A 57,671-nucleotide genomic window follows, 5' to 3' on the forward strand; every position below is an offset into this window, starting at 1 on the left:
CAAAGCCGCGTGCTGATTCTGGTGACGGACGGCGCCAATAACGGCGGCGAAATCGACCCGCTGACGGCAGCGCGGCTGGCGGCCAATGAAGGCGTGAAAATCTACCCGATCGGCATCGGCGCCGATCCCGAGGACAGCGGCACCGCAGCATTCCTCGGGATCAACCCGAGCCTGGACCTCGACGAACCTGCGTTGAAGGCCATCGCCGCCGCCACGGGCGGCCAGTATTTCCGCGCTCGCGACGGCAAGGAGTTGCAAGCGATCAAGGAAACTCTCGATCAACTGGAGCCGGTGACTCAACAACCGACCCAGGCCCGTCCGGCGCAGACGTTGTATCACTGGCCGCTGGCGATAGCGCTGCTGTTGAGCATGCTGCTGGTCATCCGCGAACGCTGGCCGGACAACCCGTTGCAGCGTCTGTTTACCAGGGATCTGTTCTTGCAGACACCATTGCCTGACTGGCGCCAACGGCTCAAGCGCCTGCGCCTGCGGAGGCGCCGATGAGCGAACTGTGGCCTTACTGGTTCCGCCCTTGGTGGCTGCTGCTGTTGCCGCTGCTCGGCTGGTTGCTCTGGCAGCTCTGGCATCGGCAGAAGCGCGCCGGTCGCTGGCAGATGATTCTGCCACCCGCCTTTCATTCCGCGCTGCTCAGTGGCGGCAACGGACGCGAGAGCAAACTGCCGTGGGTCGCGCTCGGCGTAGCGTGGCTGTTAACGATACTGGCGCTGCTCGGACCGAGCTGGGAGCGTGTCGAGCAAACCAGTCAGAAACCGGCCGACCCGCTGGTGGTTATTCTGGAGCTGACCCCGGAAATGCTCGCCACCGACGTGACGCCTAACCGGCTGGAACAGGCCCGGCGCAAGCTGTTCGACCTGCTGCAGAATCGCAGCGACGCGCAGACCGCCATTGTTGTCTACGCAGGCAGCGCGCACACGCTGGTGCCGCTGTCGGATGACCTCTCCACCAGTCGTAATCTGCTGGATGCGCTCAAACCGTCGCTGATGCCCCTGGCAGGCCATCGCGCCGACCTTGCGGTGAACAAGGCCCTTGCGCTGTTGACTCAGAGTGCCTTGGGTGACGGCAGGATCCTGCTGGTCGGCTCGTCCTTGACCGACCTGGAACGCGAAGGGATTCAGCAGGCGCTGGACGGCAAGTCGACAGAATTCCTGATGCTCGGCATCGGCACCGCCGAAGGTGCGCCAATCACGCAGGAAGACGGCAGTTTCCTCAAGGACGATCAGGGCGCAATTCTGGTCCCGCACCTGGACGAGCCGAGCCTGAAAGCGTTCGTCAACGGCCTCGACGGGCGTTATCGCCATGGGGGGCTGGACGACGCCGACCTGCGCGCCCTCGGCCTGCTCGACGGTCCACGTCATCTGCGCAACGATGGCCAGACCTTGCGCCTCGATACCTGGGCCGATCAGGGTTACTGGCTGTTGTTGCCGTTGCTGCTGTTGGCAGCCTGCGCCGGTCGTCGCGGCTGGTTGTTCTGCCTGCCGTTGCTGTTCCTGTTTCCGCAACCGAGCTACGCCTTCGACTTTGAGGACTTGTGGCTGCGCCCGGATCAACAGGGGCTGCACCTGCTCAAGAAGAAGCGCCCCGCCGAAGCCGCGCAACACTTCGAAGATCGACAATGGCAAGGCGTCGCGCTCTATGAGTCCGGCGACTACAGCGGCGCCGCCCAGCGGTTCGCCGAAGGCAATGACGCCCACGCCCACTACAATCGTGGCAACGCGCTGGCAAAGAGCGGAGAGCTGGAAGCCGCGCTGGATGCTTACGAACAGGCGCTGGAACGTCAACCAGACCTGCGCCCGGCGCAGACCAACAAGGCCTTGGTGGAAAATCTGCTCAAACAGAAAAACACACCGGCCCCCGTCGAGCCGGACAAAACCGAAGGCGACGAGACCGGAACCCCGCAGGAACCGCCGCCCGGCGCCGCCACCCAACCGTCGAACAGTGGCGAACCGAAGTCCGACGCCCAGACGGCTACACCCGATGCGGAACAGTCGGATACGACAGCCCCGCGCCCCGGCACCAATGAAGTGCCCGGCAGTGAGTTGGGCGACGAACAAAGCACCACCCCGCCATTGCGCCCGGCCGGCGATGCCATCGATGGCGAACAGCGTCAGGCGCTGGAGCAATGGCTGCGCAAGATTCCGGATGATCCGGGTGAATTGCTCAGACGCAAATTCTGGTACGAACAGCAACAACATCAGGATCAGGAAAAAACTCGATGACCCGCTTCACCGCTTTCTTGCTTGCCATGTTTCTCTGGACAGTTCAGGCCCAGGCTGCGGGGCTGGTCGCCAGTGTCGATCGCAGTCGCCTGAACTCCGGCGAGACGGTCGAGCTGACCCTGGAATCCAACGACGTGACGCAGTTCGGCAAGCCCGACCTGACGGCGCTGGAGCCGCTGTTCGACGTTCGCGGCACCCGCCAGGTCAACCAGTTGACCACCATTAACGGCGACAACCGCGCCACCACCCGCTGGATCATCACCCTGCTGCCGCGCCAGAACGGCAGCGTGGTGATTCCCACGTTGCAACTGGGCGACGCGCAAAGCCAGCCGATTACCCTGCAAGTGGTAGAAAGCGAAACCCAGGACAGCAAGAACAAGCTGGCGCCGGTGTTCATCGACGCCAGCCTCGATCAGAGCAGCGTGTACGTGCAGGCCCAGGCGATCCTGACCTTGCGCATCTACCATTCCGTTTCGCTGTACGACGACAGCAGCCTGACCCCGTTGCAGATTCCCGATGCGCGCATCGAGCAACTGGGTGAGTCGCGGACATACGAAAAAGACATCAACGGCCTGCGCCATGGCGTGATTGAACTGCGCTACGCGATCTACCCGCAACACAGCGGCCAGTTGATCATTCCGGCGCAGATTTTCAGCGCCACGCTGGTCGACGCCCAGCCGGCCCAGGACGCCGAATCCCAGGTGCCGAAGTCTGGCAAACTAATGCGCGTCAGCTCGGCCCAACTGCCGCTGACCGTCAAGGCAAAACCAGCCACCTATCCGGCTGACGTGCCTTGGTTACCGGCCCGCAGCCTGAGCTTGAGCGAGAGCTGGAACCCTGAGCCGGATCACGCGCAGGTGGGCGATTCGCTGACTCGCAGCCTGACCTTGAGGGCTGAAGGCCTGGCCAGTTCTCAACTGCCACCGTTGCCGGTGACCGATGTCAATGGCTTGCGCCGTTATCCGGATCAGCCGGTGCTGGTCAACCAGAACAGCGAGCGCGGCCTGATCGGCAGCCGTGAGGACCGTGAGGCGCTGGTGCCTGTTCGCGACGGTGACGTCGAGTTGCCGGCGGTGGAGGTCGTCTGGTGGAACACGTTCGAGGATCACCTGGAGCACACCAGCCTGCCGGCCCGGACCCTGCAAGTAGCGAACAATCCGGGATTGATGGTCGATAGCCCGGCGGGCATGCCGACGGTCATTTCCGCTGCCGACAACGAAGCACTCTGGTGGTGGAAACTCAGCACCGTGATGCTGGCCTGCACCACTCTGCTGGGTTTTGGCCTCTGGTGGCGCGCCCGCTGGCAACCGGCGATCCTGCGCGCGGCCCAGGCCGGCCCGAGCCCGCGCACCGTGCTCGACGACCTCAAGCGCGCCTGCCAGGCCAACGACCCCCACGCCACCCGTCAGGCCCTCGACGCCTGGGCCCGGCAACAACCGGAAACCCTGGCCGACATGGCGGCGCGATTTGTGCCGTTATCGGACGCGCTGGATGGTTTGAACGGGGCGCTGTACAGCGAAACTGGCCAGCATTGGCAGGGAGAAGAGTTGTGGCGCGCGATCAAGGCGATCCCGATTGCCGAGCGGGTTCATGATCCGGTCGGCGACAGTGGGTTGCCGCCGCTTTATCCGAAATAAACACTGCCCTGAGATGAAGAGAGCTTTTGTGGCGAGGGAGCTTGCTCCCGCTCGACTGCGCAGCAGTCGTAAATCAAGGCGACTCGGTGTATCAGAAAGATTGAAGGGGTCTGCTTCGCAGCCCAGCGGGAGCAAGCTCCCTCGCCACAGGTTTCGGCTTGATCAGATCCATCGAGCGATCAAATGTGTTTACCCGTAAACTCTCCCCCTTTTCGCCGCTGTCATTTTCCTCGCGGCTATTACCTCATTTCCTACGGAGCTCGCCTTGCGTCTGTTTCACACCTCCGACTGGCACCTTGGGCAGAACCTGCACGGCCAGGACCGTGATTTCGAGCACGGTTGTTTCCTCGAGTGGCTGTTGCGCCAGTTGAAGCTGGACCAGCCCGATGTGCTGCTGATCGCCGGCGACATCTTCGACACGGTCAATCCACCGGTCAAAGCCCAGGAGCGCCTCTACGACTTCATCGTCAGCGCCCATGAACAACAACCGAAGCTGACCATCGTGATGATCGCCGGCAACCACGATTCAGGTTCGCGCATCGAACTGCCCGCACCGCTGATGCGTCGTTTGCGTACCCACGCTCTGGGTCGTGTGTTGTGGCTGGATGACGGGCAGCTCGACGCCGAGCGTTTGCTGCTGCCACTGCCGGACGCCAAGGGCAAAACTGTCGCCTGGTGCCTGGCGCTGCCGTTCCTGCGGCCTGCCGAAGTGACCGGCGCGCATCTGGGCGACAATTATCTGCGCGGGATCGGCCAGGTTCATGAATGGCTGATCGAAGCCGCCAACGCCAAGCGCAAGAAGGGCCAGGCGCTGATTGCCATCAGTCATGCGCACATGGCCGGCGGCTCGGTGTCGGAAGACTCCGAGCGCAGCCTGATCATCGGCAATGCTGAAGCGCTGCCTGCCAGCCTGTTCGGCCCGAGCATCAGCTACGTCGCCCTCGGTCATTTGCACAAGCCGCAGAAGGTCAACGGTGAAGAGCGCATTCGCTACAGCGGCTCGCCAATTCCATTGTCGTTCTCCGAAATCGGCTATCAGCATCAGATTCTCGATATCCAGCTCGACGGCGAAACCCTGGTCAGCGTGGAGCCGAAACTGATTCCCCGCGCCGTGAACCTGCAACGCATCGGCCCCGCGCCCTTGGCCGATATCCTCCTGCAACTCGCCGACCTGCCGAACATCGATCTGCTGGCGGATATTCAGCGTCAGCCATGGCTGGAAGTCCGGGTTCGCCTGGATGAGCCGCAACCTGATTTGCGCCACCAGGTGGAATCGGCCCTGCAAGGCAAAGCCGTGCGCCTGGTGCGCATCGCCGCTGAGTACGCGGGCAACGGCAGTCGCGATGGCGTCGATGACGGCGCCCCCCTGATCGAACTGGACCAACTCACGCCTCAGGAACTGTTCAGCCGCGCCTGGCTGGACAACTACGGCAGCGAAGTCGACGAGCAAACGCTGCAAGACTTTGCCGAGTTGTTGCAGGACGTGCAGATGGAGAGCGAACAGCCATGAAAATTCTCGCGATCCGCCTGAAAAACCTCGCATCGTTGGCCGGGCCGTTTGAAATCGACTTCACCGCCGAACCGCTGGCCAGCGCCGGTTTGTTCGCGATCACTGGGCCCACCGGCGCCGGCAAAAGCACCTTGCTCGATGCCTTGTGCCTGGCGCTGTTCGGCGCCGTGCCACGACTGAGCAACGCTCAAGTGTCGGCCAAGGCGCCGGACGCCGACGGCGAGATCAGCACCGGCGACCCTCGCACACTGCTGCGTCGCGGCACCGGTGAAGGCTATGCCGAAGTGGATTTCGTCGGCATCGATGGCCGCCGCTACCGCGCTCGCTGGGAAGCCAATCGCGCCCGGGAAAAGGCCGGCGGCAAGCTGCAAGCCAGCCGTCAAAGTTTGCGCGACATCGACCTGGATCAGCTGCTGGCCAGTCAGAAAGTCGAGTTCAAGGCCCAGCTCGAAGCCGTCCTCGGTTTGAACTTCGAGCAGTTCACCCGCGCCGTGTTGCTGGCCCAGAGTGAGTTCAGTGCGTTCCTCAAAGCCAATGACAACGAGCGCAGCGAACTGCTGGAAAAACTCACCGACACTGCGCTCTACACGCGCCTGGGTCGTCGCGCGTTCGACAAGACCAAAGAGGCCCGCGAAACCCACAAGCTGTTGCAGGATCAAGCGACCGGCGTCACACCGCTGGCGCCCGAAGCCCGTGCGGAGCTGGATGAACGCTTCAATGAGGCGCAGCAGCAACTCAAGAACCAACAGGCGCAACTCAAGCAATTAGAGCTGCAACACACGTGGCTGAAAGAGCTGCGCCAGTTGCAGGACGAACAGCTCAGCGCCACCGAACAACTGACCAGCGCCCAACAGGATTGGGAAAGCCTGGCCGGCGAACGCCTGAAGCTGACCCGCCTGGAACACCTGGCGCCCCAACGGCACCAGTTCGCCCGTCAGACCGAACTCAGTGCCCGCCTCACGCCGCTGGCTGAGCAGATTCAGCAGCACACCCGGCAAGAACAGGAGTTGCAGGCGCGTCAGACGCAACTCGAACACAGTCTGGGCGCCGCGCAAACCGCGCTGGTCGAGGCGCAAAGCCAACACACATCAAGTGTGCCACTGCTGCGTCAGGCCTTTGAGGCGCAAAGCACCCTCGCCCGCCTGATCAAGGACACCGGCCTCAGTGCCGACCTCAAGCAGCAGGCAGAACTGGCCTGCTCTGAAGGCCAACAGACAATCCAAGGTTTGCTCGATCAGCAGAATCGGGTCGCCGAGCGCCTGCAACGGATTGCTGCCGAGCTTGAGCAAAGCACCCATCTTGCGCCGCTCAGCGACGCCTGGAACGCCTACCGCGACCGTCTTCAGCAGTTGATGCTGATCGGCAATCGCCTGAACAAGGGGCAGGCCGAACTGGCGTCACTGCAGTTCAACGCCAGCCGTGCCGCCGAAGAATGGGCCACGCAAAAACAAAACCTGGAAGTGCTCTACAAAGAGGCCGGCGCCGAGCCGGAAGCGGTGGCCGAACAGATCCAGTTGCTGGGCAATCTGTTGCAAGACAATCGCAAGCAACTGCGCAGCTTTGAGGAACTGACGCGTCTGTGGGCCAGCCAGCAGGAGCTGGACAAGCGCATCGCGGAACTGCAGCAACGCCAAACCATTGCCCAGCAGGAACGTGACCGCCTGACCCAGGACGGGGTGAAAACCAAAAACGAACTGACCGTCGCCGAACAGACCCTGACGGTGACTCGCGAACTGCTGGAACGCCAGCGCCTGGCCCGCAGCGCCAGCGTGGAAGAACTGCGCGAGCAGTTGCAGGATGATCAGCCGTGCCCGGTTTGCGGCAGCCTGGACCATCCTTATCATCAGCCCGAGGCGCTATTGCAAAGCCTCGGTCGCCATGATGAAAGCGAACAGGCCAACGCACAGAAAGCGGTGGATTTGCTCAAGGAAAAACTCACCGACCTGCGCACCGAAGTCGGCGGTGTGATTGCGCAACAAAAGGAGTTGCTGCAACAGCAGGAACAGCTCGTCGCACAGCAGCAGAACCTGGCCCCCAGCCTCGATGTGCACCCGCTGTCAGCGCAGTTGTTTTCTCAGGACAGCGCAAAACGCGATGCCTGGCTGAACCAGCAAAACAGCCAGTTGAACCAAAGCATCACCCAGGACGAACAGCGGCAAACCGCCCTGCTCACCCTGCAACAGGACGCCGCGCGCCTTCAACAGCAACTGCGCAGCGCTGAAACCGCGAGCCTGCAGGCAGCCCAGCATCTGGCCAATCAGCAACGCGAACTAAGCAATGATCGCCAGCGTCTGGACGAAGAACTGACCGCGTTCAGCACCCTGCTCCCGGCCGACACACTGGACGCCTTGCGCAATGAGCCTGCCGCTACCTTCATGCAGCTCGACCGGCAGATCGCCCAGCGCCTGGAACAACTCGATCAGCAACGCGACGAACTCAGCGAACAGCAACAACGCCAGCAGACGCTGGAGAAGGAACAGGATCGTCAACTGACCCGCGTCCAGCAGCTGGAAGCGGCCCAGCAACAATTCTCTGCCCTCGCCGAGCAGCAACAGACCTGCCAGCAACAACTGACGCAATTGCTCGGCTCCCACAGCAGCGCCGAACAGTGGCAGCAGCAGCTGGATCAGGCTGTCGAACAGGCGCGCCATGCCGAAACAGCTGCGAATCAGGAACTGCAATCCGTACGCACACGGCTGGTGCAACTGGCGGCGGAACTGAAAGCGCAGCAAGACCGCCTGATCGCCCTGGAAGCCGAAGACCGCGAACTGAACACGAAGATCGCCGACTGGCGCGCCTTGCATCCGGAACTGGATGACGGCGGCCTGGAGCAGTTGCTGAGCGTCGACGACCAACAGGTCAGCGAATTGCGCCAACGCTTGCAGCACAACGAAAAAGCCATCGAACAAGCCAAGGTGTTGTTACAGGAGCGCGATAAACGCCTGACCCTTCACCAGGCGCAGCACAACGGCAATCTCGATGCCGAGCAACTGGCTACCGCCCTGAACGAACTGCAAGGCCAGTTTGCCGCCAGCGAGCACCATTGCGCCGAACTGCGCGCTGAACAGGCCGAGGATCAGCGCCGACAAAACGCCAATCAGGCGTTGACCCAACAGATCGCCGACGCCTACACCGAGTACCAGCGTTGGGCGCGCCTGAATGCGTTGATCGGTTCCGCCAGCGGCGACACCTTCCGCAAGATCGCCCAGGCCTACAACCTCGACCTGCTGGTGCATCACGCCAACGTCCAGCTACGGCAACTGGTGCGGCGCTATCGCTTGAAGCGCGGCGGCAGCATGCTCGGGTTGCTGGTGATGGACACCGAGATGGGCGACGAACTGCGCTCGGTGCATTCGTTGTCCGGCGGCGAAACCTTCCTCGTCTCCCTGGCACTGGCATTGGGCCTGGCGTCGATGGCGTCGAGCACGCTGAAAATCGAATCGCTGTTCATCGACGAAGGCTTCGGCAGCCTTGACCCGGAATCCCTGCAACTGGCCATGGATGCCCTCGACGGTTTGCAGGCGCAGGGCCGCAAGGTCGCGGTGATTTCCCACGTTCAGGAAATGCACGAACGGATTCCGGTACAGATTCAGGTCCACCGCCAGGGCAACGGTCTGAGTACGCTGGAGGTGAAATGAATACGCTGTACTCCTTCCGCCGCTGCCCGTACGCGATGCGGGCGCGGATGGCCCTGCGTTACTCGGGGGTTGCGGTGAACATCGTCGAGGTCAGCCTGAAGGCCAAGCCTGCCGAGATGCTGGCGCTGTCGAGCAAAGGCACGGTGCCGGTGCTGAGTGTGGACGGTGGAGTGATCGATGAAAGCCTGTCGATCATGCGCTGGGCGCTGGCGCAGCACGATCCTCAGGATTGGTTGCTCACCGGGGATCCTGCGGCGCAAGCGCAGATCGCTGCGCTGATCGAAGAGAACGATCAGGCGTTCAAGGTGCATCTGAATCGCTACAAGTACGCCGAGCGTTACCCCGAGCAGCCGATGGAATTTTATCGCGCCGAGGGCGAGGTGTTCTTGCGCAAGCTGGATGAGTTGCTGGAGGGGCGCGACTATTTGTTGGCGAACCATCCGAGCCTGGCGGATGTTGCGCTGATGCCGTTCATTCGGCAATTCGCCCATGTGGATCGCGAGTGGTTCGGGCAGACGCCCTATCGGCGTTTGCAGGCGTGGTTGCAACGGTTTTTGGAGTCAGACCTGTTCTGCGCAATTATGGCCAAGTAGCAACCCCCTGTGGCGAGGGAGCTTGCTCCCGCTGGGCTGCGAAGCGGCCCTTCTTTTCGTCAGCCACATCGAGCTTCTGGATTTACGACTGCTTTGCAGCCGAGCGGGAGCAAGCTCCCTCGCCACAATCGACCGCGTCGGTTCGCGATTCAAGCAAACACCTCACACATCTGCAGCACCGAGCAATCAATCTGGAACGGCCCGAAGAAATCGCCTGGGCGTTTCATCGGCGGATTACCGGCCAGCAGGCCCAGAGCCTTGGCGGTCTGGATGTTGTGAGCCATGTTGTGATTGGCTTCGATCGACCGCGCGACAGAGCCTGCCGAGGCTTGCCCGATTCCCAACAGGGATGAGCCATTGGTCATGAACGCCAGCAAGGCAATGATCCAGAGTCTGACCCCTTTCATGCCCCTGCCACTCCCGCCACGTCTGCGTGATCGACCACGGCGTTTTGCACACGGTGTTCGAACTGAATGGCGGGATAAGCGACCTGAATCGGTGCTTCGAATTCGTGCTGCGATTGCGCGGTAATGCTGACGACCGACACCAGCGCCACGTAAAGACCGATGGCCAGGTAGGCGCCGTATTTGGCTGAAGTGAGGATTGTGCTGGCCATGATGTTCTCCGTGGGCATGTTTCAGTGCCCACAGAATCGATCAAAAAAGCCGTGACAACCACTCAAGGTTATCCATAGTAAGCATCAGCTTCGTTGATCATTAAGCCAGTCTATTTCAGCCTTCAATAAAACTAATCATGCGTTCACGCGCTGCGTCGGGCTCGCCTGGGATGGGCGTTGCTGCCGATAAAATGGGGGTCGAATAGAGGAACAGAAGTGCCACGGCCAGACGCATCGCCATGCTGTCGATCCTTTTTATTAGAGAAGGAGTCAATAAGTCAGCGTCAAATTTAAACTCATGGCTATGTGATATCAAGCAGTGCATTGATAGCAATATGATGCTGTCGTAAACGCGTTATGCAGGAGCGACATCACTCAGGCGTTCTCGAAGCTTTTCAGCTTGATCGGCGCAAGTGACTTCGCTCCTGCATAAAGGGTGCAGGGCCAGGCTTTCAGGCTTGGGTTTTGTGATCCAGCGCGGCGTAGAAGTTGGCGCTCTGTTGCAGGTATTTCTGGGTGTAGCTTTGGGTGTGGGATTTTTTGTCGCTGATTTCAACGTTGGCGCTGGCAGGCAGAGCAACGGTGGCAGAAATAGCGGAAGCGGCGATTACAGAGAAAAGATTGAAGTTCATGGCGGTATTCCTCGAAGTCAGTTGGCTTGCTTGCCCGGTGGGGCCGTGAAGCAAACTTAACCGTCGAGGCTGGCGCCTTGAAATCTTTTGTAGCATTAGCAGATATCAGCGTCATTAATAGAAGGAGGCAGGCCCCATCAACCGGGGCCTGCGGCCTATTGACGCACCACGAACTTGAGGTCGCTCGGGGCATCCATCGGCAGTTTCTGCACGGTTTTACCCAGCAGACCGCTCTTGGCATCGCGTTCGACCACGACAATCTGGTTGCTCTTCTGATTACCGATCAGCACGAAGCCGCCACTCGGGTCGAGGCTGAACTCGCGCGGGTGATCACCTTCCACCGAACGGCGTTGCAGCTCCTTGAGGTGGCCGGTGGTTGGGTCGATGGCAAACACCAGCAGCTGATTGGCCGTTCCGCGATTGCTGACATAGAGGAACTTGCCATCCCTTGAGGCATGCAACGCCGCGGCCGCCTTGTCCGACGTCGGTTGCCCGGCCGCCAAATCGACCATCTGCGTTTGCTCGAGCGTGCCGTTCCGGTAATCGAACACAGCGACCTGCGCACTCATTTCCATGGTCAGCCAGGCGTGCTTGCCGTCCGCGCTGAACAGCAAGTGCCGCGGCCCGCTGCCGGGCGGCAATTGGACCGACGCCGGTGTCGCCGGGGTCAACGGCAAGTCCGGGTTGCCCTTCGGATCGAAACGATAGACGAAGATCTTGTCCGCCCCCAAATCATTGGAGAACACAAACTTGCCATCTGGCGAGGACACCGTCGAATGCACATGTGCCGACATCTGCCGTTCGGGGTTGACCCGGCTGGACGGGTGACTGCTCATCTGAACGACGGTTTTGAGCTTGCCATCGGCGCCCACCGGCAACACCGCCAACGTGCCGCCCGGATCTTCAGCCACTGAGTAATTGCTGACGAACAAATGGCTGGCATCGCCGCTGAGGCTCGAATGGGTCGGCTCGTTGCCCAGGCTCTGCACCTGATTGATCAGGCTCAGTTCATGGGTCTTCGAATCGATCGCATAACTGCTGACGCGCCCGACCGGGTCTTTCTGGCCAGGGCCGTTTTCGTTGACCGCGAACAGATAGCGCTGATCGTTGGACAGGGTCAGCCAGGACGGGTTTTCACTCTTGACCACCTGCAGGGGCTTGGCGTCGATCTGCCCGGTGGCGCTGTCGAAATTCAGGCGGTAAATGCCCTGGCTCTGGCCGGCGGTGTACGACCCCACCAACAACTGATATTGATCGGCCGCTGCCGTCTGAACGCCCATGGCGCCGACGCTGCCAGCCATCAACAGTGGCCAGAGATTACGCATCCTCATTCACTTCATCCTCGTCATCATCACCGCGGAAAGCGGTCATGCACACCAGCCGATGCTCTCCGGAATCGCCGGTGATGACCCAGCTCTGCAAGGCAGGATCAAAGATCGCAGCCTGGATCTGCGCCGGGGTGAACTCCCAACGTTTTGCGGCACGGCCGTCCATGCATTCGATGTGCAGGTTGTCGTCTTCATCGAGGGAGAATTCAAAGGCATGCAGCCCGTCGATTTCCACCATGTCGCAGTGTTCGAGGGTGCTGAGCAAGGTGTCGGTTGAGGCAGTCATGGCAGTCAATCTTTGAAGGGGAAAGACGCAATGATAGCTTAATGTGGGGGTAGCCTGAGTCGGGCGCAGAATGCATGTACACCCCGAACAACTGTGGCAGCGAGCCTGCTCGCTCCCACAGTGATGGGTGTTTAGCCGTTAGAGGGCCTCACGCGAAGGCTGGCCATCCACCAACCGCTGAATGCGCAGCGGATTGCCATTCTTCAAAGCCTCCGGCAGCAAGCTGTCCGGGTAATTCTGGAAGCACACCGGCCGCAGGAAACGGTCAATCGCCAGCGTGCCCACCGACGTGCCACGCGCATCGGACGTCGCCGGGTACGGGCCGCCATGGACCATCGAATCACACACCTCGACGCCAGTCGGATAGCCGTTGAGCAAGATCCGCCCAACCTTCTGTTCCAGCAACGCTGTCAGTTCACCGAACTGTTCGAAGTCGGTTGATTCGCCAATGATCGTCGCCGTCAGTTGCCCGTGCAGCCCGTTCAACGCGGCGCTGAGTTGCGCCTGATCCGCCACTTCGACAAACACCGTGGTCGGGCCGAAGACTTCCTCTTGCAGCACCTCGTCGCCATTGATCAGCAGGCTGACATCAGCCTTGAACAGTTGCGGCCGGGCCTGGTTGCCCTGTTGCGCCTGGCCGGCCAGATGCTCGATGCCCGGATGCGCGAGGAGTTTTTGCAGGCCTTTGCCATAGCTGCTCAACGTCCCGGCATTGAGCATGGTTTGCGCCGGCTGATCGTTGATCAACCCCGCCACCTGCTGCACGAATGCACTGAACTGCGGCGAGCGAATGCCAATTACCAGGCCAGGGTTGGTGCAGAACTGGCCACAGCCTTGAACCACCGAAGCCGTCAGGTCACGGGCGACGGTTTCAGCCCGGGCTTCCAGCGCCTGCGGCAACACGATCACCGGGTTGATGCTCGACATCTCGGCGAACACCGGGATCGGCTGCGCACGGGCTGCAGCCATGTCGCACAAGGCTCGACCCCCCTTGAGCGAACCGGTAAAACCGACGGCCTGGATCGCCGGATGCTTGACCAGCGCTTCACCGACCCCGCCGCCGTAAATCATGTTGAATACACCGGCCGGCATGCCGGTTTTTTCGGCGGCGCGAATGATCGCATCCGCAACCTGCTCGGCCGTCGCCATGTGACCACTGTGGGCCTTGAACACCACCGGGCAACCGGCGGCCAGGGCTGAAGCGGTGTCGCCACCGGCAGTGGAAAAGGCCAGGGGGAAATTGCTCGCGCCAAACACGGCAACCGGGCCGAGGCCGATGCGGTACTGACGCAGGTCGGGGCGTGGCAACGGCTTGCGATCCGGCAATGCCCGATCGATCCGCGCACCATAGAAATCACCGCGACGCAGGACCTTGGCGAACAGGCGCATCTGGCCACTGGTGCGACCGCGTTCGCCTTGAATGCGCGCTGCGGGCAATGCGGTTTCGCGGCAAACCACGGCGACAAATTCATCGCCCAAGGCGTCGAGTTCGTCGGCAATGGCATCGAGAAATTGCGCACGGCGTTCGGCACTCAAGCTGCGAAACGCCGGGTAAGCGGCAGCGGCAGACGTGGCGGCGGCATCCACTTCTTCCGGCGTGGCCTGGAGGAAATCGTAAGGCAACGCTTCGCCAGTACTGGCGTCGATGCTCTGGAGTTTGACGGCGCCGGCGGCACTGCGCTGGCCGCCGATGTAGTTGTGACCAAGAATCCGGGTCATGCATGTCTCCTTAAAGAGTGCCGATGGTGCCGGGCTCGAACGCCGCTGCAACCGGTGCAATACCGTTGATCAACGGTGCGCCGAACTCGGCCTGACTGATTTCGAACACGTCACCCGGTCGGGTGCGGATACCGTCGGCAAAGGACAGGGTCGCGGTGCCGAAGAAGTGAATGTGCACGTCCCCCGGACGCAGGAACTGGCTGTATTTGAAATGGTGGTACTCGAGGTTTTCCAGGCTGTGGCACATGTTGGCCTCGCCGCTGAGAAACTCGTTCTGCCACAGCACTTCGCCGTTACGCAAAATGCGGCTGGTGCCCGCCAGATGTTCCGGCAGTTCACCGACCCGCAATTCCGGGCCATAACTGCAACTGCGCAATTTCGAGTGGGCCAGGTACAGGTAATTCTTGCGTTCCATGACGTGGTCGGAGAACTCGTTGCCCACTGCGAACCCGAGGCGATACGGCTTGCCATCGTGGCCGATGACGTAGAGGCCGCTCAGCTCGGGCTCTTCGCCGGCGTCTTCAGCGAAGGGTGGCAGCGGGAACGGATGGCCGGGGCGCACGACGATACTGCCGTCACCTTTATAGAACCACTCTGGTTGAACGCCGGCCTGCCCCGTTGCCGGTTTGCCACCCTCCACGCCCCATTTGAAAATGCGCATGGTGTCGGTCATCGCCGCTTCGTCGCCGGCCTGCTGATGCATCTTGTCCCGCGCCGAGGCGCTGCCCAAATGGGTCAGGCCGGTGCCGCTGACAAGCATGTGCGCAGGGTCCGGATGGTCCAGCGGTGGCAGGATGCGCAGTTCGGCCAGCAGTTGTGCATAGTCATGGCTGATGCCCAGGCCCAGGGTTCGTACCTGCTGCTCAAGATTGACGCCCGCCTCGATCGCCGCCAGTGCCACATCGCGCACCGTGCGCGCGTCTTGTACTTCACGGACCCGATCGTCCTCGACCACGCCGACGCGGCGCTCGCCGTTAATCAATTCGAATTGAACCAGACGCATGAGACTTCTCCTATTGATCAGAACACCACGGCCCTATGGCAGCGGCGGTGATTGTTTCTTTCTTGTCAGGTGCGGGTGGCACCACGTGCGCTGGCAGCAAACTGGTCGGCCGGCAGCACATGCTTACGCTCCAGCAACCGATAAACCACGCCGGTCAACACCAACCCGAACACCATCACCCCCGAAAGGAAGTACAACCCCGACGCCAGGTTCCCGGTGTATTCCTTCAGCGCACCAATCACGAACGGGCCGATGTAGCCGCCGAGGTTGCCCACCGAGTTGATCAACGCAATCCCCGCCGCCGCGCTGGCGCCGGCAAAGAACCGGCCGGGCAAGGTCCAGAACACCGCCGTGCAGGAGAACAGAGCGAACGCCACCAAGCACAACGCCGCCAGTTGCAGCACCGGCACCGTCAGCCAGGCGCTGAGGAACAGGCCGATGGCACCCAGCACATAGAGCACCGCCAGGTGGCCGTAGCGATCATTCAAGCGATCGGAACTGCGCGGAATGATCAGCAAGCCGATGATCCCGAAAATGTACGGCACCGATGACACGAAACCGGTGACCAGGTCGGTGCCGCCGAACTGTTTGATCAGCGTCGGCAGCCACAGGCCGAGCCCATAAATGCTCAGGGTCACCGGCAGATAAAACAGCGCCAGCAGCAACACGCGTTTGTCCTTGAGCGCATGCAACGGATTGCCATGTCGGGTCTGGCCGTATTCTTCCAGGTCTTTTTTCAGCTCGCCGGCCAGCCAGTCTTTCTCGGGCTGATCCATCCACTTCACCTGTTGCGGACCATCCGGCAGCCAACGCAGCACCGGCCAGGTCAGCAGGATCGCCGGGGTGCCGATGACGATGAACAGCCACTGCCAGCCATGCAGGCCAAGAATGCCGTCCATACCCAGCAGGCCGCCGGACACCGGGCCGGTGATCAGCATGGCGATCGGTTGGGACAGGATGAACAAGCCGAGGATCTTGCCTCTATGGCGAACCGGGAACCATTGGGTGATGTAGTACAGAACGCCCGGGAAGAACCCGGCTTCGGCGGCGCCCAGCAGAAAGCGCATCACATAAAAGCTGTGCGGTCCCTGGACGAACGCCATGCCGATGGTGATGGCGCCCCAGGTGACCATGATCCGCGCAAACCAGCGCCGTGCGCCAAAGCGCTCGAGCATCAGGTTGCTGGGGATTTCCAGCAGGAAGTAACCAATGAAAAACAACCCGGCACCGAGGCCGTAAGCCGCGTCGCCGATACCGATGTCGGCGCCCATGTGCAGCTTGGCGAAGCCTACGGCGGAGCGATCCACATAGGCGATCAGGTACAGCAGGATCAGGAAGGGAATCAGTTTCAGCGTGATGCGACGTATAAGCCGCAGTTCCTGGCTCATGAGATCGGTCTCCGATTGTTGTTGTTATAGAACCTCGGGGGACACCTCTCGCGGAAAACCGCCAGGGCCATCCCTCCGTTGAGCCCGACTATATAGTAATACTATTTAAGCAAGCAACACTTCCAAAGCGGCGAAATTGCGCTTATGTTACGCCTCAGCTCGAACAATATAGTCATACAATAAGAGAATCGATCATGTCTGATAAGAAACCCACCCTGCGCTCCGCCCAATGGTTTGGCACGGCCGACAAGAACGGCTTCATGTACCGCAGCTGGATGAAGAATCAGGGCATCGCCGACCACCAGTTCCACGGCAAGCCGATCATCGGCATCTGCAACACCTGGTCGGAACTGACCCCGTGCAACGCGCATTTCCGCCAGATTGCGGAACACGTCAAACGCGGCGTGATCGAGGCCGGTGGTTTCCCGGTGGAATTCCCGGTGTTCTCCAACGGTGAATCGAACCTGCGCCCGACCGCCATGCTCACCCGCAACCTGGCGAGCATGGACGTTGAAGAAGCCATTCGCGGCAACCCCATCGATGGCGTGGTGCTGCTGACCGGCTGCGACAAAACCACCCCGGCCTTGTTGATGGGCGCCGCCAGCTGCGACGTGCCAGCGATCGTGGTCACCGGCGGGCCGATGCTCAACGGCAAACACAAGGGCCAGGACATTGGCTCGGGCACCGTGGTCTGGCAGCTCAGCGAACAGGTCAAGGCCGGCACCATCACCATCGATGACTTCCTCGCCGCCGAGGGCGGCATGTCCCGCTCCGCGGGCACCTGCAACACCATGGGCACCGCGTCGACCATGGCCTGCATGGCTGAAGCGCTCGGCACTTCCCTGCCCCACAACGCGGCGATACCGGCGGTGGATGCGCGCCGTTATGTACTGGCGCACATGTCCGGCATGCGTGCAGTGGAGATGGTTCGCGAAGACTTGCGGCTGTCGAAAATCCTCACCAAGGAAGCCTTCGAAAACGCCATTCGTGTGAACGCGGCCATTGGCGGTTCGACCAACGCGGTGATCCATTTGAAAGCCATCGCCGGGCGCATCGGCGTCGAACTGGACCTGGACGACTGGACCCGCATCGGTCGCGGCATGCCGACCATCGTCGACCTGCAACCGTCCGGGCGTTTCCTGATGGAAGAGTTCTACTACGCCGGCGGTTTGCCTGCGGTGCTGCGTCGCCTCGGCGAAGCCAACCTGATCCCCCATCCGAATGCCTTGACCGTCAACGGCAAGACCCTCGGCGAAAACACCAAGGACGCGCCGATCTACGGCCAGGACGAAGTGATCCGCACCCTCGACAACCCGATCCGCGCCGACGGCGGTATCTGCGTATTGCGCGGTAACCTTGCGCCGCTCGGTGCCGTACTCAAACCGTCCGCCGCCAGTGCCGAATTGATGCAGCACCGCGGGCGCGCGGTGGTGTTCGAAAACTTCGACATGTACAAGGCGCGGATCAACGACCCCGAGCTGGACGTCGATGCCAACTCGATTCTGGTGATGAAGAACTGCGGACCGAAGGGTTATCCGGGCATGGCCGAAGTCGGCAACATGGGCTTGCCGGCCAAACTGTTGGCGCAAGGCGTGACCGACATGGTGCGCATTTCCGATGCGCGCATGAGCGGCACGGCGTATGGCACGGTCGTTTTGCATGTGGCACCGGAAGCGGCGGCCGGCGGGCCTTTGGCGACAGTGAAGGAAGGCGACTGGATCGAGCTGGACTGCGCCAATGGCCGGCTGCACCTGGACATTCCGGATGCGGAACTGGCGGCGCGCATGGCCGATCTGCAACCGCCGCAAAACCTGATCGTCGGCGGGTATCGCCAGCTGTACATCGACCATGTGCTGCAGGCGGATCAGGGGTGTGACTTTGACTTCCTGGTCGGTTGCCGTGGCTCCGAGGTGCCACGCCACTCGCACTAACCCCCTGAGAACTCTGCAACCGCAACAGAACCTGTGGCGAGGGAGCTTGCTCCCGTTGGGCCGCGAAGCGGCCCCAATACTCACAGCTGCGTTTTCTCGGACAGGCTCCCTCGCCACAAGGCATTCGCAGATTTCGAATCTGATGAATGCCCGCCACGCCTGCTATCATGCGCGGCACCTCCATCGCACAGGATCGCGCCGTTCCCCATGGATTACCGCAAACCCTCCGACCGCAAAAGCATGCACTCGCGCATCGTCCAGGAACTGGGCATGCAGATTGTCTCGGGACGCTTCAAGCCGGACGACAAGTTGCCCGCCGAAGCCCTGTTGTGCGAGGAATACGCGGTCAGCCGGCCGGTGCTGCGCGAAGCCACTCGCGTGTTGGTCGCCAAAGGCCTGGTGTATTCCCGTCCGCGAGTGGGCACAGTGGTCAAGCAGCGCAAGGAATGGCACATGCTCGACCCGGACGTGCTGCACTGGCTGATGCAAAGCAGCCCGCAGAATCAGTTCTTCGATTTGCTGACCAGTGTGCGCAGCATCATCGAACCGGCAGCGGCGGCCCTCGCCGCGCAGTTCGCCACCGACGCGGACATCGCCTCCATCGGTGAAGCCTACCAACGCATGGAAGCCGCGCCGACGCCTGAAGCCCTGTTGCAACCGGACCTGGACTTCCACAGCCGCATCGCCGATGCCACCCACAACGACCTGTTGGCGAACCTGTGCAACATGCTGTCGGTGGCGATCGCCGAAGCATTGAAGCACTCCAACCAGCGTCCGAATCTGCATGAGCTTGCACTGCCACGGCACAAGGCGATTCTCACGGCCATCGAGAACCGCGATGCGCTGGGTGCACGGCACGCGACGCTGGTGCAATTGGATGATGCGCGCAGTGCGCTGAATGTGGTGTTGGGCGCCGATTCGTCATAAAAACGCGATCCCCTTGCAGAGTTCCAGATACAAAAAGCCGCAACCCTGGTTGCGGCTTTTCTGTTTCTGGCCTGAACGCATGCTTCATGCCGATCGAATCGATCAATGTGCGGTAACCCGCTACCGCACATCCCTTTCGATTCGGTTTTACGTTGAGCAACCACTCATGCAAAGGATTGCATCATGCCCACACCTGCATCACCGCCCGCCACCGCAAGCAACACCGACATCATCGCGCGTGCAGTCCGCACCCGATTCAACACCCGGCCGACATTACGCTCGCAAACCGCCCGCATGCTCAAGGACGGTATTCTGGGAAAATACCCGCAACTGGCATTCGATCCTGACCGAACCAGGATTGCCCAACCGATCCCGGGTGGGGCCTGGCGGCTCACACCGCTTATTGACGTGGTGCTTGAGTTTCTGGCCAGCGGTACATTCCCCGATTTCAGCGAGCAATTCGGTCGCAGCTGCTTTTTGACTAACCGTGCCCCTGCACGACTCGCCGTCAACAACACGACATCGCGGCTGCCTGACCTGCAAGTGATCGCGGAAGTCATTCGCGAGTTACCCGACATTCTCTATATCGGCGCTCAGGAATCATTGACCGACTGCTGGAACGAAAAAGACCAGACCGGCGTCAGCCGCTGGCAATGGCTGGGGGATCTGCTCGCCGGCGTGTTGAAAACCTCCGCGACGCGTCTTGCGACGAATAATGCGTCGCAGGCCGAAATTCTCATGGAGTTGACCCGCCAACCCGACAAACGTCAACGCCTTCAGCGACCCTGGGCCAAAGGTGCTATTGAAGCCTGCACGCTTCAAGTCACGTTGAGCAGAGGCGACGTGACTATCACGCTGCAGACCCCGGATATCCTGTTGATTTGCGGCGATACCCATTTGTTGTGCAGCGTGACCGGCGATATCGAGTCCTTCCCGTCCCGGCAAGCCTTTGGCACGGCATGGAGCGCGCGGCTTCAGCATGACTTCATGGCTGACGCCATCACGTGGAAGCGTTTTGCACCGGACGGCAACCTCTTTGATACTCAGGCGGCCCTGCTGCTGAACCGGCAACTGCAAGACCTGGAGTCGCTCAAACTGCCTGCACGCCGAAGCCTGGCTGACCTTGAAAAGCAGTTTGACGCGATCACCGATGTCGCCGCACGGTTTATCACCAGCGAGAACCACCCGACAAACCTTCAGACCTTGCAAGCGACAATTCCCGAATGGTTGCGGGGCGCGGGTGACACAGGTCGTATGGCGTGGCGCAAACACATGTTATCGATGGCCAGCACCCAACAACAGACGCAGGGACGTTCGTTGCGCGACGGCGTCGTTGACCTTCGCACGTTCGCCAGAAATGCACTGCACGCGCAAATGCTCAAGGACCAGCCCCTGGCACCCGGCTACAAGTCCGATGAGCTGGAACTGACCTTTCATGTGCCCGTCGGCGACTTGGGCAGCGGCTACCTCAAACCCGTGCAAATGTCGCTGACCGATCTGGCAATCAACAATCTTGCCGGCAAACCCAGAGGCCGGATGACCATCCGCCACACCGGGAACCAACTGATTCAAGACTGGACCACCGAGGCCTATTTACTGGATCTGGTGAGTCGGGTCGATGTCGGAAAACACTACCCCGAGTACCTCGAAGCGCAACTGCTTGGGCAGAACCCCGAAGCCAGGGAGCGCCTGCGGCTTTTCGGCCTGGAACTGAGCCTGCATTTGCCGCTGCGTGCCCTGGAACACTCGATCAAGGGTGAGCACGGCTTCAGCCTCCTGGGTTATCGATATGTGGAAGCGTTGTTCCAACCGCTGGCTGCCGAGCGAATGGTTGAGGAGCAGTCGATTGTCATCAGGCCTTTGGCATTTCAACGCAAGACCGGCGCCACCTGCGATGTCGTCAGCAACATGTTCATCATCGAGCCGAAAGACTTGAAGGCGGACGGCCCGCATATTCTTTTCCGACCGCTTTACCCCGACTCCCTGCACCAATACCCCAGCCGTCAGGAGCTGCTGAGTGCCATTGCGCAAACCGGCCCGTTGCAAACCAGTGTGCTGACCTGGCTGCCGGATCGCGCACGGCCGGTCTACGACAACAACGGATTCACCGAACCTCACATTGTCCACTTCCATAATGGCGACGAGTTTTCACCTCCGGAAAAACCGGAACCGGCGATTCTCGCAGGCGACGAAGCAGTCGGTGACTGGTTCACCGCACTGGAAGAAGGTCGATTGCTGACCAGTCTGTTCGTCAGCAACGCACGTGCACTGATTGATCTGGCGGACCGGCAATCGGTGTCGAATGCCGAGAGTCGTTGGGCAATCATCCTCGAGGGAGGCTGGCTGGTATTCAACAACGTGATTCTGCCGTTGTTGCGCGGCCCCGCCATGGTCGTGGGCTGGATGCTGCAAATCGCCCACAGCCTGATCAATGATCTCCCGGCGCTTGACAGTGATGACCCGAAGGCGCGGAACCAGGCATGGATCGATGTGCTGTTGAACATTGGTCTGCTGCTGCTGCATGTGGCCCGAGAGCAAGGCGCCCCGGCACTATCCGACAGCGCGGCGACGGATTTTCCGGGCCCCCTCGCCTCCCTGCGCCGGCCTTCACAGACATTCACATGGCCCACCGAATCGACCATCATCGAGGACACCCCGGGTCTGCCTTCCGAGCCGCCGGGCAGTGGCAATACCTTGCTCGACTTCAACCTGTCGAGCGCTCGCGATTCCGCATCGGCCCGGTTGTTCGACACGTTACGAGAGGTCCAGGTGCCATGGCCGACACCTCTGCCTGTGCCTATTACAACTGGCGCCTTCAAAGGCTTGTACCGGATCGGCAACACATGGCACGCCACCGTCGCCGGCCTGTTGTTTCGCGTCAGTATCGTGCCCGGCTTCGGCGAGGCGTATCTGATACACCCCGAGCACCCGGATCATCCGGGAATCAAGCTCAAGACCGATGGCAATGGCCACTGGACCCTGGATCAAGGGTTGAAACTGCTCGGCGGCGGGCGCAACGCGCGAATCAACGCCCAGCGTGAAATGACGCAACAACGCATCAGTCTGCTGGAACTGAATCGCCAGGAGTTCGTGGACCAACAAGCCCGGGTGCAGAAGCGTGTCGACATTGCCGAGAACTTGATGCAGCTGAAAAAAAACGACCCTGCCAGCACCGAGCTCGATCGCGCAACGTATAGGCAACGCTTCGTTGATGAACTGGACAAACAGACCGAAAGCTACGCCACGCTGTTGGCCGAGATCAGGGAATTGAACGAACTGACCAAATCCGATCCCGACCCTTTGCAATTGTGCAGCCTGTCTGAAAACCTCATCAACAACGCTCGCAAACGGGTCGTCATTACTGACTGGGAGCGCGAAGCTGTAGATCGCCAGTACGCAGACCTGAGAGGGGGTGTCAGGCATTTGCATGAAGCGATCACCCGCGAGGGTGACGGGATACTGGATCGCTACTTTGAGTTCATGCGCAAAACCGCCGAAATCAACGAAACCATGATCAAGCTTCTTGAACAGGTAGACAGTCGGCTGCTGGAACTCAAGCAGATCCCTCGCCTGGGCATGGAGTACTGGAAGCGGCTGACCGGCAACAGGCCCGAAGATGAAATGACGGCACTGCGAATCAAGAGCTACCAATTGAGCGTCTTACGCCTGCTCAGTCTCAAGGCCCTGGGAAGTAATACCATGAGTGTGCTCGAACGTACCCTCAGCCCCCTGTTGCTGTTGTCTCGCTCCCATGCCGAACTGCAAACGGAGCACACCTACATCAACAGTGACCGGATCGCCGTACTGGACAACCTGGTCGATCAGTACAACAAGGCCCAGGATGGTCTTGAGACGATTGGCATTTTCAGTACCGATGAACTGCAAACACACCCGTTCAATCGGCTGCGCGAGCTCATTGATCAGCTACGCGTGGATGCCGAGCGACGTCTGGCGGAAGCGCTTCAACTGCAGCCGCAATCGGAGGAGCCGTCCACTTCTGCATCCGGGCCCAGGCCGCCGGTGAAGCGTCCTTATTCATGGGCCAGCCGCAAGCGGGTTATCAATACCGCCAAGGGCGCGTTTATCGGAGATCTTCGCCAACGAGTCGCCAACCAGGGAGGAGACATTGTCGACATCAATGACCCTTTCGAGGAAAAGCCATTGGCCTCGTTTCATGAACACGAGCCCAATGTCTGGGTGGAAGTTGTCGATGCCAGGCCCCCGACACCCAAGGCGCCACGCCCCTATCAGCAGCTCAAGGGTGACGCGCGCAAAGCCTTGGCCGATACCGATAAACACGTGCAAAAGATCGAGGGTTACGCCCAACGCGCCAGTTCTCCCAAGGAAATCGAAGAACAACTGCAGCGCGAAGCACAAAAACTGATCGGGTACGCCGATAGCCTGGAACAGCACGAAAGTCCTCCGGCCAACCAGGCTCCCGACGTTTCGCTGATCGACGGCCTCCGGGAAAAGGCGCGCAACCTAGACACCAAGGCGAGCGAGCTTCGCACTCGCATGACCCTCGCCCGGCCGCCCAGTAGCGAGGGTGTGGAGTTTCTGCTGCGCAACAATGCGATGGTTGCGCGAATCATCGGCCAACGGGTTCAGCTGAAAACCGGACGCAAGGATTTCATGCAGGAGTACGTCTTGTTGAATAAAGAAAATCAACCCTGGTGGTACGCGCACTTCCACTATGCCAACGCAGAGGATGCCAAGGCTGACTACACCCAGGCGCACCTGAAAACCAGGGAGCAACGTTTCGAAACCTACGAATCGGCCATGGCCAAGGCAAAAGATCCGAAGCAACAAATCGCTATTCATCATGGGATCATCAGCAAGGAACTGGCCAGCCGCGATTTCTTGCCGCTGCAACCGCGCTGAGTTTTTCAATCGCCCATAAAAAAGCCGCAACCCGGGTTGCGGCTTCTTGTTTTCGCCTGAGGTCAGTGAGCGAACAACGAGTTGCCCTTCTGCCCTGCCAGTTTCTCCGGCTTGATCAGGAACCGTGCCAGCGCCGGCAGCAGCCACAACGCGCCGAACATGTTCCAGAGCAGCATGAAGGTCAGCATCAAGCCCATGTCGGCCTGGAACTTGATGGCCGAGAAAATCCAGGTGCAGACGCCGATCGCCAGGCACAGGCCGGTGAACAACACGGCTTTACCGGTGGACTTCAGCGTTTGGTAGTACGCCTCTTGCAACGGCAGTCCGGCACGCAGGAAGCTTTCCAGACGGCTGTAGATGTAAATGCCGTAGTCCACGCCAATCCCCACACCCAATGCCACCACCGGCAAGGTCGCGACTTTCACCCCGATGCCCATGAAGGCCATCAGGGCGTTGCCGAGTACCGAGGTCAGGACCAGCGGCAACACGATGCACAAGGTCGCCGCCCAGGACCGGAAGGTGATCATGCACATGGTCGCGACGCAGATGTAGACGAGGATCAGGATGGTCAGCTCGGATTCCTTGATCACTTCGTTGGTGGCCGCCTCGATACCGGCGTTACCCGCCGCGAGGATGAATTCCAGGCCTTCCTTGTTGTTCTCCTTGGCGAAGTCCTGAACGGCATGGACCGCACGATCCAGCGTTGCAGCCTTGTGATCGTTGAGGAACACCAGCACCGGCGCCAGGGAGCAACTGTTGTTGTACAAACCATCAGCCCGGGCGATGGAGTTGTTCAGCACGTCCGGGTTGCGCGACAGGGTTTCCCACTTCAGGTTGCCCTCGTTCATGCCCTTGATCATCTGCTTGGACACGGTCACCAGCGAGATCGCCGACTGCACGCCCTCGGTGTTCTGCATCTTCCACATCAGCTCGTCGATCGGCGCCATGGCTTCGTAGCGCGAGCAACCTTCGGACTTGGTCTTGACCATCACCACCAACACATCGGAACTGGTGGAGTAGTTGCTGATGATGAAGTTGTTGTCCTTGTTATAGCGCGAATCCGGACGCAGCTCTGGGGCACCTTGATCGAGGTCGCCGATTTTCAGGTTCTGGCTGTACCAGAGGCCGCCACCGAAGGCCAACAGGGCCAGGACAATCGACACCGGGGCGACTTTCGGGCTGGCAAAGTTCGACAGCAGGCGCCAGAACGGGTGTTCGCGGTGCGCGTCTTTCTTGCTGCGCTCGACAGCGCGCTTGCTGATGCCGGCGTAGGAAATCGCCACCGGAAGCAGGATCAGGTTGGTAAACACAATCACCGCCACGCCAATCGATGCGCCGATGGCCAGCTCGCGAATCACTCCGATGTCGATGATCAGCAGCGTAATGAAGCCCACCGCATCCGCAAGGATCGCGATCATCCCCGGCAGGAACAATTGGCGGAAGGTGCGCCGCGCCGCAGTCAACGCGTTGTCGGCTTCACTGGACTGCAACGCGATGCCGTTGATCTTCTGTACGCCGTGGGAAATACCAATGGCGAAGATCAGGAACGGCACCAGCATCGAGTACGGATCCAGCCCGAAGCCGAAGAAGTGCATCAGACCGAGCTGCCAGACCACCGCCACCAGCGTCGTGGTCAACACCGCCACGGTGCTGCGCATGCAGTTGGTGAACCAGTACAAGAGAATCAGGGTGATGACGAAGGCGACACCGAAGAACATCACCACCATCACCAGACCATCAATCAGATCGCCGACTTTCTTGGCGAAGCCGACGATGTGGATCTGCACGTTGGGGTTCTGTTTCTCGAACTTGTCGCGGATCTTCTCTTCCAGCTCATGGGAGAACTTGCGGTAGTCCAGGGCCAGTAACTTGCCCTGGTCCTGCGGATCCGGGTAGGACTCCAGCAGCGGGATATCGACGATGCTCGACTTAAAATCGTTGGCCACCAGACGCCCGACCTGCCCGGACTTGAGCACGTTGTTGCGCAGCAGATCGAGGCTTTCCTGGGAGCCGTTGTAGCTCTGCGGAATCACCTCACCACCGGCGAAGCCCTCCTCCGTCACCTCGGTCCAGCGTACGCTCGGACTCCACAGCGACTTGAGACCCGAACGATCGACGCCGGAGATATAGAAAACCTCGTCGTTGATCTGGCGCAGGGTCTCCATGTACTCCTTGGAGAAGATGTCGCCGTCGGTGGCTTCCACCGAGATCCGCACGGTATTGCCCAGGTTCGCCAGATCGTTGCGATGCTCCATCATCTTTTGAATGAACGGATGCTCGAGCGGAATCATTTTTTCGAAACTGGTGGACGGCCGGATCAGCGTCGCCTGCCAGAACAGGAAAATGCTCACCAGCAGGCAGATCACGATCACTGCCGGGCGGTTGTTGAAAATCAGGCGTTCAAGAAACGTCGCCTTGTCTTGGTGATGGCTGCTCAAGGATGTCATAGACCCGCCTTCTTATTATTTGCCCGGCTCATTTGGACGACCCGTTTTTTCCATTCTCGGCGCTGGCGCCGGTTGGCGAGGTGACGCGAACGCCGCCCTGTCCCGCCAGGATCAGATTGCCGTTGCCCGCTGCAGTCACCGCCGCGACGGATATGCGATCCGGGCGGTTGAACACGCTGAAGGTTTCGCCGTTATCTTCGCTGCGGATCACGCTGCCACCATTGCCGACGATCACGATGGAGCCGTCATCGAGCAAGGTTGCGCCGGACAGGCCGAACTCCAGTGCACCGCGGGCGGCTTTCAGCTCGACCGGTTCCCAGGTGCTGCCGAAGTCGGTGGAGCGGAACAGGTTGCCGCGCAGACCATAGGCCAGCAGCGTGTTGGCCTGAGCGGTGCCGATCACGCCGAAGAGCGAGCCTTCGTATGGGCCTTCAAGCTTTTCCCAGGTCTGGCCCCAGTCGGCGGAGCGGAACATGCTGCCCTGCTCACCGACGATGAACAGCCCGGCATCCTTGACTGCGGCAATGCCATTGAGGTGGTACTGGTCTTCGTTATCGAGGCGATCACTGGCGTCTTCCCAGTTCTTGCCGCCGTCGGTGGTGGCCAGCAGCGCGCCGTAAGCGCCCACGGCGAAGCCGATGCTGGCGTCCTGGAACCAGACGTCGAGCAGCGGCGATTCGCGTTTCATATCTTCAAACTGCTTGGTCCATGTGACGCCGCCGTCCTCGCTGGCGAGAATCTGTGCGTCATGGCCGACGGCCCAGCCGTGCTTGTCGTCGACAAAATAAACCGAGGTCAGCAGTTGCCGGGTCGGCACCTTGGCCTGGGTCCAGGTCGCGCCCTGGTCATCGGAATACAGGATGTGCCCGCGATCGCCGACCGCTACCAGGCGCTTGCCGGCGTGCACGACATCGAGCATCAGGCTTTTGCTGGCCTTGGCGGATTCAACGGAATAGACAACGTCAGATGCTGGCGCCGCGGCGGCCAGCACAGGTGCCGACAACATGGCACAGCCCAACAGCGAGAGCGCTGTAGCCAGCAACGCGAATTTGCGCAGTGCCGGCGGGCGGCAGGTACCCACACCCATGACAGGCTCACTCATAGACCTTCCCCCATTATTATTGTTAGGTCGTTCAACCTTTCAGGGCGCCGTTAGGGGTGCTCATCGGGATTGAATGGTTAGGAGCATAGTCCTGAAACCCGCAATCCAGAGCCCCTTCGGAAGCTGGCTTATCCTATCGGTGTTTGGAAAGGTCTGACAATCGACGCCACGTTATGTTTTGTTAACCCGGATGGGATGGGTTTGTTCTGAATGGTGGGGTATCAGGTTGGGTGATTGGGTTGGTGGTTGGTGTACATATCCGTTGCTGCGGTAACGGCGGCTATTGGTTCCGCTCTTACAGCGGGTCACTTGGAGAAGCGCCAAGTAACCAAACGCTTTTGCCCCTTTCGTTCGGTGCCTCGCCAAGGCTCGGCATGCCCTCCTTCCGGTCCTGCTCCGTGGGCCCGCCGCCATCGGCCATCCATGGCCGGGGGCGGCTAACCCGGCATCCATGCCGGGTTGCCCTCTGCGCAGAACCTCCACTCGGCCTAACGAGGGGGCGACCGCCGCCACAGCACCGCGAGGCGGCCTACCGGCCGGCCTGTCATTTGAAGCGTACGCATTTCCCTGTGGGAGCTGGCTTGACAGCGATGGTCGTTAACGATGACGCGTGCGGTCTGAATGAACGTGGTGTCTGGACCTCCATCGCTAGCAGGCTAGCTCCCACAGGGGGCTCGCGGTAGCTTTTGCTTTTCACCACTCATCAGGCCGAGCGTTAGCTCGCCTGCAGCTCTTGATCTTGATCCACCCGCCCCTTCGGGAGGCTGAGTGGAGGTGTTCATCCGGGGAGTGGCGCGCAGCGCCGTTCGACGCAGTCGAACACGCTGCATGTAGGTCGTCGCGAAGCAGACCGGAGGGCAGTGTCCCCGGATGAATACCGGAGCGAAGGAACGCCGAGCCTCAGCGAGGGGCCGGACGCTCGGGGCGAGCCTTTTTTTGCTTGCTTTTTTTTGGCGTTTGAAAAAAAAGTGAGTCGCCGTAAGGGCGAAACCCTAAGCGGCCGTTACCGCAGGAATGGATATGTACACCATCAAAAAACTCGTCGCCTGATACCCCGTCATCGCAGTTCAAGCCAGCTCCCACAAGGTCCAGGGTGAACCCTGTGGGAACGAACCAGACTCAAGCCAGGCTTTTGCTGACCACTTCAAACACATCGCTGGACAGCTGACCCGAAGCGCGAATCCGCTCCAGCTCGCCTTTCATCAATGCCTGACGAGCGTCGTCGTATTTGCGCCAGCGCGTCAGCGGCGCCAGTTGGCGCGAAGCAATCTGCGGGTTGAAGCCGTTCAGTTCGATCACCAGATCCGCGAGGAAGCGATAACCCGACCCGTCCGCCGCATGAAAGTTGATCAGGTTCTGCCCCGCAAACGCACCAACCAAGGCTCGCACCTTGTTCGGGTTCTTGAGGTTGAACGCCGGATGCTCCATCAACGCCTTGACCCGCTCCAGCCCACCCGGCAAGGTGCTGCCCGCCTGAACGCTGAACCACTGGTCCATGACCAACGGGTTGTCCTTGAAGTGCTCGGCAAAACTCGCCAGCGCCCGCGCCTTGTCTTCTTCGAACGATGAGTTGACCAGCACGGCCAACGCTGTGAGGCGCTCGGTCATATTGTCGCTGGTCTCGAACTGCTCAAGCGTCGCCGCCAGGACTTCAGGCTTACCGCTCAACATCAGGTAAGACAGCGCAATATTCTGCAAGGCGCGACGAGCAAAGTGCTCGGCCTCGGCCACGTACGGGGTTTGTTTCGACAGATCACGGTTGGCCTGGTAACGCAGCCACAGCGCTTCGAACAAGCCGTCCGCCAATTGCTTGCGGGCAAATTCGCGGGCGATGTGGATAGCATCGACGTCAGCCACTTCGCTGATCTCGGTCAGATACGCTTCACCCGGCAACGACAGCATTTCGGCAACCATCGCCTGATCCAGCGTTTCGTCCGACAGCACGGTGCGCAACGCACAAACCAGACGCTGATCCATGACCAGCGTCTCGCCCTTCTGTTGCTGAGCGATCAGTTCCTGCAGCACGTGAACCGAGAGTTGCTGACCGGCATCCCAGCGATTGAAGCCGTCGCTGTCATGCTGCATCAGGAACATCAGCTGATCACGGTTGTACGGGAAGCTCAGTTTCACCGGCGCCGAGAAGCCGCGCAGCAACGAAGGCAAAGGCTGTTCAGCGATGTCGAAGAACGTGAAGGTCTGCTCGGCTTCGGTCACCGATATAACCCGCGAAGTACCCTGTGCGCTGGCTTCGCCGGAAAGACGCAAGGCAATGGCCGCGCCTTTGGAGTCCAGCAGGCCCAACTCGACAGGAATCACGAACGGCAGTTTTTCAACCTTGTCCGGGGTTGGCGGGCAGCTCTGGCGGAAGGTCAGGCTGTAGGTCTTCGCGGCGGCGTCGTAGGACTCGCTCACTGCCAGACGCGGCGTGCCGGCCTGGCTGTACCAGCGTTTGAACTGGGTCAGGTCGACACCGTTGGCATCTTCCATGGCCTTGATGAAGTCGTCGCAGGTCACGGCCTGGCCGTCATGGCGCTCGAAGTACAGGTCGCTGCCTTTGCGGAACCCTTCGGCGCCGAGCAAGGTGTGGATCATGCCGACCACTTCCGAGCCCTTTTCATACACGGTCAGGGTGTAGAAGTTGGAGATCTCGATGAAGCTGTCCGGGCGAACGGCGTGAGCCATGGGACCGGCGTCTTCGGCGAACTGGTGGGTGCGCAGGTAAGCCACGTCCTGAATGCGTTTCACGGTTGCCGAGTTCATGTCGGCGGAGAAACCCGAATCACGGAACACCGTGAAGCCTTCCTTCAGCGACAACTGGAACCAGTCGCGGCAGGTCACGCGGTTGCCCGACCAGTTGTGGAAGTACTCGTGGGCCACGATCGCTTCCACGCGCTGGTGCGCGGCGTCGGTCGCCGTTTCGGCGCGAGCCAGCACGGCGCTGGAGTTGAAGATGTTGAGCCCCTTGTTCTCCATGGCGCCCATGTTGAAGTCGTTGACCGCAACGATCATGAAAATGTCCAGGTCGTACTCGCGACCGTAGACCTCTTCGTCCCAGCGCATGGACTTCTTCAGGCTGTTCATCGCGTGCTGGCACTTGTCGATGTTTTCTGGCTCGACATAGATGCGCAGCGCCACGGAGCGCTCGGTCATGGTGGTGAAGGTGTCTTCGACGCACCACAAATCACCGGCCACCAGCGCAAACAGGTAGGCCGGTTTCATGAACGGGTCTTCCCACGTGGCCCAATGACGGCCGTCTTCGCCTGGACCGCTGGCAATCGGGTTGCCGTTGGACAGCAGCACCGGATAGCTGTGCTGCTCGGCGACCACCGTGGTGGTGAACTTGCTCATCACGTCCGGGCGGTCGAGGTAATAGGTGATCTTGCGAAAACCTTCGGCCTCGCACTGAGTGCAGAACATCGTGCCGGACTTGTACAGGCCTTCCAGCGCGGTGTTGGTTTCCGGGTGGATCCTGACGCTGGTGTCGACGGTGAACGTGGTGCTGGTCGGCTGCAGGGTCAGGTGATTCTCGGTCAGTTGGTAATCGGCATCACTCAACTCGCGATCGGCCAGGGTCACCGACAACAACTCGAGTTGCTGACCATCGAGTACCAGGGGCGGCAGGCCCGGACCCCGCTCAGGATTGCGGCGCATCACCAGTTGCGCATGGACCAGGCTGTGGTCCTCGAACAACTCGAAGGTCAGGTGCGTTTCGTCGATCAGGTACTCGGGCGCCTGATAGTCTTTCAAATAGATCATCTTCGGTTGTTCGGTGCGCATGCTGGAGTCCTTACTGATGCACGGCGAGCTGATAAGCCGTGTACTTACGAATATTGATCACGCCGGTGTCGAAAATCAGGTACTGGCCCTTGATCCCCAGCAGCGTGCCTTCGGCAATCGGGTTTTTGTCCAGGTTGAAACTGACGATTTTGGCCGGGTATTGCTCAACCGGGTAGCGGATTTCGAGCGGCTCTATGTCGGCAATAGTCTGGATTGCCTGTAGGCCGAATCGTTCCTGTAAACCTTGCAAACCTTCGGCGCAGCTATCAAACAGCTGATCGCGAACCTCGGCCAGATCCACCGAAATCGCCTCGCCCTTGAGTAAAGCACGCCAGTTGGTCTTGTCCGCCACCTGACTGCGAAACAGGTCTTCGACAAAGCCCGACTGCTGGCGGGTCGAAACACGCATGATCGGCAACGCCTGACGGGCGCCCTGATCGATCCAGCGGGTTGGCAGCTGGGTGGCGCGGGTAATCCCGACTTTGATCCCGGACGAGTTCGACAGATACACGATGTGATCGGTCATGCAGAACTTCTCGCCCCACTCCGGTTCACGGCAGGTGCCGGCGTCGTAGTGGCAACGCTCCGGGCTCATGATGCAGAGGTCGCACTGCGCCAGTTTGGTCATGCACGGGTAGCAGTAACCCTGGCTGAAACTGGTTTTGGTCTTGCGCCCGCAATGGGAACAGAAGATCGCCCCCAGGTATTCCAGGCGAACCGTGCTGCCGATCAACGGATTGACCGGCACCTCGACCTCGCCCAGACGAAACGCGTACTGCACGTCGGACCCGTCCAGGCGAGCCGACATTTTACTGACTGCACCGCGGCCAATCTCGATCAATGGATGGCATCCGACTTGAACAGGATATTCGGTACGGTAATCGACTTGGAGCTGCACTCCTGCGGGCCCATGTAGCCAGTGCGCTCTTCTTCCGGCAGGTTCTGGATTTCCCAGGCGATCATCGCTTGCAGCGACAGTTCACGTTGCTCGGCGGTGAGTTTGCCACCGTCCGACCATTTACCGATTTCCACCGCCAGTTTCAGGCTCTGGTAGATATCCGGGGTGATGTTTTTGATCATTTCGTTAAAAGAGGACATCAAGGTCTCCGCGCTCTTTGATTCACATACGATTCTGGACGGCCAGTTTACGGCGGTTGTACAAACCGCCCAACAAACCGGTAAGGCATCCGACGAGCAACCCGCCGACGTGGGCGGCGTTGGCAATTTCACCGAAGCCGATCATCGAGACCAGCCCGGACAGGCACAGCAGCAGCCATATCAGCATCATGACCAGTACGCCGCGCGGCAGGCGATAAGCCCGGTTCGGCGACAGAATCTGGAAGATCCAGCAATGCCCGAGCAGGCCGTACAGCACACCGGACAACCCGCCAAACAAGGTGGGGCCGCTGAAAACGAACTGGGCGTAATTGGACACGAGGGCAAACAGCAAGGTCAGGCCGATCAGGTTGATGCCGCCCTGGCGCGACTCGATGCGCCGTCCCAGCTCCCAGTACCACATGCCGTTCATGGCCAGGTGCAGGAAACCGAAGTGGATCAGCATCGGCGTCACCAGACGCCACCACTGCCCCGCCGCCAGGCTGTCAGCCAGTGGCACAAAATGGATGTACTCGCCGACCACCCGGAAATCGAGGAAGGTCAGCCAGCGCAGGGTGTCGAGGTTTTCGCCCAGCAGCGTCACCGCGCCGACGATCAGGCTCAGCAACAGCACCAGTGCAGTTGCTTTGGCGTGACGCAATTGCTCGGTGAAACCGGGGCGTTTTGTGGTTTTCGCCACCGGAATGTCGAGTTGGTGATCGGGATCACCCGCCGGGAAACGCTCGTACAACGCACGAACGTCTTCACTGATACTGGCGGGCACCCACAGCACCTGCTCGCCCTGCTCTTCGCTGACCCTATGCGGCACCTGCATGCGTTGCAGCAGTATGACGAACCCGCTCAGATCCACCGCCAGCGGCAGGCGCAATACCGGAACGGCGCTCATCGCAAGGCCTCGGGGCGTTCGACATCGACCCAGACAAACTTGTGCGGATCGAGCCGGGTTTCCCCGTCCAGACGATAGGCAACCAGTTTGCCGTAGAGCACCGCGCTGTAATCCAGGCAGGCCAGGTTCGGGCGGATCGGCGCCGGTTTACCGCTGCGCCAGTAGTGGCCGACGAACAGCAGGGGCTCGTCAATGCCATAGCGCAACAAGGTGTCTTTTTCGGTGGAGGACAGCGGCGTTCGGGCCACGGGTTCCGGCAAGGCGTCCGGCTGGAACACGATGTCGCCGTAGGTTTGCGGGTCGTCTTCCCAGAACTTGGTGCGGAAGAACGAGCGCGTCAGGCCATCGCCGCTGGTCATGGTCAAACCGTGAGGCAGGCGCATGTCGGTGCCGCGCAGCAGGCGGTCGAACACGGTGCAGGCAAAGCTGCCCGGCACGGCCGACGCCTGGAGGAAATGTTCATCGACGCAACCATCGGCAAACAGCGCGCGCAACGGTTCGATCAGGCCCGAATCCCAGCAGGCGTGTACCACGCGGAAGCGCCCGGCATCCAGAAACAGGGGTAATTCGTAGAACCATTGCTGGAAGTCATGCCAGTCGCCGGGGTGATCTTCAAACTGGGTCAGGGTTTCGCCCAGCAGGCGCGCATGACGCGGGGTGTGCTCACGAACGAACTGCTTGCCGCTACCCGGAGGTGCCGGCGTGCTCCAGCCCAGTGCGTTGAATTCGTGGTTGCCCATGATGCACAACGCCTGCCCAGCCTCGACCATATCGTGGACGATGTGCAGCGCCTCGCGAATCCTCGGGCCACGGTCGATGATGTCACCAACGAACACCGCCATGCGCGACGCATGCCGCCAGACACCACCTTGTTTGTGATAACCGAGCCGGTCGAGCAAGTGCTCAAGGGTCAGAGCGCATCCGTGCACGTCACCGATCAGGTCGTAACTTCGTGCGGGATCGAGCATCAGTCGCCTCCACCCCCCAACTTGCTGCCCCAGCCGAGCTTGGTCCGGCAGACTTCGTAGTAGTTGTGGTCGAGCGGGTGAATCAGCCGCAGCTTCTGCGCTTTCTTGCTGATGGTGATGGTGTCACCCGGCGCGCAGGTGAAGTGGTTCTGCCCGTCACAGGAGACTTGCGGGTAGATCTGCATATCCTTGGACACGACGATTTTCAGCTCACTGTTGCCATCGACCACAATTGGCCTGCCTGACAAGGTATGGGGGTACATCGGCACAATCACAATAGCGTCGAGCTTGGGATGCATGATCGGGCCACCCGCCGACAGTGCGTAAGCGGTCGAACCGGTCGGCGTGGCGACGATCAGGCCGTCGGCCTTCTGGCTGCAGACGAACTGTCCATCAATGTACAGCTCGAACTCGATCATCCGCGTCGATTTGCCGGGGTGCAGCACCACATCGTTCAGTGCATCGCCCTGCCCGATGGCCTCGGCGTGACGGCGGACCTCAGCCTGCAGCAGGAAGCGGTTTTCCACCAGATAGTGGCCGTCGAGCACTTCGGCGACTTTGACTTCGAGTTCGTCCGGGCGGATATCGGTGAGGAAACCCAGGCTGCCCCGGTTGATGCCGAGCACCGGAATATTGTGCCGGGCCAGTGCGCGCGCAGCGCCGAGCAGGCTACCGTCACCACCGACCACAATCACCATGTCACAGACTTCACCGAGCATCTTGCGCGACGAGGTTTGCAGGCCATGACCCGGCAGCACTTCGGCGATAGTGTCTTCGAGGATCACGTGCAGGTGACGATCGAGCAGAAACCGTTTCAGTCGGCGGACGGTATCCAGCACCTGCGAACTGCCCAGGCGACCGATGATGCCGATATTACGAAATTGCTCCATGGGGCTCCTATTGGGACGCGGGGGCCTGCGACGGCGAAAAACACGATTATGGGCGAAAGCGCGGGATAGACAAAATCCTTTCAGCCACAAGGGTGTACTCATGTTTAGGGCTATGCTCGCAAGATGATCCTATTTCCCGATTTGCTGCAGTTACCCCACCAGTTGCGCCACCCGGAAGTGCGTGACCTGGCGTGGGTCATCCTTGCGCCGCCGATGCTGGAGGTTACGCCGTGGCCGCAACGCCATCCGCTGGCCGGCAGTGACTGGGTGCAGGCGCCGGAACGGCTGGAGCATTGGCTGCGGCAACTGGATCGCGACAGTTATGACTTGCTGCACTGGCTGGCCCAGGCCCGGACCCGGCGCCTGGGTCTGTACTATGAACGGCTGTGGCAATACGCCGTGCGGCATGCCCCGGGCATCGATCTGATTGCCGCCAATATGCCGATCCGCCGCGAGGGGCATACGCTGGGCGAGCTGGACATGCTGCTGCGTGATCGCGACGGCGTGCATCACCTGGAACTGGCAATCAAGCTTTACCTGGGCCCGCAAGACGGCGACGGGCACGACACGGCACATTGGCTGGGCCCGGGTTGCCACGATCGGCTGGACCGTAAACTGGCTCACCTGAGTCAGCATCAGTTGCCCATTTCCGCCCGGCCCGAGAGCCGTGAAGTGCTGGCGGCGCTGGACATTCAGCAGTTCAGTGCGCATTTGTGGCTGGGCGGGTATTTGTTGTATCCGTGGCCGGGGCAGTCCCAACCACCGGACGGCGCACATCCGCAACATTTACGCGGAAGCTGGCTGCATCAAAAGGACTGGAAGGATTTTGTCGCACAGCGTCCGCTCGGGCGCTGGCAACCCCTGCCCCGCCATGCCTGGCTGGCGCCGGCGCATTATCCGGTGGAGCAGACCTGGAACACGGAACAACTGGAGGCGTGGCTCAGCGAGCTGGAGCCGCTGGCGCCGGCGCAGTTGCTGGTGCGTTTGATCGAGAATGCCGAGGGGGATTGGGAAGAGGCAGAGCGGTTGTTTCTGGTGGCGGATCTTTGGCCGAATGTACCGGGCAATGGTTGAGATTCATGGTGAATGGACGGGCCTCATCGCGGGCAAGCCCACGACAGGGCCAACCCGGTTTAAACGGACAACCGCACGGCCAGCGCCGCCAACGTCAGCAGCAACACCGGCACCGTCAACACAATCCCGACCCTGAAGTAATACCCCCATCCGATCCGGATACTCTTGCGCTCCAGCACATGCAGCCACAACAACGTCGCCAGGCTGCCGATCGGCGTAATCTTCGGCCCAAGGTCACTGCCGATGACGTTGGCGTAGATCATCGCTTCCTTCACCACGCCTGTTGCCTGGCTGGCATCAATCGACAGCAAACCAATCAGCACCGTCGGCAGATTGTTCATCATCGACGACAGGAGCGCGGTCAGCACACCGGTGCCCATCGCTGCGCCCCAAACGCCATAATCGGCAAAACCGTTCAGCCAGCCCGCCAGATACCCGGTGAGTCCGGCGTTGCGCAGCCCGTAGACCACCAGATACATGCCCAGCGAGAAAATCACGATCTGCCACGGTGCTTCTTTCATCACCTTGCGCGTGGAAATCTTGTGGCCCCGGGCCGCAATGGCCAGCAGCAACGCCGCGCACACCGCCGAAATGGCACTGATGGGAATGCCCAGCGGTTCCAGCGCAAAACAGCCAAGCAACAGGATCACCAAGACCACCCAACCCGCTAAAAAAGTCGCTTTGTCGTGGATGGCGCTGGCCGGATGCGCCAGTTGCTGCGGATCGTAATCCTTGGGAATGTCGCGTCGAAAGAACCACATCAGCACCGCCAGCGTCGCCGCGACGCTGACCAGATTGACCGGGATCATCACCGCCGCGTAGCGATTGAAACTGATGTGAAAAAAGTCGGCGGAAACGATGTTCACCAGGTTCGACACCACCAATGGCAAGCTTGCGGTGTCGGCGATGAACCCGGCGCCCATCACGAACGCCAGCGTCGTTGCGGGTGAAAAACGCAACGCCAGTAACATGGAAATCACGATGGGCGTGAGGATCAGCGCCGCACCGTCATTGGCAAACAGCGCTGACACCAGCGCGCCGAGCAGCACCATGTAGGCAAACAGCTTGCGCCCACTGCCATGACCCCAGCGCGCGACATGCAACGCCGCCCAGGCAAAGAACCCTGCCTCGTCCAGCAACAGGCTGATGATGATCAGCGCGACAAAGGTGCCGGTGGCGTTCCAGATGATCTGCCACACCAGCGGGATATCGCTCAGGTGCACCACCCCGAAAATCAGCGCCAGCACCGCACCGAGTACCGCACTCCAGCCGACGCCGAGGCCTTTGGGTTGCCAGATCACCAGGGTAATGGTCAGCAGGAAAATCAACGACGCTATAAGCATGTAAAGCAGCCTTCAAAAGAAATCGGGGTTAGCAGCAGCGCACCGGGCGATCAGCCATGGCCTGCAAACGGGCGACATCAGCAGCGAGCCATTCGCCGTGATCCGCCAATGCGCCTTGCAACAGTGTGATAACCCACGGCGATAGTTGCGGGTGCAGGCGATAAAACACCCATTGCCCCTGACGACGATCCGACAGCAGCCCGTTGCTGCGCAATTGCGCCAGATGACGCGAGATCTTCGGTTGGCTGAGGTCCAGCCCGGCAGTCAACTCACACACGCACAACTCGCCTTCGCAGGCAATCAGCATGGCGATACGACTGCGCGTGTCATCGGCCAGGGCCTTGAAAACATCGACGGGACCACGGGAATAGGACATGTGGGAACACGCCTCCAGACAAACGAGGCGTGAATATATGGAATTTCGAATATTCGGTAAAGCGACGTTTCCGGCTACCGCATGTGGCGAGGGCTAGCTGTGATCTCTCGCCACTGGCAGCAGGCGTTGCCAACAACCCTGTAGGAGCGAGCGGTACGGCGACCCGACTTGTCTCGCTCCTACAGGGTTGCCGGGCATTTGTCAGACCTTCTTGTGCTGTTCGACCCACTTCCCATAGGCATCGATGAATTTTTGCAAGAACGGCTTGAGCGACTCGGACAACTTACCCGTCTCGTCGAACGCTGTGCCGGCACCGCCGATGTACGCTTCCGGTTGCTGCATGCACGGCACATCGAGAAACACCATGGACTGGCGCAGGTGATGGTTGGCGCCAAACCCACCGACCGCCCCCGGTGAAACGCTGATCACCGCCCCAGGCTTGCCACCCCAGGCGCTCTTGCCATAGGGCCGCGAACCGACGTCGATCGCATTCTTCAAGGGCGCCGGCACCGAACGGTTGTATTCCGGCGTGACGAACAGCAACGCGTCGGATGAACTCACTTGTTGCCGGAAAGTGCTGTAGGCTGCCGGCGGTGAAGCACCATCGATGTCTTCGTTGTACAGCGGCAGGTCGCCAATTTCGACGATGTTCAGTTTGAGATTTGCAGGAGCCAGATCGGCCAGGGCCAACGCGACCTTGCGATTGATCGATTCCTTTCTCAAGCTGCCGACCAGAACGGCGATCGTATAGACGTTGCTCATGGAAGATTCTCGACTGTCCGATGGAAGAGCTTGTAGTTATAGATGACGATTCACTCAGCGGACGACTGAAAATGCCGTCCCTGACTATTTTTTTCCTGTAGGAAAACTTACCTCGCCCAACCACGGTCTACAGAACCGCAAATTGAGTGATTTATCTCCAGAGGTTCTAAGCAGATGGCAGCAGTACTCGTCGGTCAGTTCCATGCAAGAGACGCAGAAGGCCGTGTCTATTCCGTGCATGAGTTCCAGGAATCCACCCCGTCGGCAGACGGTCTCGCCGGCTCCGTGCCTGTGACCACTTATAAGCTGGCCATTGGCGATCGCGTAAGAAAACTCGATGACAACCAGTTTTTGCTGGTGCAATCGGATGTCACCATCGTGCGTGAACCCGACACCTATGTCGACAAACTGCCGGAAACCAACGTCGCCTCATAACCTCGCGTTATGAGCAGAAGTCTTGTGCGCGGACTTGGGTTAGGATTCAGCCACTGACTCCCTCACCTGCTGAACATGGACTTCACGCATGCGTTTACGTCATATCGAAGTGATACAGGCGCTTCTGCAGACCGGTCACCTGGGCACCGCCGCCGAATGGTTGCAGTTGCCAGTGGCCGAGGTCGAAAGCATTCTGCGTGACGCTGAGAGTCAGCTGGGTTTCATGTTGTTTTCCAGCGTGCGTGGACGCTTGCAAGCCACGCGCGAGGCGCGGGAGTTACAGGTCGAAATCGCCCACGTCTACGAGGCGCTCGAACCGGTCCAGCGTCTGGCCAGCAGCCTCAAGCAGTATCAGGCCCCACCCCTTCGCATCATTTGCACGCCGCCTCTGGCTCAACAGTTGCTACCCCAGAGCATCGCGGCCCTGCGTCGGCGTCTGCCCGACGTGCCTTGCAGCCTGTTGAGCCAACCCACCCGCGACATCGTCCGAAGCCTGTTGCTGCGCGAAAGCGATCTGGGCCTGAGCCTGCACGACCCCGATCACGCGGATATTCATTGTCAGGTCATAGCCCAGGGCAAACTGCAGCTGTTGGCCCCCCACGGCTGGCTGCAACCGAAGCAGAAGTACATTTCGCTGCAGGATCTGGCGGGCCAGTCGATGGTCGGCCTGGAAGGTCATGATCCGCTGAGCCCGGTGCTCGACAACAAACTGCACGGGCTACGCCCTGCTCCCGTCGTCCACACCCGGGTTCAGACACACCAGATGATGCGCAGCATGGTCGAGGCCGGTGAGGGTCTGGCGATTGTCGATCCGTTCACCGCACTCGGGGCGAAATCCGCGGGCCTGGACGCCTGCCCGCTGGCGCCCGCCGTACCGATCAGCGTCTACGCCCTGACCTTGAAGAACGGCGAGCCTTCACCGGCCGCTCAGGCCTTGCTGGATATCGTCACGGAACAAGCCGTGGCGATGTTGGCGAGCTGATCGGGTTTTCCAGCGGATTATCGAACAATCGATACCAGAACAACGCGATCTCCGCGGTGTTGGGATCGATGCCGCGATAGCGCAGATGATCGATACCACCAATCACATACCCGCAGCGTTCATAGAGCCGGCAAGCCCCCAGGTTGTTGTTCTGGGTTTCGAGCATGATGCCCGGCAGTTTTTTCTTGCGACTCCAGAACTGCGCCACATCCAGCAACGCCTTGGCCACGCCATGGCGCCGCGCCGGCGCATGCACCGCCAGCTCGTCGATGTGGGCAAAGCCGTTCCAGTTGGTGCTGACCACCAGGTGGCCCACGGGCTCATCATCGAGATACGCCATGAAAATCGCACTGTCGGCGGCATCGCGGAAACTGCTGAATTCCTCGGGATCTATGCCATAGCACTTGCGGTAAGGGGTGATCGGTGTCACCGGCCACTGCTCCACCGGCTTGCCGATTTCGGCTGCGCCATAGGCCGCGACTTCAAAGCTGAAATCACTGCCCCAGATATAAGCGGCGAAACCATCGTCGGCAACGCGCACTGACAGCCCTGGGTATTTCGGATTCATGACCGGTTGCATACTGGGAAAGGTCCTCACTCCTTGATGCAATCGACGGTGTAATGCCGCCCATTGCCCTCGTCTTCGTGTTGCAAGCCGTGCACATCGGCGACAAACCCCGGGAAACTACTGTCGAACGTGCGGGCAAACGCCAGGTAATCGATGATCGAGCGGGTTGATTCGGTGAAACGTTCACCGGGCATGATCAACGGGATCCCCGGCGGGTACGGCACCAGCATGACGGCGGCGATGCGGCCGTCCAGCGCATCGATCGACACGGCCTCCACCTCGCCTCGCACCAGTTGATCATAGGCGTCGGCCGGTTTCAGGGCGATTTCCGGTAGCACCGTGTACATGCGCTTGAGATGTTTGGCGGTGGCATTGCTGCGGTAGCAGGCGTGCAATTGATCGCATAGATCGCGCAATCCCATGCCCTTATAGCGCGCACCGTCCTGCTGCGCCACGCACGGCAGGCAGGTCGAAAGGCTGACGTTGCAGTCATAGCTGCGCTTGAACTCCAGCAACTCGGTCAACAGCGTGCTCCATTTGCCCTTGGTGATACCCATGGAAAACAGCACCAGGAACGAATACAAACCGGTCTTCTCGACGACCAGCCCGCGCTCCCAGAGAAACTTGCTGACCACCGCCGCCGGAATCCCCCGCTCGCTTAACGCGCCGCCCGCCGTCAGGCCAGGCATCACCAGCGTGACTTTGATCGGATCGAGCAGCACATAGTCGTCGGTCACGCCGCCAAACCCGTGCCAGTCGGCATCTGGTTGCAGCAGCCAGTCTTCAGTGACCACACGTTCGATGCCTTCCACGGACGGCGGCTGCCAAATGGAAAACCACCAGTCATCGGCAGCAATGTGTTGCCGCAGGTTCGCCAGTGCCCGGCGAAAACTCAAGGCTTCGTCGAACATTTCCTGTAACAGGGAACGACCGGCCGGGCCTTCCATCATGGCCGATGCCACGTCCAGCGAAGCAATGATGCTGTACTGCGGCGACGTGGAGATGTGCATCATGAACGCTTCGTTGAAGCGGTCGCGGTCCAGTTGCCGGGCGCCGCCATCCTGAACATGAATCATCGACGCCTGACTGAACGCCGCCAACAGTTTGTGCGTGGAATGGGTGGTGAACACCAGCGGGCTGTCTTCGCTGCGGGAAGTGCCCATGCCGTAACGCCCGGCGAAGAACTCGTGAAACGCCGCGTAGGCATACCAGGCCTCATCGAAATGCAGCACTTCGACGCTGTTGCCCAGGCTTTGCTTGATCAGTTCGGCGTTGTAACACAGGCCGTCGTAGGTGGAATTGGTCACCACCGCCAGTTTGACCTTGGGTGCGCGGCCCTTGGTCAGCGGGCTGGCGTCGATCTTGGCCTGGATCGACTCGCGGCTGAATTCGCTCAGCGGAATCGGGCCGATGATCCCCAGTTCGTTGCGCTCCGGGCACAGGTACAGCGGAATCGCGCCGGTCATGATGATCGAGTGCAGCACCGACTTGTGGCAATTGCGGTCCACCAGCACCAGGTCATCGCGGGCAACCATGGAATGCCAGACGATCTTGTTGGCGGTCGAGGTGCCATTGATCACGAAAAAAGTGTGATCGGCGCCGAAGTTGCGCGCCGCTCGCGCTTCCGCCTCGGCGAGCGGGCCGGTGTGATCGAGCAGCGAACCCAGTTCGGGCACCGACACCGACAAATCCGAACGCAGGGTGTTTTCCCCGAAAAACTGGTGGAACGCCTGCCCCACCGGGCTCTTGTGATACGCCACGCCACCACCATGGCCGGGCGTATGCCAGGAATAATTGGAGTCGGCGGTGTGTTGCACCAACGCCTTGAAGAATGGTGGCAACAGGCCGTCCAGGTATTTGCGTGCGGCTCGCGCGACCTGCCGCGCCAGAAACGGCACGGTGTCTTCGAACAGATAAAGAATGCCGCGCAATTGATTGAGCTCGTCCATCGCATCGGCCGGGGCGTTTTCCAGCGTCACTTGCTCGCCCAGCGCGAAGATCGGCAAGTCCGGCGCACGCACCCGCGCCAGGCTGATCAGTTCGGCCATGTTCTGTAGCAGATGAGAGTTGGCGCTGGGGTCTTCAGCGGCAATCAACATGCACGAGAGACCGTGATGGGTCGACGCGACCAGCCGCCCCTCGGCGTAATCCACCGCCGAGACAATGCTGAAGCCTTCCTGCTCCAGCTCCCGGGCGATGCCACGCACGCGATCACCGGCGACGGTGTCGGACTTGATGTCGCGATGGACGATCAGGACCGGGAATTTCAGATCTTTGTACATGGGGCTCAGTGTCCTGAGGCGGCAGGCCCTGGCCTGCCAATACCCTCAGGGTAGAGGGTCGAGGCGGATGTGGCGAGTGCAATGCCCCGAAATGGGTCATCGTGGGCGGCAGGCTTTATCAAGATCTATTGGAAGGGCCTACGCCTGAGCTTCAGCTTCAGCCTCAGCCAGTTGCACCCACAGCGCCGGAGCGCCGGCAGATTTGGCAATGGCTTCCATCCGCGCCACGTGCCGGGCCAGGTCGTCTTCGCTGGCGCGAATGATCCGGGTCCGCTGACGGTCAGCCGGCAAGCGGCGGATTTCGGTGGCGGAGTTGTCCGCGCCTTCGCCGGAACCATTGCCATCGGACGCGTTGCCGGCCAGCGACAGGCTGGTCTGGCCGCCGGTCATGGTCAGGTAGACGTCGGCGAGAATCTCGGAGTCGAGCAAGGCGCCGTGAAGTTCACGGCCGGAGTTGTCGACGCCATAACGTTTGCACAAGGCGTCGAGGCTGTTGCGCTGCCCCGGGTGACGTTCCCGGGCCATCATCAGGGTGTCGAGGATCGAGCAGTGTTGCGTGATGTCAGCACGATCGTGCTGCCCCATGAGGGCGAATTCGTTGTTGATGAAACCAACGTCGAACGCGGCGTTATGGATGATCAGCTGCGCACCCTTGATGAATTCAAAAAACTCATCGGCCACTTCAGTGAAGCGTGGCTTGCCCACCAGGAATTCGTTGGTAATGCCGTGGACGCCAATGGCGCCTTCGTCACTTTCGCGGTCCGGTTGCAGGTAAACGTGGAAATGCCGGCCCGTCAGGCGCCGACCGATCAACTCGACACAACCGATTTCGATAATCCGGTGGCCGTCGGTCACCGGCATGCCGGTGGTTTCGGTATCGAGTACAACGGATCTGGTGGCCATCAGTGCTCAGCTCTCAACGGGTCAATCGTGCAAAAGCGGCGATGTTAACACGCTCGCCGGTTGAGCTCGAATCAAGCCTGCTTGTACCCACGCACTTCATCCACGCCACGATTGGCGAGTTGGTCGGCCCGTTCGTTGCCGTGATGCCCGATGTGCCCGCGCACCCATTTCCAGGTGACGTTGTGACGGTTGACCTGCTCATCCAGCAGCTTCCACAGGTCAGCGTTTTTCACCGGTTCTTTCGCCGCCGTTTTCCAGCCGCGTTTCTTCCAGTTGGCCATCCACTCGTTGATGCCTTTCATTACGTACTGGGAGTCAGTCACCAGCAGCACATCACAGGAACGCTTGAGTTCCTCCAGCCCGCGGATCGCGCCCATCAGTTCCATGCGGTTGTTGGTGGTATTGGCTTCGCCGCCCCAGAGTTCTTTTTCAACGCCCTTGCACACCAGCAATGCGCCCCAGCCGCCAGGGCCAGGGTTGCCTTTGCAGGCGCCGTCGGTGAAGAGTTCTACGCTATCGCTCATGCCAATCTATCCAGAAAATGCGGTGGCTCGCCGATCAGCGATCGACGATGCCCGAGGCCGGGGCAAACCCGGCCGGGAATAAAAACAGGGGTTACGGTTCGATATTGCGTCGGTTGACCTTGGCCATCGGCAGGGGGATCAGCTTGCCCATCGGTTCGCGACGTTCCTGACGAAGCGGACGCAGGCCCACCACAATCTTGCGCGCCACCAATAAATAGAAGCCGCCGCCAGACAATTGCCAATCACCGGCCTTGCGCTCCCAGCCGGCCAGACGGGCTTGCCAGGCGGGGGACGCCAGCGGCGGACGATAGCACCCGAAGCGGCGTTTCTCCAGCGCGAAGCCCAGCAGGTTCAACCAGTCGCCGACCCGTGACGGTGAAATGCAACGGGCCTTGCGCAAGGCGTCATGGGCGAACACGTGACGCAACCCCCACGTGCTCCAGGGGTTGATCCCGACAATCAGCAAATGCCCACCGGGGCGAACGCTGCTCGCCGCTTCACGCAGCAAACCGTGGGGTGAGAGGCAAAAATCCAGGCCATGCTGCAGCACCACCACATCGGCGGCATGCTCGCTCAACGGCCAGGCTTGTTCTTCACAGACGATTTCAACACCCGGCAACGGCGCGCCCAGCCGCACATTGCGCTGGACCTGCGGGGCGGACGGCGGTGTTTCGGCCGAAGGACCGTAATGCACCAGATAGCCACCAAAGAAGCGCCCCAGCTCGTCTTCAAGCATGCGGCGTTCTTCGTCCAGCAGAAATTGTCCGAGGGGGCCGGACAGCCATTCACGGGCCGCGCTGATCAAGGCCAGCCAGTCAGGATCAGCCTGAGCGAACGCTTTATCGGTCATTGCATTCTCCAACGCGCCAGGAAGTTCTAAGATGCGCCATTGTTTTCCGCTTGGCGAATCCGACGATGATACAGATCACAGCCCTGCCCGCCTTCACCGATAACTACATCTGGTTGTTACAAGATACCGATACCCGGCGCTGCGCCGTGGTCGATCCGGGCGATGCCGCGCCCGTGCTGGACTGGCTTGCGGCCAATCCAGGCTGGGTGCTGAGTGACATTCTGATCACTCACCATCATCACGACCATGTCGGCGGCGTCGAGCAACTGAAAAAAGCGACAGACGCGAAGGTCTACGGCCCGGCCAGCGAAACCATCCCGGCGCGGGACGTCGCACTCAAGAACAACGATCGTATCAACGTGCTGGGTTGGGACTTCGATGTGATCACCGTTCCCGGTCATACCCTGGGGCACATCGCCTTCTACCATGAGGGAACGCTGTTTTGCGGTGACACCCTGTTCGCCGCCGGTTGCGGGCGCCTGTTCGAAGGCACGCCCGAGCAGATGCATGCGTCGCTGACGCGCCTCGCTTCGCTCCCAGAGGATACGCGGGTCTATTGCACCCATGAATACACCTTGAGCAATCTGCGCTTTGCCGCAGCGGTCGAGCCTGCCAACCCGCACACCGCCGAACGCCTGGCCAACGTCACCGCACAACGGGAAGCCGGAATCATCACACTGCCCTCTACGCTGGGCCTTGAAAAGCTGACAAACCCGTTTTTGCGCACTGGCGAAACATCCGTTAAAGAAAAAGTGGACGAACGGAACGGCGCTCATAACCGGGCTCCCAGTGCGGTTTTTGCGGCTCTGCGCGCTTGGAAAGATACGTTCTAAACAGCGTTGCCGTTGGTAGCAAAAATCTGAATGGTTGACCGCAGGGGGTGCGCTTTCTAGAATCCCCCGACATTTTTGCCCGGAACTTACTTCCAGCCAATGTCGTCATCTATTCGTAAAGCCATCAATTCAGACGCATTGACCCGCTTGGCTCAAGCCATAGCGGTGGCTGTGTCCGCCACATTGGCGGGCTGTTCCAGCCATGTGCCACAGACCGACGCGACCCACACCCCGAATATCGCCGCTCGAGCCAAACAGAAGCCCATCTGGCTCAGCGAAAAGCCGACCCCGCAAATCCCACAGGACGTCTGGGAGCGCATGCGCCAAGGCTTCCAGTTGCAGGAAGGCCTGGGCGTCAACCCGCGCATCGAGCAACAGCGCCTGTGGTTCGCCAGCAACCCGTCTTTCCTCGAAAACGCCGGCGAACGCGGCAGCCTCTACATTCACTACATCGTCGAACGGCTTGAAGAACGCAACATGCCGCTGGAACTGGCGCTGCTGCCAGTGATTGAAAGCGCCTACAACCCGATGGCCTATTCCCGGGCCAATGCAGTTGGCTTGTGGCAATTCATTCCTTCCACCGGACGTTATTTCAACCTGCGTCAAACCCGTTTCTATGATGGCCGTCGCGACATCACCGCTTCGACCACCGCCGCCATGGATTACCTGACCCGCCTGCACGACATGTTCAACGGCGACTGGCTGCTGGCCCTGGCAGCCTACAACGCCGGTGAAGGCACGGTCAGCCGGGCCATCGAGCGTAACGAAAAGCTCGGCCTGCCGACCGATTACTGGAACCTGCCGCTGCCGGCCGAAACCCAGGCCTATGTGCCGAAGCTGCTGGCCTTGTCGCAAGTGGTGCTGGCCCCGGAAGCCTACGGCGTGAACCTGAACCCGATCGCCAATGAACCGTACTTCCAGGTCGTCGAAATCAACCAGCGCATGGACCTGTCCAAGGTCGCCGCGGTGGCCAATATCGATGAAGACGAACTGTTCCAGCTCAACCCGGCCTTCAAGCAACGCACCACCATCGACGGTCCTCAGCATTTGCTGGTGCCGACGTCCAAGGCGCAGCTGCTGACCGCCAGCCTGTCGACCATGCGTCCCGAAGAATTGATCAGCAAGACGCCGCTCAAGCCGGTATTTGAAGGCGCAGACGACACCCAGCTCGCCAGCCTCAAACGCGCCTACCGGGTTAAACGGGGCGACAACCTTGGCACCATCGCCAAGGCAAACAAGGTCGAGGTCAAGGACCTGCAACGCTGGAACAAGCTGACCGGCAAGGACCTCAAGGTCGGCCAGACGCTGGTGATGCAGGACAAAACCAAGCGCAGCAACGGGCGCATCAACACCGTCGTGGCCGCCAATGCCAAGACGAAGACCAAGAAGCCGCAAACCCAATACAAGGTCCAGCAGGGTGATTCGCTCTACATGGTGGCCAAGCGTTTCAACGTTGAAATGCAACACCTCAAGCGCTGGAATCCGCGTGTCGGCCAAGCGCTGAAGCCGGGGCAGATGCTGACAGTTGCTTCGCCACACTAAAAAACAGCCCCTGACTTCAGGGGCTTTTTTGTAGCCACTTGCGGGACTTTGTGGCGAGGGAGCTTGCTCCCGCTCGGCTGCGAAGCAGTCGTAAACCGAAATACGCGGAGTGCCAGAAATCACCGGGCTCCAGTTTTTGGGGTTGCTCCGCAACCCAACGGGAGCAAGCTCCCTCGCCACAGGTTCTGCGATCGGTCAGACCTTCACCTCACAATTAACCACCCATTAAATCCCCGTCTTTTTCCTGTCCATACAAGCTGTTACTGTACGGCCCACAAAGCCCAAGCCGCCTGGATCGGATCTCTGACTTGAAGCGTCCCCTCCTCCTTCTCCTGATCAGCCTGGCCTTGAGCTCTTCCGCAAGCGCGACGATCAGCGAAAGCCATGGTTATGCGCAGTTCGGCACGCTCAAGTACCCGGCCAGATTTACCCACTTCGACTGGGTCAACCCGCAAGCGCCCAAGGGCGGTACGTTGCGGGTGATGGCGTTTGGCACCTTCGATACGCTCAACCCCTACACATTCAAGGGCACGAGCCCGGTCTCCACTGCAAATTTCCTGCAATACGGCATCAACGAGCTGAATGAACCGCTGATGGTCGGCACTGGCCAATACGCACCGTCCGGCGATGAGCCGACGTCCAGTTATGGCCTGATCGCCCAATCGGTGGAATACAGCGAAGACCGCAGTTGGGTGGTGTTCAACCTGCGCCCCGAAGCACGGTTTCACGATGGCACGCCGATCACCGCGTACGACGTCGCGTTCTCCTATCGGCTGCTGCTCAAAGAAGGCCATCCGCAATACCGCACCAATCTTCAGGAAGTGTTGCGGGTCGACGTGCTCAACCCGCAGCGCATTCGTTTTGTTTTCAAGCGTGCCGGGAATCCGCTGTTGATCCTGCGCCTGGGCGAGTTGCCGGTGCTGCCGCAGCATTACTGGAAAGGTCGCGACTTCAAGGCCACCACCTTCGAGCCGCCGCTGGGCAGTGGTCCTTATCGCATCACCTCGGTCACGCCCGGACGCCAGATTGTGTTTGAACGGGTCAAGGATTACTGGGGCAAAGACCTGCCGGTCAATCGCGGCAAGTACAACGTCGACCGCATGGAAGTCGAGTTCTACCGCGACAGCGACGTCGCGTTCGAAGCCTTCAAGGCCGGCGAGTTCGATATCTATATCGAGCATCAGGCGAAGAACTGGGAAAACGGTTACAACTTCCCGGCCGTGCGACGGGGCGATGTCATCAAGGCGCAGATCCCCCATCAGATCCCGACCCAGAGCCAGGGCCTGTTCATGAACAGCCGGCGACCGGCGTTTTCCGACGCCAGGGTCCGTGAAGCGCTGGGGCTGATGTTCGACTTCGAGTGGACCAACCGCACGCTGTTCAGCGGCGCCTACAAGCGCGCCATGAGTTATTACCCCAACAGCGAGTTCTCGGCCACCGGTCTTCCGGTTGGTCATGAATGGTTGATGCTCAAGCCGTTCCGCGAGCAATTGCCCGCCAAGCTGCTCACCGAGCCGTTCAGCCTGCCGCAGACCCAAGGGCGCGGCATTCCACGGGAAACCATGCGCAAGGCCCTGAGCCTGCTCGCCGAAGCTGGCTGGAAGCTTGATGGCCAACACCTGCAGAACGCGGCCAAACAACCACTGCGCCTGGAAATCCTGCTGGTCAACCCGAACCTGGAACGCATCCTCCAGCCTTATGTCGAGAACCTCGCCAGCATCGGCATCGACGCCCGTCTGCGCACGGTGGACCGCGCCCAGTACAAGCAGCGCCTCGATCAGTTCGATTTCGACATGATCCTGATGACCCTCAACCAGACCCTCAGCCCTGGACTTGAGCAATGGCAGTATTTCCATTCCAGCCAGGTCGGGGTCAAGGGCAGCAAAAACTACGCGGGCATCGCCAATCCGGTGGTCGATCATTTACTTGAACAATTGCTCGCCGCCCAGACCCGCGATGAACAGGTTGCCGCCGGCAAAGCCCTGGACCGCGTGCTGTTGTGGCAGCACTACATCATTCCCAACTGGTACCTCAATTATCACCGCCTGGCCTACCGCAACCGGTTCGCCTTTGTCACCACGCCGCCCTACACCCTGGGCCTGAGCGCGTGGTGGCTGAAGTCTTCGGAGAAAGATCGATGAAACCCATACGTGCCCTGCTCTTGCAGGCCAGCGGCCTGTTGTTCGCCGGGCTGGCCTGTGCCGCCCCGCAACACGCCCTGACCCTGTACAACGAGCCGCCAAAATACCCGGCCGACTTCAAACATTTCGACTACGTGAACCCGGATGCGCCCAAGGGCGGAATTTTCCGTCAGGCCGGATTCGGTGGCTTCGACAGCCTTAACCCGTTTATCAGCAAAGGCGTGCCGGCCGACGATATCAGCCTCATCTACGACACCCTCGCCAAACAAGGCCTGGACGAGCCATTCACCGAATACGGACTGGTCGCCGGCAAGATCGAAAAGGCCCCGGACAACAGCTGGGTGCGTTTTTACCTGCGCCCCGAAGCGCGCTTCCACGATGGTCATCCGATCCGTGCCGACGATGTGGTGTTCAGCTTCCAGACCCTGATCAAGGATGGCGCGCCGCTGTACCGCGGTTACTACAGCGATGTCGAAGAAGCCGTCGCCGAAGACCCGCTCACCGTCCTGTTCAAGTTCAAGCACAACAACAACCGCGAACTGCCGCTGATCCTCGGCCAGTTGCCGGTGTTGCCGAAACACTGGTGGGCGACCCGGGATTTCAACAAGGGCAACCTGGAAATGCCATTGGGCAGCGGTCCGTACAAGGTCAGCGAAGTGAAGGCCGGGCGTTCGATTCGCTACGAGCGGGTCAAGGATTACTGGGGCAAGGACCTGCCGGCCAACCGTGGTTTCTACAACTTCGACGTGATGACCACCGATTACTACCGCGACAACACCGTGGCCCTGGAAGCACTCAAGGCCGGTCAGTTCGATTTCTGGCTGGAAATGAGCGCAAAGAACTGGGCCAACGCCTACAACATCCCGGCGGTCGCCGAAGGTCGGCTGAACAAGGAACAGATCCCCAACGGCAATCCGACCGGCATGCAGGGTTTTGTGTTCAACCTTCGCCGCCCGGTGTTCCAGGACGTGCGCGTGCGCCAGGCGCTGACGTTGCTGCTGGACTTCGAATGGACCAACAAGCAGCTGTTCAACGGTGCCTATGTGCGCACCCGCAGTTACTTCGAAAACTCGGAAATGGCAGCCACGGGCTTACCGGATGCCGATCAGTTGGCCATTCTCGACCCGTTCCGCGGCAAGATCCCCGAGCAAGTGTTCACCGAGGCGTTCCAGAACCCGGTGACCGATGCCAGCGGCATGATCCGCACACAGCAACGCAAGGCTTACCAGTTGCTGCAAGAAGCAGGCTGGCGGATCGTCGACGACAAAATGGTCGACGCCAATGGCAAGCCGGTGACCATCGAATTCCTGCTGGCGCAGACCGAGTTCGAGCGAGTGCTGCTGCCGTTCAAGCGCAACCTCAGCGATCTGGGTATCGACCTGGTGATCCGCCGGGTCGACGTCTCGCAGTACATCAACCGCGTGCGCTCACGGGACTTCGACATGATCGTCGGCAGCTTCCCGCAGTCCAATTCGCCGGGTAACGAACAGCGTGAATTCTGGATGTCCGCCGCCGCCGACAAACCCGGCAGCCGTAACTCCATGGGTTTGAAAGACCCGGTGGTGGACCAACTGGTGGAGCAACTGATCAACGCCGATTCGCGCAAAAGCCTGGTGGCCCACGCCCGCGCACTGGACCGCGTGCTGCAATGGGGCTATTACGTGATCCCCAACTGGCACATCAAGACCTGGCGTGTAGCTTACTGGAACCACATCGGTCATCCGAAAATCTCACCCAAGTATGACATCGGCACGGCCACCTGGTGGATCAAGCCCAATGTGGCACCGGCGATAGAAGTCGAAACCAAACTGCAAGCCGACCCTGCGGGCACGGAGTAATAGATGCTGGCGTATATTTTTCGGCGACTGCTGCTGATCATCCCGACCTTGTTCGGCATCCTGCTGATCAACTTCGTGATCATCCAGGCCGCCCCCGGTGGGCCGGTGGAACAGATGATCGCCAAGCTCGAAGGCTTCGAAGGCGCCACCAGCCGCATTGCCGGCGGCGGTGCCGAAGTGTCGGTGGCCGGCTCGGCCTATCGTGGCGCGCAAGGCCTGGACCCCGCACTGGTGAAAGAAATCGAGCACATGTACGGCTTCGACAAATCGGCGCCGGAACGTTTGTGGATCATGGTCAAGAACTACGCCACCCTGGATTTCGGCGACAGTTTTTTCCGCGACGCCAAGGTCATCGACCTGATCAAGGAAAAAATGCCCGTATCGATTTCCCTCGGGCTGTGGAGCACGCTGATCATGTACCTCGTGTCGATCCCGCTGGGGATCGCCAAGGCGACGCGACATGGCAGCCACTTCGATGTCTGGACCAGTTCGGCGATCATCGTCGGCTACGCGATCCCGGCGTTCCTGTTTGCCATCCTGTTGATCGTTGTGTTCGCTGGCGGCAGCTATTTCGACTGGTTCCCGTTACGGGGACTGACCTCGAACAACTTCGATGAACTGAGCATGGGCGGCAAGGTGCTCGATTACTTCTGGCACCTGGCGTTGCCGGTCACCGCGCTGGTGATCGGCAACTTCGCGACCATGACCCTGTTGACCAAAAACAGCTTCCTCGACGAAATCAACAAGCAGTATGTGGTGACGGCAAAAGCCAAGGGCCTGACCAATCACCGCGTGCTCTACGGCCATGTTTTCCGTAACGCCATGCTGCTGGTGATCGCCGGTTTCCCGTCGGCCTTCATCGGGATCTTCTTCACCGGCTCCTTGCTGGTCGAGGTGATTTTCTCCCTCGACGGGCTGGGGCTGATGAGTTTCGAAGCCGCGATCAACCGCGATTACCCGGTGGTCTTCGGCACGCTGTTCATCTTCACGCTGCTCGGGCTGGTGGTGAAACTGATCGGTGACCTGACCTACACCTTTGTCGATCCGCGCATCGATTTCGAAAGCCGGGAGCATTGAGATGAACCTGTCCCCTCTCAATCGTCGGCGTTTCGAACTGTTCAAGGCCAACAAGCGTGGCTGGTGGTCGCTGTGGCTGTTTCTCGTGCTGTTCGGCCTGAGCCTCGGTGCCGAGCTGATCGCCAACGACAAACCGCTGGTGGTGCATTACGACAACAGCTGGTATTTCCCGGCGATCAAGCGTTACCCGGAAACCGCGTTTGGTGGCGAGTTCCCGCTGGAAGCCAACTACAAAAGCCCCTACATCCGCGAATTGCTCAAGGCCAAGGACGCCTGGGTCCTGTGGGCGCCGATTCCCTACAGTTACCAAAGCATCAATTACGACCTGAAAGTCCCGGCCCCGGCGCCGCCGTCGGCCGACAACCTGCTGGGCACGGACGACCAGGGGCGCGATGTGTTGGCGCGAGTGATTTACGGGTTCCGGATTTCGGTGCTGTTTGCCCTGACGCTGACCATTCTCAGCTCGATCATCGGCGTGATCGCAGGTGCCTTGCAGGGTTTCTATGGCGGTTGGGTGGATTTGGCCGGGCAACGTTTCCTGGAGATCTGGTCCGGGTTGCCGGTGCTGTATCTGCTGATCATTCTCGCCAGTTTCGTCCAGCCGAATTTCTGGTGGCTACTGGGGATCATGCTGCTGTTCTCGTGGATGAGCCTGGTGGACGTGGTGCGTGCCGAGTTCCTGCGCGGGCGTAACCTTGAGTACGTGCGCGCCGCCCGGGCGCTGGGCATGCAGAATGGTGCGATCATGTTCCGCCACATCTTGCCTAACGCGATGGTTTCGACTATGACCTTCATGCCGTTCATCCTCACCGGCGCCATTGGTACCCTGACCGCCCTCGACTTTTTGGGCTTCGGCTTGCCGCCGGGCGCGCCGTCCCTGGGTGAACTGGTGGCACAGGGCAAATCCAACCTGCAAGCGCCGTGGCTCGGCATGAGCGCGTTTGCGGTGCTGGCGTTGATGTTGAGTCTGCTGGTGTTCATCGGCGAGTCCGCTCGCGATGCCTTCGACCCGAGGAAGTGAAATGAATCAGGACAATCTGATCGAAGTGCGCGACCTGTCCGTCGAATTCGTCGTCGGCGATCGCTGTCAGCGTGTGGTCGAAGGCGTCAGTTTCGACATCAAGCGCGGCGAAACCCTGGCGCTGGTGGGTGAAAGCGGTTCCGGCAAATCGGTGACCGCGCACTCGATCCTGCGCTTGCTGCCCTACCCGCTCGCCCGGCATCCGTCCGGCACCATCGAGTATTCGGGGCAAGACCTGCTGAGCCTGAAAGAGAAAACCATCCGCCATATCCGTGGCAACCGGATTGCGATGATCTTTCAGGAGCCGATGACCTCGCTCAATCCATTGCACTCGATCGAAAAGCAGATCAACGAAGTCCTGGGCATCCACAAGGGTCTGATCGGCAAAGTCGCGACCAAACGCACGCTGGAGTTGCTGGAGATGGTCGGCATTCCGGAACCCGAGAAGCGCCTGAAAGCCCTGCCCCACGAATTGTCCGGTGGCCAGCGTCAGCGGGTAATGATCGCCATGGCCCTGGCCAACGAGCCGGAACTGCTGATCGCGGATGAACCGACCACCGCGCTGGACGTGACCGTTCAGCTGAAAATCCTCGAATTGCTCAAGGAATTGCAGGCCCGCCTGGGCATGGCGTTGCTACTGATCAGTCACGATTTGAACCTTGTACGAAGAATTGCGCATCGCGTATGTGTCATGCAGCGCGGTTGCATCGTCGAACAGGCATCGTGCGAAGAGTTGTTCCGCGCGCCGCAGCATCCGTACACTCGGGAACTGCTGGCAGCGGAGCCCAGCGGGACGCCGGCGACCAATGTCATCGGGCCGCCCTTGCTGCAGGTCGAGGACCTGAAAGTCTGGTTCCCGATCAAGAAAGGCTTGCTGAAAAAAACCGTCGACCACATCAAAGCGGTGGACGGGATCAATTTCAGCCTGCCTCAGGGCCAGACCCTGGGGATTGTGGGAGAAAGTGGTTCGGGCAAGTCGACACTCGGGTTGGCGATTTTGCGGCTGATCGGCAGCAAAGGTGCGATCCGGTTTGAAGGCAAGCAGCTAGACTGCCTGACGCAGCAACAGGTTCGACCGCTGCGGCGGGAGATGCAGGTGGTGTTCCAGGACCCGTTCGGCAGCCTGAGCCCGCGGATGTGCGTGAGCCAGATCGTTGGCGAAGGCCTGCGAATTCACAAGATGGGCACCGAGGCGGAACAGGAACAAGCGATCATTGCGGCACTCAAGGAGGTAGGTCTGGATCCGGAAACCCGGCACCGCTACCCCCACGAATTTTCCGGCGGGCAGCGGCAGAGAATCGCCATTGCCCGGGCATTAGTGCTAAAACCGGCGCTGATATTGCTGGACGAGCCTACATCGGCCCTCGACCGGACAGTGCAGCGCCAAGTGGTGGAGCTTTTGCGTTCACTGCAAACCAAGTACAACCTGACGTATCTGTTTATCAGCCATGACCTGGCTGTCGTCAAAGCGCTGAGCCACCAGCTGATGGTGGTCAAGCATGGCCAAGTGGTCGAACAGGGAGACGCGCAAAGTATCTTTGCCGCCCCCCAACATCCGTATACACAGCAGTTGCTGGAAGCCGCTTTCCTGGCACCAGCCACTGCGCAATAACCTGAAAGAGAGGAGCAACACATGGGTTTTCTCGCCGGTAAGCGCGTACTGATCGTCGGTGTCGCCAGCAAGCTGTCCATCGCATCCGGCATCGCTGCCGCCATGCATCGCGAGGGCGCTGAGCTTGCCTTCACTTATCAGAACGACAAACTCAAGGGTCGTGTCGAAGAGTTCGCACAAGGCTGGGGTTCCAACCCTGACCTGTGCTTCCCGTGCGACGTGGCCAGCGATGAAGAAATCGCCAAGGTCTTCGAAGCACTGAGCAAGAAGTGGGACGGCCTGGACTGCATCGTGCACTCCGTCGGCTTCGCCCCGGGCGATCAACTGGACGGCGACTTCACCGAAGCCACCACCCGTGAAGGTTTCCGCATCGCTCACGACATCAGCGCCTACAGCTTCGTGGCCCTGGCCAAAGCGGGTCGCGAAATGATGAAAGGCCGCAATGGCAGCCTGCTGACCCTGTCGTACCTGGGCGCCGAGCGCACCATGCCGAACTACAACGTGATGGGCATGGCCAAGGCTTCGCTGGAAGCTGGCGTGCGTTACCTGGCCGGCTCCCTGGGCCCGGACGGCACCCGCGTCAACTGCGTATCGGCCGGCCCGATCCGCACCCTCGCCGCTTCCGGCATCAAGAACTTCCGCAAGATGCTGGCCGCCAACGAAGCGCAAACCCCGCTGCGTCGCAACGTCACCATCGACGAAGTCGGCAACGCCGGCGCCTTCCTCTGCTCGGACCTGGCGTCCGGCATCAGCGGCGAAATCATGTACGTGGATGGTGGTTTCAACACCACGGCCATGGGCACCATCGAAGAGTAATCTTCGGTTCGGCCATTAAAAAACCCGCCTCCCGAGGCGGGTTTTTTTGTGCCTGCGATTTCAGGGTTCATGCAAGCCCGCTTGTATGTTCAGACTTGAAGGGGTCCAGACACTTCGCGAACAGCTGCTGGATCGGTTGCATGCGCTGGCTGTAACGCTGCAACAGGACGATCTCGCGGTAGAAGGTCAGCTCGCCCAACCGGATAATCCTGACCTTCGCGCCATACTCCAGCCACAACCCGGCTTCGGGAAGCAGGGACACGCCCAATCCGCATTCAACCATTTTGACGATGGCTTCCAGTTCATCCAGTTCCAGGGCCACTTGCACGTCCATCTGCTGCTCACGCAGAAACCGCGTCACCAGGCGGCCACCGAATGAATTGCGGTCGTAACGCACATGGGGATGGCTCGCGAGGATCTGCAACGGGTCGTCACCCTCAAGCGCCGGCGGCACGATCAGCACAAACGGTTCCCGGCGGATAACCTGGGCCGACAGCTCCTTGGGTAAGTCAAACGGCGGTTTGATCAGAATGGCCAGATCCACTTCGCCGGTGTCGACCTGGCTCAACAGGTTCAGCGACACGCCGGGTACCAGTTTCGGCTCAAGCAACGGTGCTTGCTGGCGCAGGCGCAACAACGCCTGGGGCAGCAACCCGGTCTGGGCCGTGGCCACGGCGCCGATCTTCAACTCGCCGCGATACTCGCTGACATCGTCGCTGACCGCCATCCGGCTGAAGGTTTCCAGCATTTCCCTGGCCATCGGCAATGCCCGTTGCCCCGCCGCATTGAGAATCGCCTGCCGCCCGGTGCGGTCAAACAACCGAATGCCCAGCGCCTGCTCAAGGTTGCGCATCTGTGCGCTGACGGCCGACTGCGTCAGGCCGATGTGCATGCCGGCCGCAGCAAACGTTCCATAACGCGTCACGGCGATAAAGGTCTTCAGTTCACGCAGCATGGCAGTCTCGATTGATCGAAATTATTTGAGCTCGACGCAAAAACTATCGTCTTTCAATCGAAAAGCACAGCGCTAAACTCCCCTTCAACTACCGCCAATCTACGAGGCACCGCGATGCAACTCTCCCCTTTTCACCTGGCCATCCCCGTCTATGACCTTACGGCCGCCCGGACTTTTTACCGTGACGTCTTCGGCCTGGAGGAAGGCCGCTCCAGCGACCATTGG

General features: G+C 60.3%; 47 protein-coding genes (2 of these 47 cut by a window edge). 21 read left to right on the forward strand and 26 right to left on the reverse strand.

The window, feature by feature from the left end; translation table 11 throughout:
• From ACM6IQ_RS05845 to ACM6IQ_RS05870, 6 genes are all read left to right on the forward strand, one after another.
• On the forward strand, nt 1-504 hold the final stretch of the coding sequence (locus ACM6IQ_RS05845; protein ID WP_414878251.1) for a vWA domain-containing protein. It extends 576 nt beyond the left edge of the window; 504 of the gene's 1,080 nt are visible here — the last part of the coding sequence; its start codon lies beyond the left edge, outside the window; its stop codon occupies nt 502-504.
• The gene (locus ACM6IQ_RS05850) at nt 501-2,237 is read left to right on the forward strand and encodes a tetratricopeptide repeat protein (RefSeq protein WP_414878252.1); all 1,737 of its coding nucleotides are present in this window, start codon (nt 501-503) and stop codon (nt 2,235-2,237) included. Before ACM6IQ_RS05845 ends, ACM6IQ_RS05850 begins: the two co-directional genes overlap by 4 nt.
• Nucleotides 2,234-3,874, forward strand: a complete 1,641-nt coding sequence (locus ACM6IQ_RS05855) for a BatD family protein (RefSeq protein WP_017338458.1) — start codon at nt 2,234-2,236, stop codon at nt 3,872-3,874. Before ACM6IQ_RS05850 ends, ACM6IQ_RS05855 begins: the two co-directional genes overlap by 4 nt.
• 265 nt (nt 3,875-4,139) lie before the next feature.
• A complete protein-coding gene (locus ACM6IQ_RS05860; RefSeq protein WP_414878253.1) occupies nt 4,140-5,384 on the forward strand; it encodes an exonuclease SbcCD subunit D C-terminal domain-containing protein in 1,245 nt (414 codons plus the stop codon).
• The gene (locus ACM6IQ_RS05865) at nt 5,381-9,022 is read left to right on the forward strand and encodes an AAA family ATPase (RefSeq protein WP_414878254.1); all 3,642 of its coding nucleotides are present in this window, start codon (nt 5,381-5,383) and stop codon (nt 9,020-9,022) included. The genes ACM6IQ_RS05860 and ACM6IQ_RS05865 overlap by 4 nt, the downstream gene beginning before the upstream one ends.
• A complete protein-coding gene (locus ACM6IQ_RS05870) occupies nt 9,019-9,615 on the forward strand; it encodes a glutathione S-transferase (protein WP_414878255.1) in 597 nt (198 codons plus the stop codon). Before ACM6IQ_RS05865 ends, ACM6IQ_RS05870 begins: the two co-directional genes overlap by 4 nt.
• Nucleotides 9,616-9,764: 149 nt before the next feature.
• Here ACM6IQ_RS05870 and ACM6IQ_RS05875 read toward each other — a convergent pair whose 3' ends face one another.
• From ACM6IQ_RS05875 to ACM6IQ_RS05915, 9 genes are all read right to left on the reverse strand, one after another.
• On the reverse strand, nt 9,765-10,022 hold the full coding sequence (locus ACM6IQ_RS05875; protein ID WP_017338454.1) for a hypothetical protein: 258 nt from the start codon (nt 10,020-10,022) through the stop codon (nt 9,765-9,767).
• Nucleotides 10,019-10,231 (reverse strand): hypothetical protein, encoded by a 213-nt coding sequence (locus tag ACM6IQ_RS05880; RefSeq protein WP_017338453.1) that lies wholly within the window; start codon nt 10,229-10,231, stop codon nt 10,019-10,021. Before ACM6IQ_RS05880 ends, ACM6IQ_RS05875 begins: the two co-directional genes overlap by 4 nt.
• A 115-nt stretch (nt 10,232-10,346) precedes the next feature.
• Nucleotides 10,347-10,472, reverse strand: a complete 126-nt coding sequence (locus ACM6IQ_RS05885; protein WP_017338452.1) for a hypothetical protein — start codon at nt 10,470-10,472, stop codon at nt 10,347-10,349.
• 211 nt (nt 10,473-10,683) lie between these two features.
• Nucleotides 10,684-10,863, reverse strand: coding sequence for a hypothetical protein (locus tag ACM6IQ_RS05890; protein ID WP_031318838.1), 180 nt, complete (start codon nt 10,861-10,863; stop codon nt 10,684-10,686).
• Nucleotides 10,864-11,018: 155 nt separating this feature from the next.
• Nucleotides 11,019-12,188, reverse strand: a complete 1,170-nt coding sequence (locus ACM6IQ_RS05895; RefSeq protein ID WP_414878283.1) for a lactonase family protein — start codon at nt 12,186-12,188, stop codon at nt 11,019-11,021.
• The gene (locus ACM6IQ_RS05900; RefSeq protein WP_414878256.1) at nt 12,181-12,477 is read right to left on the reverse strand and encodes a DUF5629 family protein; all 297 of its coding nucleotides are present in this window, start codon (nt 12,475-12,477) and stop codon (nt 12,181-12,183) included. Before ACM6IQ_RS05900 ends, ACM6IQ_RS05895 begins: the two co-directional genes overlap by 8 nt.
• A gap of 138 nt (nt 12,478-12,615) precedes the next feature.
• On the reverse strand, nt 12,616-14,196 hold the full coding sequence (locus ACM6IQ_RS05905; RefSeq protein ID WP_414878257.1) for an aldehyde dehydrogenase (NADP(+)): 1,581 nt from the start codon (nt 14,194-14,196) through the stop codon (nt 12,616-12,618).
• 10 nt (nt 14,197-14,206) lie between these two features.
• On the reverse strand, nt 14,207-15,199 hold the full coding sequence (gene araD1, locus ACM6IQ_RS05910) for an AraD1 family protein (protein WP_017338447.1): 993 nt from the start codon (nt 15,197-15,199) through the stop codon (nt 14,207-14,209).
• Nucleotides 15,200-15,264: 65 nt separating this feature from the next.
• Nucleotides 15,265-16,587: an MFS transporter gene (locus tag ACM6IQ_RS05915; RefSeq protein ID WP_017338446.1), complete on the reverse strand. Its 1,323-nt coding sequence runs from the start codon at nt 16,585-16,587 to the stop codon at nt 15,265-15,267.
• A 194-nt stretch (nt 16,588-16,781) separates the two neighbouring features.
• Here ACM6IQ_RS05915 and ACM6IQ_RS05920 point away from each other — a divergent pair, with 194 nt between their 5' ends.
• The 3 genes from ACM6IQ_RS05920 (at nt 16,782) to ACM6IQ_RS05930 (ending at nt 24,326) form a co-directional block, all read left to right on the forward strand.
• Nucleotides 16,782-18,518 carry an IlvD/Edd family dehydratase gene (locus ACM6IQ_RS05920; protein ID WP_414878258.1) on the forward strand — a complete coding sequence of 579 codons (1,737 nt, stop codon included), beginning with the start codon at nt 16,782-16,784 and terminating at the stop codon, nt 18,516-18,518.
• Between the two features lie 207 nt (nt 18,519-18,725).
• The gene (locus tag ACM6IQ_RS05925; RefSeq protein WP_017338444.1) at nt 18,726-19,445 is read left to right on the forward strand and encodes a FadR/GntR family transcriptional regulator; all 720 of its coding nucleotides are present in this window, start codon (nt 18,726-18,728) and stop codon (nt 19,443-19,445) included.
• A 183-nt stretch (nt 19,446-19,628) separates the two neighbouring features.
• The gene (locus ACM6IQ_RS05930) at nt 19,629-24,326 is read left to right on the forward strand and encodes a dermonecrotic toxin domain-containing protein (protein WP_414878259.1); all 4,698 of its coding nucleotides are present in this window, start codon (nt 19,629-19,631) and stop codon (nt 24,324-24,326) included.
• 62 nt (nt 24,327-24,388) lie between these two features.
• Here ACM6IQ_RS05930 and ACM6IQ_RS05935 read toward each other — a convergent pair whose 3' ends face one another.
• The 8 genes from ACM6IQ_RS05935 to ACM6IQ_RS05970 form a co-directional block, all read right to left on the reverse strand.
• Nucleotides 24,389-26,773 carry an efflux RND transporter permease subunit gene (locus ACM6IQ_RS05935; RefSeq protein ID WP_017338442.1) on the reverse strand — a complete coding sequence of 795 codons (2,385 nt, stop codon included), beginning with the start codon at nt 26,771-26,773 and terminating at the stop codon, nt 24,389-24,391.
• Nucleotides 26,774-26,801: 28 nt separating this feature from the next.
• Nucleotides 26,802-27,875 (reverse strand): WD40/YVTN/BNR-like repeat-containing protein, encoded by a 1,074-nt coding sequence (locus ACM6IQ_RS05940; RefSeq protein WP_031318832.1) that lies wholly within the window; start codon nt 27,873-27,875, stop codon nt 26,802-26,804.
• Between the two features lie 1,119 nt (nt 27,876-28,994).
• Entirely contained in the window at nt 28,995-31,652 is a 2,658-nt protein-coding gene (pepN, locus tag ACM6IQ_RS05945; RefSeq protein WP_017338280.1) for an aminopeptidase N, read from the reverse strand.
• Nucleotides 31,653-31,662: 10 nt separating this feature from the next.
• A complete protein-coding gene (locus ACM6IQ_RS05950; RefSeq protein WP_017338279.1) occupies nt 31,663-32,493 on the reverse strand; it encodes a DUF2797 domain-containing protein in 831 nt (276 codons plus the stop codon).
• A complete protein-coding gene (locus ACM6IQ_RS05955; protein WP_017338278.1) occupies nt 32,490-32,750 on the reverse strand; it encodes a YeaC family protein in 261 nt (86 codons plus the stop codon). Before ACM6IQ_RS05955 ends, ACM6IQ_RS05950 begins: the two co-directional genes overlap by 4 nt.
• A 22-nt stretch (nt 32,751-32,772) precedes the next feature.
• Nucleotides 32,773-33,654, reverse strand: coding sequence for a rhomboid family intramembrane serine protease (locus ACM6IQ_RS05960; RefSeq protein WP_414878260.1), 882 nt, complete (start codon nt 33,652-33,654; stop codon nt 32,773-32,775).
• Nucleotides 33,651-34,625 (reverse strand): metallophosphoesterase, encoded by a 975-nt coding sequence (locus ACM6IQ_RS05965; RefSeq protein WP_193393031.1) that lies wholly within the window; start codon nt 34,623-34,625, stop codon nt 33,651-33,653. Before ACM6IQ_RS05965 ends, ACM6IQ_RS05960 begins: the two co-directional genes overlap by 4 nt.
• Nucleotides 34,622-35,512: an NAD(+) kinase gene (locus ACM6IQ_RS05970; RefSeq protein WP_007906781.1), complete on the reverse strand. Its 891-nt coding sequence runs from the start codon at nt 35,510-35,512 to the stop codon at nt 34,622-34,624. The genes ACM6IQ_RS05965 and ACM6IQ_RS05970 overlap by 4 nt, the downstream gene beginning before the upstream one ends.
• Nucleotides 35,513-35,635: 123 nt before the next feature.
• Here ACM6IQ_RS05970 and ACM6IQ_RS05975 point away from each other — a divergent pair, with 123 nt between their 5' ends.
• Entirely contained in the window at nt 35,636-36,586 is a 951-nt protein-coding gene (locus ACM6IQ_RS05975) for a DUF1853 family protein (protein WP_017338275.1), read from the forward strand.
• Nucleotides 36,587-36,645: 59 nt separating this feature from the next.
• Here ACM6IQ_RS05975 and ACM6IQ_RS05980 read toward each other — a convergent pair whose 3' ends face one another.
• The 3 genes from ACM6IQ_RS05980 to ACM6IQ_RS05990 form a co-directional block, all read right to left on the reverse strand.
• Nucleotides 36,646-37,929, reverse strand: coding sequence for an arsenic transporter (locus tag ACM6IQ_RS05980; RefSeq protein ID WP_414878261.1), 1,284 nt, complete (start codon nt 37,927-37,929; stop codon nt 36,646-36,648).
• 28 nt (nt 37,930-37,957) lie between these two features.
• Nucleotides 37,958-38,305, reverse strand: a complete 348-nt coding sequence (locus tag ACM6IQ_RS05985; RefSeq protein ID WP_017338273.1) for a metalloregulator ArsR/SmtB family transcription factor — start codon at nt 38,303-38,305, stop codon at nt 37,958-37,960.
• A 201-nt stretch (nt 38,306-38,506) separates the two neighbouring features.
• A complete protein-coding gene (locus ACM6IQ_RS05990; RefSeq protein ID WP_017338272.1) occupies nt 38,507-39,067 on the reverse strand; it encodes an NADPH-dependent FMN reductase in 561 nt (186 codons plus the stop codon).
• Nucleotides 39,068-39,241: 174 nt separating this feature from the next.
• Between ACM6IQ_RS05990 and ACM6IQ_RS05995 the strand changes: the two genes are divergently transcribed.
• Both ACM6IQ_RS05995 and ACM6IQ_RS06000 read left to right on the forward strand, forming a co-directional pair.
• The gene (locus ACM6IQ_RS05995; RefSeq protein WP_017338271.1) at nt 39,242-39,502 is read left to right on the forward strand and encodes a hypothetical protein; all 261 of its coding nucleotides are present in this window, start codon (nt 39,242-39,244) and stop codon (nt 39,500-39,502) included.
• A gap of 88 nt (nt 39,503-39,590) precedes the next feature.
• Nucleotides 39,591-40,484: a LysR family transcriptional regulator gene (locus ACM6IQ_RS06000; RefSeq protein ID WP_017338270.1), complete on the forward strand. Its 894-nt coding sequence runs from the start codon at nt 39,591-39,593 to the stop codon at nt 40,482-40,484.
• Here ACM6IQ_RS06000 and ACM6IQ_RS06005 read toward each other — a convergent pair.
• The 5 genes from ACM6IQ_RS06005 to ACM6IQ_RS06025 all read right to left on the reverse strand — a co-directional run bounded on the left by ACM6IQ_RS06005 (nt 40,450) and on the right by ACM6IQ_RS06025 (nt 45,611).
• Nucleotides 40,450-41,064 carry a GNAT family N-acetyltransferase gene (locus ACM6IQ_RS06005; protein WP_017338269.1) on the reverse strand — a complete coding sequence of 205 codons (615 nt, stop codon included), beginning with the start codon at nt 41,062-41,064 and terminating at the stop codon, nt 40,450-40,452. The two genes, ACM6IQ_RS06000 and ACM6IQ_RS06005, sit on opposite strands and share 35 nt — an antisense overlap.
• 14 nt (nt 41,065-41,078) lie before the next feature.
• Complete coding sequence (locus ACM6IQ_RS06010) at nt 41,079-43,334, reverse strand: Orn/Lys/Arg decarboxylase N-terminal domain-containing protein (protein WP_414878262.1); 2,256 nt, start codon at nt 43,332-43,334, stop codon at nt 41,079-41,081.
• A gap of 138 nt (nt 43,335-43,472) precedes the next feature.
• Nucleotides 43,473-44,237 carry a DNA polymerase III subunit epsilon gene (gene dnaQ / locus ACM6IQ_RS06015; RefSeq protein ID WP_017338267.1) on the reverse strand — a complete coding sequence of 255 codons (765 nt, stop codon included), beginning with the start codon at nt 44,235-44,237 and terminating at the stop codon, nt 43,473-43,475.
• Nucleotides 44,238-44,308: 71 nt separating this feature from the next.
• Nucleotides 44,309-44,761, reverse strand: a complete 453-nt coding sequence (rnhA, locus tag ACM6IQ_RS06020; RefSeq protein WP_003180633.1) for a ribonuclease HI — start codon at nt 44,759-44,761, stop codon at nt 44,309-44,311.
• Between the two features lie 91 nt (nt 44,762-44,852).
• A complete protein-coding gene (locus ACM6IQ_RS06025; protein WP_017338266.1) occupies nt 44,853-45,611 on the reverse strand; it encodes a methyltransferase domain-containing protein in 759 nt (252 codons plus the stop codon).
• A 65-nt stretch (nt 45,612-45,676) separates the two neighbouring features.
• Between ACM6IQ_RS06025 and gloB the strand changes: the two genes are divergently transcribed.
• The 8 genes from gloB to fabI all read left to right on the forward strand — a co-directional run bounded on the left by gloB (nt 45,677) and on the right by fabI (nt 56,491).
• The gene (gloB, locus tag ACM6IQ_RS06030) at nt 45,677-46,444 is read left to right on the forward strand and encodes a hydroxyacylglutathione hydrolase (protein ID WP_414878284.1); all 768 of its coding nucleotides are present in this window, start codon (nt 45,677-45,679) and stop codon (nt 46,442-46,444) included.
• A 99-nt stretch (nt 46,445-46,543) separates the two neighbouring features.
• Nucleotides 46,544-47,986 carry a transglycosylase SLT domain-containing protein gene (locus ACM6IQ_RS06035; protein WP_017338264.1) on the forward strand — a complete coding sequence of 481 codons (1,443 nt, stop codon included), beginning with the start codon at nt 46,544-46,546 and terminating at the stop codon, nt 47,984-47,986.
• Nucleotides 47,987-48,318: 332 nt separating this feature from the next.
• Nucleotides 48,319-50,127 (forward strand): extracellular solute-binding protein, encoded by a 1,809-nt coding sequence (locus ACM6IQ_RS06040; protein ID WP_414878285.1) that lies wholly within the window; start codon nt 48,319-48,321, stop codon nt 50,125-50,127.
• Nucleotides 50,124-51,965: an extracellular solute-binding protein gene (locus tag ACM6IQ_RS06045; protein WP_414878263.1), complete on the forward strand. Its 1,842-nt coding sequence runs from the start codon at nt 50,124-50,126 to the stop codon at nt 51,963-51,965. The genes ACM6IQ_RS06040 and ACM6IQ_RS06045 overlap by 4 nt, the downstream gene beginning before the upstream one ends.
• 3 nt (nt 51,966-51,968) lie before the next feature.
• Nucleotides 51,969-53,042, forward strand: coding sequence for a microcin C ABC transporter permease YejB (locus ACM6IQ_RS06050; protein ID WP_017338261.1), 1,074 nt, complete (start codon nt 51,969-51,971; stop codon nt 53,040-53,042).
• A 1-nt stretch (nt 53,043) separates the two neighbouring features.
• Nucleotides 53,044-54,063, forward strand: coding sequence for an ABC transporter permease (locus ACM6IQ_RS06055; protein WP_017338260.1), 1,020 nt, complete (start codon nt 53,044-53,046; stop codon nt 54,061-54,063).
• Nucleotide 54,064: 1 nt separating this feature from the next.
• On the forward strand, nt 54,065-55,675 hold the full coding sequence (locus ACM6IQ_RS06060) for an ABC transporter ATP-binding protein (protein ID WP_017338259.1): 1,611 nt from the start codon (nt 54,065-54,067) through the stop codon (nt 55,673-55,675).
• A 21-nt stretch (nt 55,676-55,696) separates the two neighbouring features.
• On the forward strand, nt 55,697-56,491 hold the full coding sequence (fabI, locus tag ACM6IQ_RS06065; protein ID WP_414878264.1) for an enoyl-ACP reductase FabI: 795 nt from the start codon (nt 55,697-55,699) through the stop codon (nt 56,489-56,491).
• 67 nt (nt 56,492-56,558) lie between these two features.
• On the opposite strand, the gene ACM6IQ_RS06070 is transcribed toward fabI, so the two are convergent.
• A complete protein-coding gene (locus ACM6IQ_RS06070) occupies nt 56,559-57,446 on the reverse strand; it encodes a LysR substrate-binding domain-containing protein (RefSeq protein WP_414878265.1) in 888 nt (295 codons plus the stop codon).
• Between the two features lie 114 nt (nt 57,447-57,560).
• Between ACM6IQ_RS06070 and ACM6IQ_RS06075 the strand changes: the two genes are divergently transcribed.
• Nucleotides 57,561-57,671, forward strand: the start of a protein-coding gene (locus ACM6IQ_RS06075; RefSeq protein WP_414878266.1) for a VOC family protein. 315 nt of this gene lie beyond the right edge of the window; 111 of the gene's 426 nt are visible here — the first part of the coding sequence; its start codon is at nt 57,561-57,563; its stop codon lies beyond the right edge, outside the window.

Source organism: Pseudomonas sp. IT-P100, assembly GCF_949767185.1.
Taxonomy (GTDB): domain Bacteria; phylum Pseudomonadota; class Gammaproteobacteria; order Pseudomonadales; family Pseudomonadaceae; genus Aquipseudomonas; species Aquipseudomonas fluorescens_B.

Coding starts and splice junctions, on each gene's coding strand:
- ACM6IQ_RS06070 (WP_414878265.1), bottom strand. CDS start 57,446: ATGCTGCGTGAACTGAAGACCTTTATCGCCGTGACGCGTTATGGAACG.
- araD1 (WP_017338447.1), bottom strand. CDS start 15,199: ATGCGTCTGGTTCAATTCGAATTGATTAACGGCGAGCGCCGCGTCGGC.
- ACM6IQ_RS05850 (WP_414878252.1), top strand. CDS start 501: ATGAGCGAACTGTGGCCTTACTGGTTCCGCCCTTGGTGGCTGCTGCTG.
- ACM6IQ_RS06005 (WP_017338269.1), bottom strand. CDS start 41,064: ATGCAACCGGTCATGAATCCGAAATACCCAGGGCTGTCAGTGCGCGTT.
- ACM6IQ_RS05970 (WP_007906781.1), bottom strand. CDS start 35,512: ATGGAGCAATTTCGTAATATCGGCATCATCGGTCGCCTGGGCAGTTCG.
- ACM6IQ_RS05930 (WP_414878259.1), top strand. CDS start 19,629: ATGCCCACACCTGCATCACCGCCCGCCACCGCAAGCAACACCGACATC.
- ACM6IQ_RS05885 (WP_017338452.1), bottom strand. CDS start 10,472: ATGGCGATGCGTCTGGCCGTGGCACTTCTGTTCCTCTATTCGACCCCC.
- ACM6IQ_RS05990 (WP_017338272.1), bottom strand. CDS start 39,067: ATGAGCAACGTCTATACGATCGCCGTTCTGGTCGGCAGCTTGAGAAAG.
- ACM6IQ_RS05980 (WP_414878261.1), bottom strand. CDS start 37,929: ATGCTTATAGCGTCGTTGATTTTCCTGCTGACCATTACCCTGGTGATC.
- ACM6IQ_RS06055 (WP_017338260.1), top strand. CDS start 53,044: ATGAACCTGTCCCCTCTCAATCGTCGGCGTTTCGAACTGTTCAAGGCC.
- ACM6IQ_RS05880 (WP_017338453.1), bottom strand. CDS start 10,231: ATGGCCAGCACAATCCTCACTTCAGCCAAATACGGCGCCTACCTGGCC.
- ACM6IQ_RS05960 (WP_414878260.1), bottom strand. CDS start 33,654: ATGAGCGCCGTTCCGGTATTGCGCCTGCCGCTGGCGGTGGATCTGAGC.
- ACM6IQ_RS05955 (WP_017338278.1), bottom strand. CDS start 32,750: ATGTCCTCTTTTAACGAAATGATCAAAAACATCACCCCGGATATCTAC.
- ACM6IQ_RS05925 (WP_017338444.1), top strand. CDS start 18,726: ATGGATTACCGCAAACCCTCCGACCGCAAAAGCATGCACTCGCGCATC.
- ACM6IQ_RS05915 (WP_017338446.1), bottom strand. CDS start 16,587: ATGAGCCAGGAACTGCGGCTTATACGTCGCATCACGCTGAAACTGATT.
- ACM6IQ_RS05870 (WP_414878255.1), top strand. CDS start 9,019: ATGAATACGCTGTACTCCTTCCGCCGCTGCCCGTACGCGATGCGGGCG.
- ACM6IQ_RS05940 (WP_031318832.1), bottom strand. CDS start 27,875: ATGAGTGAGCCTGTCATGGGTGTGGGTACCTGCCGCCCGCCGGCACTG.
- ACM6IQ_RS05890 (WP_031318838.1), bottom strand. CDS start 10,863: ATGAACTTCAATCTTTTCTCTGTAATCGCCGCTTCCGCTATTTCTGCC.
- ACM6IQ_RS05865 (WP_414878254.1), top strand. CDS start 5,381: ATGAAAATTCTCGCGATCCGCCTGAAAAACCTCGCATCGTTGGCCGGG.
- ACM6IQ_RS06060 (WP_017338259.1), top strand. CDS start 54,065: ATGAATCAGGACAATCTGATCGAAGTGCGCGACCTGTCCGTCGAATTC.
- ACM6IQ_RS05935 (WP_017338442.1), bottom strand. CDS start 26,773: ATGACATCCTTGAGCAGCCATCACCAAGACAAGGCGACGTTTCTTGAA.
- ACM6IQ_RS06000 (WP_017338270.1), top strand. CDS start 39,591: ATGCGTTTACGTCATATCGAAGTGATACAGGCGCTTCTGCAGACCGGT.
- ACM6IQ_RS05855 (WP_017338458.1), top strand. CDS start 2,234: ATGACCCGCTTCACCGCTTTCTTGCTTGCCATGTTTCTCTGGACAGTT.
- fabI (WP_414878264.1), top strand. CDS start 55,697: ATGGGTTTTCTCGCCGGTAAGCGCGTACTGATCGTCGGTGTCGCCAGC.
- ACM6IQ_RS06035 (WP_017338264.1), top strand. CDS start 46,544: ATGTCGTCATCTATTCGTAAAGCCATCAATTCAGACGCATTGACCCGC.
- ACM6IQ_RS05895 (WP_414878283.1), bottom strand. CDS start 12,188: ATGCGTAATCTCTGGCCACTGTTGATGGCTGGCAGCGTCGGCGCCATG.
- ACM6IQ_RS06010 (WP_414878262.1), bottom strand. CDS start 43,334: ATGTACAAAGATCTGAAATTCCCGGTCCTGATCGTCCATCGCGACATC.
- ACM6IQ_RS05920 (WP_414878258.1), top strand. CDS start 16,782: ATGTCTGATAAGAAACCCACCCTGCGCTCCGCCCAATGGTTTGGCACG.
- ACM6IQ_RS06050 (WP_017338261.1), top strand. CDS start 51,969: ATGCTGGCGTATATTTTTCGGCGACTGCTGCTGATCATCCCGACCTTG.
- ACM6IQ_RS05995 (WP_017338271.1), top strand. CDS start 39,242: ATGGCAGCAGTACTCGTCGGTCAGTTCCATGCAAGAGACGCAGAAGGC.
- ACM6IQ_RS05975 (WP_017338275.1), top strand. CDS start 35,636: ATGATCCTATTTCCCGATTTGCTGCAGTTACCCCACCAGTTGCGCCAC.
- ACM6IQ_RS06025 (WP_017338266.1), bottom strand. CDS start 45,611: ATGACCGATAAAGCGTTCGCTCAGGCTGATCCTGACTGGCTGGCCTTG.
- ACM6IQ_RS05900 (WP_414878256.1), bottom strand. CDS start 12,477: ATGACTGCCTCAACCGACACCTTGCTCAGCACCCTCGAACACTGCGAC.
- rnhA (WP_003180633.1), bottom strand. CDS start 44,761: ATGAGCGATAGCGTAGAACTCTTCACCGACGGCGCCTGCAAAGGCAAC.
- pepN (WP_017338280.1), bottom strand. CDS start 31,652: ATGCGCACCGAACAACCGAAGATGATCTATTTGAAAGACTATCAGGCG.
- dnaQ (WP_017338267.1), bottom strand. CDS start 44,237: ATGGCCACCAGATCCGTTGTACTCGATACCGAAACCACCGGCATGCCG.
- ACM6IQ_RS05875 (WP_017338454.1), bottom strand. CDS start 10,022: ATGAAAGGGGTCAGACTCTGGATCATTGCCTTGCTGGCGTTCATGACC.
- gloB (WP_414878284.1), top strand. CDS start 45,677: ATGATACAGATCACAGCCCTGCCCGCCTTCACCGATAACTACATCTGG.
- ACM6IQ_RS05905 (WP_414878257.1), bottom strand. CDS start 14,196: ATGACCCGGATTCTTGGTCACAACTACATCGGCGGCCAGCGCAGTGCC.
- ACM6IQ_RS06045 (WP_414878263.1), top strand. CDS start 50,124: ATGAAACCCATACGTGCCCTGCTCTTGCAGGCCAGCGGCCTGTTGTTC.
- ACM6IQ_RS05985 (WP_017338273.1), bottom strand. CDS start 38,305: ATGTCCTATTCCCGTGGTCCCGTCGATGTTTTCAAGGCCCTGGCCGAT.